Annotated in this window: 40 protein-coding genes (1 of these 40 running past the window's edge); 15 read left to right on the top strand and 25 right to left on the bottom strand. The window is 45.6% G+C overall.

What is annotated here, in order from left to right:
- The 3 genes from M917_RS09130 to M917_RS09120 all read left to right on the top strand — a co-directional run.
- On the top strand, positions 1-510 hold the end of the coding sequence (locus M917_RS09130; RefSeq protein WP_021814523.1) for an LLM class flavin-dependent oxidoreductase. It extends 528 nt beyond the left edge of the window; 510 of the gene's 1038 nt are visible here — the last part of the coding sequence; the start codon falls outside the window, past its left edge; the stop codon is at positions 508-510.
- Between the two features lie 67 nt (positions 511-577).
- Positions 578-2065: an aldehyde dehydrogenase gene (locus M917_RS09125; RefSeq protein ID WP_021814522.1), complete on the top strand. Its 1488-nt coding sequence runs from the start codon at positions 578-580 to the stop codon at positions 2063-2065.
- Between the two features lie 43 nt (positions 2066-2108).
- Complete coding sequence (locus M917_RS09120) at positions 2109-3845, top strand: BCCT family transporter (protein ID WP_021814521.1); 1737 nt, start codon at positions 2109-2111, stop codon at positions 3843-3845.
- Between the two features lie 122 nt (positions 3846-3967).
- Here M917_RS09120 and M917_RS09115 read toward each other — a convergent pair whose 3' ends face one another.
- The 13 genes from M917_RS09115 to M917_RS09055 all read right to left on the bottom strand — a co-directional run bounded on the left by M917_RS09115 (position 3968) and on the right by M917_RS09055 (position 24227).
- Positions 3968-6304, bottom strand: coding sequence for a TonB-dependent receptor (locus tag M917_RS09115; RefSeq protein WP_021814520.1), 2337 nt, complete (start codon positions 6302-6304; stop codon positions 3968-3970).
- A 226-nt stretch (positions 6305-6530) separates the two neighbouring features.
- Complete coding sequence (locus M917_RS09110) at positions 6531-7172, bottom strand: RraA family protein (RefSeq protein ID WP_021814519.1); 642 nt, start codon at positions 7170-7172, stop codon at positions 6531-6533.
- The gene (locus tag M917_RS09105) at positions 7165-9231 is read right to left on the bottom strand and encodes an IucA/IucC family protein (protein ID WP_161626695.1); all 2067 of its coding nucleotides are present in this window, start codon (positions 9229-9231) and stop codon (positions 7165-7167) included. The genes M917_RS09110 and M917_RS09105 overlap by 8 nt, the downstream gene beginning before the upstream one ends.
- 29 nt (positions 9232-9260) lie before the next feature.
- On the bottom strand, positions 9261-11198 hold the full coding sequence (locus tag M917_RS09100; RefSeq protein ID WP_021814517.1) for an IucA/IucC family protein: 1938 nt from the start codon (positions 11196-11198) through the stop codon (positions 9261-9263).
- A 151-nt stretch (positions 11199-11349) separates the two neighbouring features.
- Positions 11350-12768 (bottom strand): MFS transporter, encoded by a 1419-nt coding sequence (locus M917_RS09095; RefSeq protein WP_021814516.1) that lies wholly within the window; start codon positions 12766-12768, stop codon positions 11350-11352.
- Positions 12769-12860: 92 nt separating this feature from the next.
- Complete coding sequence (locus M917_RS09090) at positions 12861-13466, bottom strand: GNAT family N-acetyltransferase (protein ID WP_021814515.1); 606 nt, start codon at positions 13464-13466, stop codon at positions 12861-12863.
- A gap of 55 nt (positions 13467-13521) precedes the next feature.
- On the bottom strand, positions 13522-14904 hold the full coding sequence (locus tag M917_RS09085) for a lysine N(6)-hydroxylase/L-ornithine N(5)-oxygenase family protein (RefSeq protein ID WP_021814514.1): 1383 nt from the start codon (positions 14902-14904) through the stop codon (positions 13522-13524).
- Positions 14905-15122: 218 nt separating this feature from the next.
- Positions 15123-16919 (bottom strand): IucA/IucC family protein, encoded by a 1797-nt coding sequence (locus M917_RS09080; RefSeq protein ID WP_051354263.1) that lies wholly within the window; start codon positions 16917-16919, stop codon positions 15123-15125.
- The gene (locus M917_RS09075; RefSeq protein WP_021814512.1) at positions 16906-18423 is read right to left on the bottom strand and encodes a pyridoxal phosphate-dependent decarboxylase family protein; all 1518 of its coding nucleotides are present in this window, start codon (positions 18421-18423) and stop codon (positions 16906-16908) included. Before M917_RS09075 ends, M917_RS09080 begins: the two co-directional genes overlap by 14 nt.
- Positions 18424-18492: 69 nt before the next feature.
- Positions 18493-19842 carry a diaminobutyrate--2-oxoglutarate transaminase family protein gene (locus M917_RS09070; protein ID WP_021814511.1) on the bottom strand — a complete coding sequence of 450 codons (1350 nt, stop codon included), beginning with the start codon at positions 19840-19842 and terminating at the stop codon, positions 18493-18495.
- 328 nt (positions 19843-20170) lie between these two features.
- Positions 20171-22348 carry a Fe(3+)-hydroxamate ABC transporter permease FhuB gene (gene fhuB, locus M917_RS09065; protein ID WP_021814510.1) on the bottom strand — a complete coding sequence of 726 codons (2178 nt, stop codon included), beginning with the start codon at positions 22346-22348 and terminating at the stop codon, positions 20171-20173.
- Complete coding sequence (locus M917_RS09060; protein WP_051354262.1) at positions 22345-23352, bottom strand: TroA family protein; 1008 nt, start codon at positions 23350-23352, stop codon at positions 22345-22347. Before M917_RS09060 ends, fhuB begins: the two co-directional genes overlap by 4 nt.
- 110 nt (positions 23353-23462) lie before the next feature.
- On the bottom strand, positions 23463-24227 hold the full coding sequence (locus M917_RS09055) for an ABC transporter ATP-binding protein (protein WP_021814508.1): 765 nt from the start codon (positions 24225-24227) through the stop codon (positions 23463-23465).
- Positions 24228-24376: 149 nt separating this feature from the next.
- Here M917_RS09055 and M917_RS09050 point away from each other — a divergent pair, with 149 nt between their 5' ends.
- Positions 24377-25615 carry a siderophore-interacting protein gene (locus M917_RS09050; RefSeq protein WP_021814507.1) on the top strand — a complete coding sequence of 413 codons (1239 nt, stop codon included), beginning with the start codon at positions 24377-24379 and terminating at the stop codon, positions 25613-25615.
- 169 nt (positions 25616-25784) lie between these two features.
- Here the strand turns inward: M917_RS09050 and cobA are convergent, their stop codons facing one another.
- The 5 genes from cobA to M917_RS09025 all read right to left on the bottom strand — a co-directional run bounded on the left by cobA (position 25785) and on the right by M917_RS09025 (position 35579).
- Positions 25785-26651, bottom strand: a complete 867-nt coding sequence (cobA, locus tag M917_RS09045) for a uroporphyrinogen-III C-methyltransferase (RefSeq protein ID WP_021814506.1) — start codon at positions 26649-26651, stop codon at positions 25785-25787.
- Between the two features lie 141 nt (positions 26652-26792).
- Positions 26793-30221, bottom strand: coding sequence for a molybdopterin-dependent oxidoreductase (locus M917_RS09040; RefSeq protein WP_021814505.1), 3429 nt, complete (start codon positions 30219-30221; stop codon positions 26793-26795).
- Positions 30218-31780, bottom strand: a complete 1563-nt coding sequence (locus M917_RS09035; RefSeq protein ID WP_021814504.1) for an NAD(P)/FAD-dependent oxidoreductase — start codon at positions 31778-31780, stop codon at positions 30218-30220. Before M917_RS09035 ends, M917_RS09040 begins: the two co-directional genes overlap by 4 nt.
- A gap of 68 nt (positions 31781-31848) precedes the next feature.
- Complete coding sequence (locus tag M917_RS09030) at positions 31849-33810, bottom strand: protein kinase domain-containing protein (RefSeq protein WP_040642519.1); 1962 nt, start codon at positions 33808-33810, stop codon at positions 31849-31851.
- 260 nt (positions 33811-34070) lie between these two features.
- Complete coding sequence (locus M917_RS09025) at positions 34071-35579, bottom strand: NarK family nitrate/nitrite MFS transporter (RefSeq protein WP_021814502.1); 1509 nt, start codon at positions 35577-35579, stop codon at positions 34071-34073.
- Positions 35580-36153: 574 nt separating this feature from the next.
- On the opposite strand from M917_RS09025, the gene nirB reads away from it, so the two are divergent.
- Together nirB and nirD are read left to right on the top strand one after the other, a co-directional pair.
- Entirely contained in the window at positions 36154-38772 is a 2619-nt protein-coding gene (gene nirB, locus M917_RS09015) for a nitrite reductase large subunit NirB (RefSeq protein WP_040642482.1), read from the top strand.
- Between the two features lie 185 nt (positions 38773-38957).
- Positions 38958-39308, top strand: coding sequence for a nitrite reductase small subunit NirD (gene nirD / locus M917_RS09010; protein WP_021814500.1), 351 nt, complete (start codon positions 38958-38960; stop codon positions 39306-39308).
- Positions 39309-39379: 71 nt separating this feature from the next.
- Here the strand turns inward: nirD and M917_RS09005 are convergent, their stop codons facing one another.
- The 4 genes from M917_RS09005 to hppD all read right to left on the bottom strand — a co-directional run bounded on the left by M917_RS09005 (position 39380) and on the right by hppD (position 43439).
- The gene (locus tag M917_RS09005) at positions 39380-40786 is read right to left on the bottom strand and encodes a Na+/H+ antiporter NhaC family protein (RefSeq protein WP_021814499.1); all 1407 of its coding nucleotides are present in this window, start codon (positions 40784-40786) and stop codon (positions 39380-39382) included.
- Positions 40787-40891: 105 nt separating this feature from the next.
- Positions 40892-41233, bottom strand: a complete 342-nt coding sequence (locus M917_RS09000; protein ID WP_021814498.1) for a 4a-hydroxytetrahydrobiopterin dehydratase — start codon at positions 41231-41233, stop codon at positions 40892-40894.
- A gap of 117 nt (positions 41234-41350) precedes the next feature.
- The gene (gene phhA, locus M917_RS08995; protein WP_021814497.1) at positions 41351-42211 is read right to left on the bottom strand and encodes a phenylalanine 4-monooxygenase; all 861 of its coding nucleotides are present in this window, start codon (positions 42209-42211) and stop codon (positions 41351-41353) included.
- Positions 42212-42344: 133 nt separating this feature from the next.
- Complete coding sequence (hppD, locus tag M917_RS08990) at positions 42345-43439, bottom strand: 4-hydroxyphenylpyruvate dioxygenase (RefSeq protein WP_021814496.1); 1095 nt, start codon at positions 43437-43439, stop codon at positions 42345-42347.
- A gap of 146 nt (positions 43440-43585) precedes the next feature.
- On the opposite strand from hppD, the gene M917_RS08985 reads away from it, so the two are divergent.
- From M917_RS08985 to M917_RS08970, 4 genes are all read left to right on the top strand, one after another.
- Positions 43586-44515 carry a LysR family transcriptional regulator gene (locus M917_RS08985; RefSeq protein WP_040642517.1) on the top strand — a complete coding sequence of 310 codons (930 nt, stop codon included), beginning with the start codon at positions 43586-43588 and terminating at the stop codon, positions 44513-44515.
- A 107-nt stretch (positions 44516-44622) separates the two neighbouring features.
- Positions 44623-45819 carry an amino acid aminotransferase gene (locus tag M917_RS08980; RefSeq protein ID WP_021814494.1) on the top strand — a complete coding sequence of 399 codons (1197 nt, stop codon included), beginning with the start codon at positions 44623-44625 and terminating at the stop codon, positions 45817-45819.
- A 230-nt stretch (positions 45820-46049) separates the two neighbouring features.
- The gene (fahA, locus tag M917_RS08975; protein WP_021814493.1) at positions 46050-47339 is read left to right on the top strand and encodes a fumarylacetoacetase; all 1290 of its coding nucleotides are present in this window, start codon (positions 46050-46052) and stop codon (positions 47337-47339) included.
- Between the two features lie 131 nt (positions 47340-47470).
- Positions 47471-48046 (top strand): VOC family protein, encoded by a 576-nt coding sequence (locus M917_RS08970; protein ID WP_040642515.1) that lies wholly within the window; start codon positions 47471-47473, stop codon positions 48044-48046.
- Positions 48047-48091: 45 nt separating this feature from the next.
- On the opposite strand, the gene M917_RS08965 is transcribed toward M917_RS08970, so the two are convergent.
- Positions 48092-48946 (bottom strand): IclR family transcriptional regulator, encoded by an 855-nt coding sequence (locus M917_RS08965; protein ID WP_021814491.1) that lies wholly within the window; start codon positions 48944-48946, stop codon positions 48092-48094.
- A gap of 156 nt (positions 48947-49102) precedes the next feature.
- On the opposite strand from M917_RS08965, the gene maiA reads away from it, so the two are divergent.
- From maiA to M917_RS08940, 5 genes are all read left to right on the top strand, one after another.
- Positions 49103-49747 (top strand): maleylacetoacetate isomerase, encoded by a 645-nt coding sequence (maiA, locus tag M917_RS08960; protein ID WP_021814490.1) that lies wholly within the window; start codon positions 49103-49105, stop codon positions 49745-49747.
- A 161-nt stretch (positions 49748-49908) separates the two neighbouring features.
- The gene (locus M917_RS08955; protein ID WP_021814489.1) at positions 49909-51408 is read left to right on the top strand and encodes a DUF4331 domain-containing protein; all 1500 of its coding nucleotides are present in this window, start codon (positions 49909-49911) and stop codon (positions 51406-51408) included.
- A gap of 27 nt (positions 51409-51435) precedes the next feature.
- Positions 51436-51717 carry a hypothetical protein gene (locus M917_RS08950; protein WP_021814488.1) on the top strand — a complete coding sequence of 94 codons (282 nt, stop codon included), beginning with the start codon at positions 51436-51438 and terminating at the stop codon, positions 51715-51717.
- A 79-nt stretch (positions 51718-51796) separates the two neighbouring features.
- The gene (locus M917_RS08945; protein ID WP_021814487.1) at positions 51797-53056 is read left to right on the top strand and encodes a tetratricopeptide repeat protein; all 1260 of its coding nucleotides are present in this window, start codon (positions 51797-51799) and stop codon (positions 53054-53056) included.
- The gene (locus M917_RS08940; RefSeq protein WP_021814486.1) at positions 53053-54198 is read left to right on the top strand and encodes a HupE/UreJ family protein; all 1146 of its coding nucleotides are present in this window, start codon (positions 53053-53055) and stop codon (positions 54196-54198) included. Before M917_RS08945 ends, M917_RS08940 begins: the two co-directional genes overlap by 4 nt.
- Before the next feature lie 162 nt (positions 54199-54360).
- On the opposite strand, the gene M917_RS13725 is transcribed toward M917_RS08940, so the two are convergent.
- Together M917_RS13725 and M917_RS08930 are read right to left on the bottom strand one after the other, a co-directional pair.
- Positions 54361-55416: an energy transducer TonB gene (locus tag M917_RS13725; protein ID WP_051354261.1), complete on the bottom strand. Its 1056-nt coding sequence runs from the start codon at positions 55414-55416 to the stop codon at positions 54361-54363.
- 183 nt (positions 55417-55599) lie between these two features.
- Positions 55600-57671, bottom strand: a 2072-nt coding sequence (locus M917_RS08930; protein ID WP_040642476.1) for a YadA-like family protein, incomplete at its 5' end; no start/stop codon positions are given.

The following is a 57671-nucleotide window of genomic DNA, read 5'->3' as shown; positions in this document are numbered from 1 at the left end:
CGCGACCCTCACAGTCATAAATTTGCAGTTGAACATGGCTGCAACGTGCAAGTGACCCCACTATGGCAAGGCATGACAGAAATTCAAAACTTAATGACTGCTTTTAAAAACGCCAAAGCCGAACACGGCGAAGGTAAAAACCCAAAAATCATGCTATTGCAACACGCCTATGTTGGCAGTGATGCCGATGACGTGGCTATCGCGGCAAAATGTATCAGCCGTTTTTATTGCTACTTTGGCGCATGGTTCAAAAATGAACGTCCGATTCGTCAAGGATTGCTTGAGCCATTGAGCGAAGAAGAAATGGCAAAAATCGACATGTATGCCCCTGAAAAAATGTTAGAAAACATGCCAATAGGTACACCTGAGCAAGTGATTGAAAAACTCAAAGTATATGAAGATTTGGGCTATGACGAGTTTGCCTTTTGGATTGACTCTAGCATGACCTTTGAGCAAAAACAGGCATCGTTACGCCGTTTTATTGATGACGTCATGCCAGCATTTGCATAACTCTATTGAGTCTCATACTCTAGTGCAGAATCAAAAGACAAACTAATAAAGAATGTGGAGAAACACCATGACTAAACCTCATTACCAACTCTATATAAACGGTGAGTGGTGCGAAGGCAGTAATAATCAAACCCTAGACAGCTATAACCCTGCAACGGGCGCAGCGTGGGCAACATTTGCTTGTGCCAGCCCAGAAGATGTTGAGCGCGCTGTCGATGGTGCCAAAGCAGCACTGAACAATCCTGAGTGGGCAAAAATGACCGCCACTCAGCGCGGTAAACTGATCTACCGTCTAGCAGATCTAATCGAAGAAAACGCTGAAAAATTAGGCAAAATTGAGACGACGGACAGTGGTAAATTGGCGCACGAAACTGTGGCGCAAACGCGCTACGTCAGCGATTATTATCGTTACTTTGCAGGGCTTGCTGACAAAATAGAAGGTGCCACGCTACCGATTGATAAAGCAGACATGCACGTCTTTACCACGCGTGAGCCAATCGGTGTGGTCGCAGCTGTCGTGCCCTGGAATGCGCAAATGTTTTTGACTGCCACTAAGCTTGGGCCAGCGCTGGCAGCAGGCTGTTCTATTATTTTAAAAGCCTCTGAAGTCGCTCCTTGTCCGATGTTTGCGTTTGCTGAACTCATAGAGCAAGCAGGATTCCCTAAAGGCGTCGTCTCTGTCATTACAGGTGATGCCGAAAACTGCGCCATTCCGCTGACCAGTCACCCTGATGTCGATAAAATTGCCTTTACCGGCGGTCCTGAAGCAGCGCGGCACGTGGTCAGAAATTCTGCCAATAGCTTTGCAGTCACAAGCTTAGAGCTTGGTGGCAAGTCTCCAATTATTGTATTCGAAGATGCCGATTTAGAAAGTGCGGCAAATGGTCTCATCGCTGGTAACTTTGGCGCATCTGGGCAGTCTTGTGTCGCAGGCTCACGCGGTTTCGTTCAACGCTCGATTTTTGATGAAATCATGAAACGCGTGGAAGAAAAAGCAAAAAATATCGTCATTGGTAATCCGCTCAATCCTGAAACACACGTTGGGCCTTTATGTACCAAAGCGCAGGTCGAGCGTATTAAAGACACGTTAGAAAAGTCAGTCGCACAAGGCGCTACTATTCGTTTTGGCGGTCATGCTCCTGAAGACGCAGATTTGGCTGACGGCAACTATTTTTGTCCAACGTTAGTAGAATGCCCAAACACCGATATTGAGACTCAGACCATTGAGATGTTTGGGCCTGTCATGTCATTGGTGGCATTTGATACTGAAGAAGAAGCCATTGCGATGGCAAACGATAGTGTCTATGGCTTGGGTTCTGGCGTGTTTACACAAAATCTGGCTCGCGCCCATCGCGTTTCTCAGCAAATCCATTCAGGGGTTTGTTGGATAAACACCTACCGTGCTATCTCTCCTACCGCGCCGTTTGGTGGTTATAACCAATCAGGCTACGGGCGCGAGGCCGGTAGCGAATCTGTACTGCAATATACTCGCACAAAAACGACATGGATTAATATTTCGGCGGAGCCGATGGCTAATCCTTTTATCATGAGATAACCGATCAGTGTAGTCAGATACATTCAGTTTTAAGGAAAAAACTATGGCTATCCGTCCTCCCCTAAAAGAGTTAAATATAAAAACGCATGACAAAGGTTTTTATAAAGGCTTCAATCGCTTTGTCACTGTGACCTCAAAAATCTTAGTCATATTGGTGGTTGTTTGGATTTTAAGCGATATCGAGCGCTCTGGTGCTATGCTCAATGCCATGAAAAATTGGTCGTATACCAATCTAAATGGCTATTATACCTACTCCATCGCCTTTTATATTTTGGTTTGTTTAACAGTCATTTTATGGCCGTCATTTGGTCGTATTAAACTTGGCTCTGATCCCAATGGAAAACCCGAGTTTTCAAATTTCTCATGGTTTTCCATGATATTTGGGGCAGGAATTGGCATTGGCGTCTTGACCTATAGTGCTGCTGAACCACTGTGGCATTTGGCAAACAACCCTGACCTTATCATGTCAAAAGAAGTGATTTTATCTTCACTAAGCACCAATGGGATTGCGCTGCCAGCAGGTGCTGATGTGTTCGCTTTTTATCAAGACCAAGTCGCTGCCAGTGCCTTAGCGCCCATTGATGGTCTCGTTTTACCAAGAAGCGAGGAAGCGCTAGATACGGCTTTTCGCTATTCTTTCTTTCACTGGGGTATTAGTGCGTGGTCCACTTACTGTTTGGTTGGTATCTGTTTGGCGTTTTTCGCTTATGCGCGCGGTTTACCACTCACCATGCGTTCGGCACTCACCCCTTTATTTGGCAAACATTTAGAAGGCCCACTCGGACATGTGATTGATATTTCTGCCGTGATTGCGACCATATTTGGGATTTCTCAAACGATTGGCATAGGCTTAAGCTCTTTTGCTTCAGGCATGTATAGTATTACAGGTATCACATGGTTAGTGACAGACACGGCCAATCCTGAACCAACCACAGGGGCATTATTACTGTCACTGTTTTTCGTCATGTGTCTCTCAACAGCCTCAGCGTTATCGGGCGTGGGACGCGGGGTAAAATGGCTCAGTAACATCAATATGGTACTGTCATTCTTACTTCTAGCCTTCTTTTTGATTTTTGGCGCATCGATGTTTGCTTTAGAGATGCTGGGCAAAGGTATTTTGAGTTATGTCGTCCATTTACCAGCCATGGTCTTTACGGTTTGGGACCCTAGTACCGAACTGGGCAACTGGCAAACCAGTTGGTCTATTTTTTACTGGGCATGGTGGATTGCATTTGCCCCATTCGTTGGTATGTTCTTGGCGCGTATCTCCAAAAACCGTACCATTCGTGAATTTGGTTTGATTGGTATTGTCGCGCCTAGTCTGACGTTATTTGTCTGGTTCTCCTTTATTGGTGGGACTGGTATTGATTTAGAATTAAGTGGTATCGCTGGTGGTAAAATCTTTGACTCAGGATTGACCGCTCAACTGTTTGAGATTATCGGTTTTATGCTGAACCCAGCGATGGCGGGTATATTATCAACGATGGTGGTTGTGTTGCTATTGACGTACTTGGTGACGTCGGCAGATTCTGCATTGTTGGTGGTTAATACACTGAATGCCGCTGGTAAAGTGGAGGTCGAAAATGGCGCAAAGCATATTATCGTTTGGGGCATTGCGCTGACTTCTGTCATTGCAGCACTGATACTAGCGGGTGGATTGGATGCTATTACTTCTGCCATGATTGTGGCTGCTATTCCCTTCTCATTTATCATCATCTTAATGGCGATTAGTTTGTTAAAAGCGTTAATTTTAGACATTGCACGAGCAAAAGGGCCCTAATAGTCTTGGCATAATGGACGTAGATGAGATGGTAAAAAGCCATACTATTTATTCTTAAATAGTATGGCTTATCTATATAACGCGTAGCTTCGATGTTTTTATTCGATGTTTTATTCGATGTTTTAGTAGTCGATAGTATAACTCAGACCATACGTGGTGCCTGTGGCAGGTAGACGGTTCGTATCGCCAAACGTGGTTTGATGATAAACCGTTTGATAGTCTTTATTGAGTAAATTATAAACCCCATAACCGACTCGGCCGACAGGCATGTTTACTTGACCCAGTACGTCTAACGTCATATAACCTTTGACTGGTAGTGCACCAGCGTCTGGGTCTTTTTGTTGATCCTTAAACGCTCTATCATCGCCACCAATCGCCAACGCTTGTAGACGTATGGTGCTGCCTTCATCAAAGTTATATTGTGCAAATGCCGTGCCTTTAAGCGGCGTCAAGCGCACCGCATCCAGCTCCAGCCAATCGCCGTCTTTCTTATACTGACCACGTGTATAAGCCACGCTACCACCCACTTGCCAGTTATCACTAATATCTTGGGTGAGCGATCCCTCTACGCCATAAACTCGCTCGTCAGTATCCACCACTTCTACCGTATAGTCATTGGTAAAACGCACGGTTTTGTCCGAGGTATTATAAAAGGTGCTGACTCTGGCTGACGTATCACCGCGCTTACCTTCCCAGCCTAAATCATAGTTATTGATCGAGATGGGCTGCACGTTGTCTGAGTTAACCACAAAGCCTGCTCGCACGTCACGTAAGGCACGTTGTATATCAGCGGTAGTAAAACCTTGTGAGAAATTGGCAAATATCTGATCATTTGGTGTTAGTTGATAGCTACTGCCAATGTTAAACAAGGTTTTGTCATGATCCGTCTTACCCTTGGCTACTTCACCTGCTTGATAGTCAGTACTAGAGCCATTAAAGTATTCTTCTAACAGCTGCTCATAAATGGGGATAAAGGCATCTGTTTTTGATTTGAGTTTTTGATAACGCACGCCAGCGCTAGCATGCCATTTATCCGTGATATCGGTATCAGCATTGATAAACACCCCAATTTTATCGATGGTGGTAACAGGTCCAGCATTGTAGGTATTGCCATTAGACACAGCGGTCAAACCATTACTAGCGATAAACGTATTTAAGTCTTGGCCCTTATAAGTTTGCTCGCTGTTTTCACGCTCAAAATCCGCACCATAGCTCAATAGCGTCTGTTTGCCAGCAAACTCAGTATCAGTCTGCATGGCGGCGCGCAGACCCATCACTTCGATATCTGCTTCTGATTGCATAATGAATATCGCACCGCCTGCCTGCTTTTTCGCTGTGTCTTTGTCGATGCCGTTTGCTAGCAATACTTCACGGGCTTGTTTTCTGGCGTCTTTACCCGAAGGATAAAAACGTCCCTGTTCATCACGGTAGTAACCTGTAATGCTTAAGTTAGAACCTGCGACATCGTCGTTGTTATAATTGAGGTTCACTGAGGTCTTGGTGGTATAAGGCTGTTTTTCTATACTAGCACCATCGATCGCTTTTAAGGATGGCGTCTCACCAAGTAACAACACTTCTAAGTTTTTACCGTAATCTGGACCATAGTCAGTGTCTTGCTCATCATTATAATAGGTCACCGCTAGGTTTACGCTTTGACTGTCATCGATGTCCATGCCTAAGTTGGCGTTGACACTCAACGACTCGGTATCTTGCTGATCGGTTTGATTGACATCTGGACCAATACGGTCGCCATGGCTATCGAACTTACCGCCTTTGCTGGCATAGTCTACATCTAGGCGACCATAAACACGCTCGCCGCCATAACCCAAGCTCTGACCCACATGATAACCCAATGAATCTGATTCAAACTCACGGCTGCTATCAAAACCCAATCGAGTTTGACCTGTAAAGCCTGCACCTGCTGCCGATTTGGTGACCAGATTGATAAGGCCACCTGCTGCGCCAGCGCCATAAATACTGGTTGCGCCAGAGAGCACCTCTACCCGCTCAAGCTGCGCTGGATCAATACTGTTTAACTCTCGTGATAAGCTGCGTGACCCTGACAACGGCACACCATTTAGCAAGTATTGCACCGGACGACCACGCATGGTTGTACCATAGTTACTGGTTGAACCACTACTAGCCCCCAAACTTGGAATCAGCTGTGCCAATATATCACCTGTCGTACGGTTACCTGTGGCCTGTTCTCGAATGTCTTCTTCCCCAATCACTTGGGTGACTGCTGGCATCTCACTGATTTTTTGTGCCAGCGCCGTCCCCGTCTTCGCACGCGCCGTGACTGTGATGGTATCCAAAGTAACATTTGGTGTGTCACTGGTCGCCGAGGTTACGGCTGTCTCTGTGGTGGAATCTGAAAGCGTAACATCCGTTTGCGCATACAATTGCTGGGTAATACAGAGCGTAAGAAGGGATAGAGCAACTTGATGATGGCTTTTCATTGTCATTTCACTTATTTGAATAGTGGCTGGATAGTGGTCTGAGTTATGTTTAGCTCGTAATACAGTATGTACTAAGTTTGTGAATGGTATTGTAAATGATAACTATTCACATTTCCAGACCTATTTACAAATCAAATAGCCTGTTCCCTCATGACAATAAATGGGCGCAACTACTTATCACATTTAAGAACAGGTGTTGACTATTTAATGGTTCATGCTGGATGGTTTATCGCTTAAAAAACGAATCCAATTGATCGTTCTTATAAGCCTCAAAAAACAGCTGAAACTTGGTTTCATCTTTCTGATGTTTTGTTTGGCAATCTGGCAATAACTGCTGTGCCAAATCAAGTGGCAATACAAACACGCCATCATCGTCCATAATAGCAATGTCACCTGAGCAAATAAGGGTGCTCTGCGAGCCGAAACGGTAATAAATGTCAGATGCCAATACGCCTTGTGTCTGATGGCTTTTAAATGTGGTGACCGCGCTGATACCTTGAGCAAATACCGGAAAGCCTAATTGCTGAATCTGCCTTGAATCTGTCGCTTGTCCAATAACGATAACACCAGCGAGCTTTTCATAAATAGCGGCGCAAGTACGTAACGCGCCCCAACAAGCTTTGATGCCGAGCACTTGCGCATCGATACACAAAATGTCATTCGGCTGCGCCTGAATCAACGTTTGATTAATCACCTCCGTATTGTCTGAGTTCAAAGTCGCTGTGATGACTTTTCCAACAACAGTATGAGTACAAGGAGACAGCGCTTTGATATCTGGTAAATACCCCACTTCGGTCAGATGCCCAATCGTTGAGGTGGCTATGCTCTTGTAACTCTCTACTAGCGTATCAATATCAATTTTATCCATTAATTTTTCTCTCATTATGTTTTCGTACTGAATCCACCCTAAGATTTGCGTCGATGTTTTTTGCCCTAAAAAAAGGATTGGTGGTCATACTCTCTCCTGCAGGCATGCTGCCATGCGGATCGTCACCGCGCTCAATTACGGGCAACAGCAACGTTTTATGCGGATAGTATGGATTGGTCAATAGTTGCTCACGGAGCATCTCACACTGATCGGCATCGAAGTCAATATCCGTCAATTCCTTATCGATACTGTCCCTCGCCTCACCCCACAGTACCTGTTCATCAATCTCATAATACGTGGACAACGATTCAATAATGGCGCGAAGATTGACCAATACGCCCAAGGACTGAAGATAAAATATCAATGCTTGCGGGGTCTCTCGGTACAAGCGATTTTTAACATTGGGCGGGCTTAAATATTCAGGATCTGCTATTTGATAACGCGTAAGCCATGGCAAATAAATACGTAACGAATCATGATCGCGCAGTAGCAAGCTGGTAAAACGATGATTTTTCATCACCATTACGATGTTCTGTCCGTGCATCTCAGGAGCAAGTCCTAAACGCAGGCAGCGCAGCATCGTACCCAAAAACACCTCGCAGAGGTTTTTGAAGCAATCAATAGCCGCGCGTTTTATGTGAGATGTTTGAGTCGTAGGCGATTTTGCTTGGATGATCTCATCAAAGATATGATGACTCACGCCGTCTTTAGACACCAACATGCCGAGGCTTGCCATGGGCAGTAGCCGCACTTGGTCATCACACAGATCTGTTGGTAGATTCCTGAGCATAGCACCTAAATGCGTGGGCTTTTCTTGATAAAAATAGGGATTGGTTGCGCTTTTATCTTGTAGATGTGTCGGCGACATATAGCCCCACCAAAGACGCTCATCCCATAGTCGCAGCTGCGCTGACAATACCTTATCTATTTGTCTGGCCTGCATCAGAATCGCTTGGTTTTTTTCGCCATTAATCAGTTTTAGTGCGGGCAAGTACCGTTTGGAGTTTAAGGCGTACACTCCTATGGGCAACTTGATGCTATGCGGCGTATCGGCACTCAATAACATACTGCGCATGGAGGCGCTGGCGTAAGTCATTGGGCTATCAAAGGGTAATTTGACTACCGTACCATTGGCAAAATCATCGGCATAACTGTTATCCGCGCGGTTATTATCAAATAATTGAGTCAACTGCCAAGGATGGACAGGGATTGCTACATGAGTATCGGTCAGATTTTTCTCTTCTAACACCTGTCGCAATCGCTGCTGCTGCGGTTCGTCTAATAAATACGCCGCTGGATTTTGTCGATTGATATCCTCTACCTGATCCGCCACCATAATATGGCTTTTGGCAATCGCTACCCACACCAGCGCAATGGGCTGATTAAACTCTGCCATATAACGCTGGTACTCTGCTGCCGTAAACCCCAGCTTGCCCTTAGCCAGCGGATGAAAAGGACGATCCATCAACGATGCCCATTGCTCGGCGGCAATTAAGGTTTGATACCAATGCGGCTGACTATAGACGGTAGTGGTTATGTCCGCATGAGCGGATTGCTGCTTGGCAACTAAGGACGCTTGCAAGCTTTCTTTTAATTTGCCAATACCTGTTGTACTCAGTGCTGAGTGATCCATAGCAGACAGTAAAATATCTAATAGAGGGTCTACTGCCTCTAACGGTTGTAACCAATCGCTGATAGAGTTGTCTAAATTTGATAGGTTATACAAAACTGGCAAGCAAGGTTTATAAAGTCGCCACGGTGCGGTATATCCCGACTCCACGAGTAACAACAATCGGCTATCGCTACTGATTTCAATCACCAGTAATGGATTATCTTGGGCAAAAAAGACTTGATACGCACTCGGTAGCAACGCGACAGCCTGCGGCAAATTTTGCCTTGTTAAATAATCAGACGTCGTTGTCACCTCAACGCGATGTTCCTCTAACCATTGCTCAAGTAAAGCGCACTCAATCAGATACGTTATCATTGATCTTTGTATTGCCACCATATCAGGCTGGCTTTCCGAATGACTGATTTGGACTGGAAATAAAGTAGGCATGCTATTTATCTTTACTGTTTCATCGGTACTTAACATTGTGTCTGTACTCGACTTTTGGCTAATGGATTATTGATATATTTGATCGGAAACACCTGATCGCCAAACAGTCGGCGCTTAGCCAAAGACTCAATACGGGTTTGCTTAGCAAAGACATCAAACAGCTCAAACCTTGCCTCATGCTCTGGATGACGATTTTGATAATCTGTCACGCAGTCAGCAACCTGCTGCCAAAATACTGCCTCAGGATAGTGATAATGGGTCTGCATAAAAACGGCAATATCTGCAAATGCCACAAAAAACAAGCACGCCACTGTCATATCACGGATGCCATCGGTGTCATCTGTTTCAATAAATGAGCCACGATTTAGTGCCGCGTGGGCAGCTGGCAAGCTATGAAAACTCGGAATCAAGTCTTGACGTGTCAAATGCTTGGGCGAATAGCGAACCCCGTCGTGCAAATCTTTTAGCAATACTTTTACAGGAAAGCCGTCTTCATGTACCAATACGATATTTTGCGCATGGCACTCTAAAGCAATACCGTGACCAAATAAGAGATGCAATACCGGAGCGACGGTCACTTTGATAAGTTGGGCCGTCCAATCCTCTACGCTGTACTTATTAAGCCAAGGGTCAATGAGCGTAGAGCCGTCCGTATTGATATAACTGACGCCATTTAGCGGAAAGGCTTTTTGGTTTGTCGATAAATACTGGCTCACGTTTTCACGCCAAATTGCGCCAAGCCCGCCATAAATGTCTGGATGCTGATAGCCGCGTCTTTGTAGCACTTCATGGTCTAAACTGATGCCCACCGTTTCGCCTAAAAACGCAATTTGTAATGCTTGTGCCGTCTCGTCTTCTGCCACCAACTGATTGAGCCACGTGGTCACAACGGTGGCATTCATGACAGTATGTTTGGCCAATATACGGGTGCTTGAGGTATTAATCAGATGCATACTAAGCTTTAAATAGGCTTTGTCTGCTTGCAACATCGATAAAGAGCGGATGGATTGCTGAGCGCGGTATTGGTTACCCGTACTGCCTAAATAAATCACTTCCTGCGTGTCAATAAGCGGCTGCAACGCAAGGATTAAAGTATTTTGCCATTGCCAAGGATGCGCTGGTATCAAACCATAAGCATTGGCGTCCTCATCTTCGTTTGCCTCACTTTTATCATTTGTCGTCGCAAGTATACGTTTTAGCTTGTCATTCAATGCCTCATAATTGTCCACGTCTACATAGTCTTTAATCCATTCGTTAAGCGTGGTAGCAGAACTGAACTCAAAGGCAGTATTGCTAACCAGCAGCTCCTTTTTAACTGCCAGCCAAACCACCTCTATATTTTGGCCAAATTCTGGCCCATAGTCATAATTGTCCTGTAAATCAAAACCGATACGAGATTTAAAACAGGGATGATAAGGGTGACCTGCCATCAAATAGCCCTCGAGCTGCTCGTAAGTGAGCACGTCAATCGGCGCTGGTGCGTTTGGTGTTGGTACGTTCGGCATTGATAAGTTGGGTGATAGCCGCTGGGCTTGGGTCTCGTTTACCAAAGTATGACGCAGTTCTTTGATAAAGCTGTCTTTTAAGGAAGCATCGGCTATGTTTAACAAAATATCACTAATGACATGCTCAAGTATGGCATCGCAAGCATTGCCATCAACGACTCGCTGGACGTTAAAATCATTAAAACGAATGATATCAAAGCTATAATGAATATAACCTTGAGCGCGGTAATTGACATTGTCAGTGGCTTTTATCGTAAAGTCTAAGAGTGCCTTGTCATTACTAGAGTCTGCACTCGCATATTTAAACTCAATAATATTTTCATACAATAACGCTTGTAATAGCTGCTTAATGACGCGCTGCTCTGCACGCTGCCTGACTCGATGGTCAATCGGCGCTTGCCACGGCTTAGTGACATCCATATCTACACGACTCGTGTTTTGTTCTACTTTATGATTGTGCATATATAAATTTCCTATCTAAAAATAAAAAAGTGAATGACTAAACCAACCAGGCTTTTAAAGCGAATGATAATCAATTACATTAATAAATTAAAACAATCCCCTATAAGGGTTTGTCTCACAGATTCATACCGTCAAAATACCGCTACATAACTTATGCCGTTTTTGGTAATTGCCGCGCTGAAAAAACCGTCAAAAACAACATCACAGCCAAAATGACAAAAATCTCTTGGATAGCAGTACTGACGCTCTGATTACTGCCAGCTGCTAATAACTGCGCGCCGCGTCCTGCCACATAGACCGTCACCAACGTGATAAAAATGGTAGATACTATACGGCGACTGATATTGTTGAGCGCCGCGCCTTCGGTGACCACTTCTTTGGCCAAACTACTAAAACCAACCGTGGTGGTAGGCAAATACGCCAGTCCCACACCCACGCCTTGGATACTCATAATCGCCATCAGCAGCCAAAGCGTTGGCTGATATAAACACCATGCCAGCATCAACATGGACAGTGCGCTGATCAAAATGCCCAAAATGCCGATGCTTCTCGCACCGTGCCTATCCACGCGCTTGCCAGCAAAATGGGTCGTGATACTAGACACGAGCGTCGCTGTCATCAAAATAACGCCCGTCCATAACGCGCTTTCGCCCATCACCTCTTGCACCAATATGGGCAATAGCAATAGGCCTACCATCAGCCCTAAAGTCTGAGTAATGCTGATAATCGTACAATGCAAATACACCTTATTGTTAAACAACCGCACGTCTAATAGTGGCTGACTCTGCTGGCGTTCATACGCCCACCAACCCAAAAATGACAGTAAAAACAACACGGCTAATAAGCCTGTCCCTACCATACTGGCAAAACTGCTATGGAAATCTGTCTTGAGTGTGCTAAGCCAAGTCATCAACGCCAATAGCCAGACGAGCAAACTGACAAAACCTATGACATCAAAGGGTTTACTTGCCTTATGCGCGCGGACGTCCGGTAACCATGTCCACACCATAACCATGACCAACGCACTCAGCGGCAGAGTAGCCGCAAATAATGTCCACCACGCAAATTGCTCTACTAGATAAGCCCCTACTAGCGGACCGAACGCCAGTGACATCATGATAACGATGCCCCATAGCGCCATCACTCTGCCATGTCTGTGCTGCGGATAAATCTGATAAAGCATACCAATAGACAAAGGGATAATGAGACCACCGCTAAAGCCTTGCACAGCGCGCGCCACAATCACCATCATCATGCTAGGCGCTAGCATACCAATCACCGAACCCAGCATAAACCCTAGAATAGCGGTCGAATACACTGGCCTAAAATCAAATCTTTTACTCAAATAACCGCTAAGCATCAGCCCCACGCTCATAGACAGTATATAAGCGTTCAACACCCAGCCGCCCATCACAATATCGACTGCGAACACCGACATAAAGACGGGAATAGCAGGGTTAAGGGCGCTATTACTAAAGCTGACCACCGTACCGCCGAGCAGCAGCGTCAACAGTACCTGACGCACTTGCTTTTCTGTCAGTCCGTGACTGCTATCTGTTGAGCGTATCATTTAAATCCCTGTTCCATAATGGTATGACCGACCTTGCCCTGCCGCCAAACTGCATGGAACGTGGTAGATCAGGCCGATGTCAAAAAGCCTGTTCATTGAGCAACAGCACCATAAAATTTGAGATAGCCACTCGATTCAAAAAATTCATCACGATTACAAAAATAAAGCGATGCCTTTTTTTCAGGCATATCGATCAATCGTTGTAAGTGATAGGCAAAACCATCAGCCACCCATTTATACGCCTCAACCTTACTATCAGGTTCGCCCACTATTTTTTTGGCATCAGTATGCTCAAAGATAAACTTATTGAGCATCATTATTATTGGCTTGAGATACCCTTTGCCAACGACGGCAGGATCACCCAATAACATATGCCAGCCCATGTCACTTTCTTTGGCTTTGTAGTAGTAAGACAAACGATCGCGAGCAGCTTCATAAATCTCTGCATAGCCGATAGGCACACCCTCACAAAGTATGATGTAGAGACGGTGATGGTCATCGGCAAGCATTTTTTCAAAATGTACTCGCAGCTGCGGCATCGGCAAATGTAGCTGCCACTGCTCGACCACATGCTCAGCGTGCATCCATTTATAAAGCAGTGGCATGTCTTCAGGATATTTGACCGCTCGTAGTCCAAACGTTTTTTGATACGCTTCTACGGCAAAGGTGTCCGGTAGATTTTGTGTGATGGTTGGCATTGATTACTCCTTATTTTATGTGATTTATTTTGTATTCCTTAAGGCGTGTTTGACATTACGATGACGCCCCAAATGTTTGAAAAACTTGTAAAGCCTCCGTGTTATAAATCGCTGTCCCCGTTAATTGATTGATGATCTGTCCTGCTCTATAAGCGCCTAAGCCTAAGTCAGGCGTACCAACACCATGAGTATGAATTTCTTGATTTTGCACAAACACTTTACCGCGATTGCCAGCTTGGTTTTTATAAACCAAAGCATAATTTCGATCAATCTTTGGTTGCGCAAAGTCATCGTACGCAATAGAGTGCAGCACCGTATTTAGGCAGGAAGGCAGCGCATGACGGTAGCCCGTCCCAGCGATCACACAGTCATAATCCGCCGTAAACGTCTGCTGTTGCTCACACTGTTCAAACGTTATCTTTAAAGTGTCATCAGATAAAGCATCATCAAGTGTTGCCTCGACCACTCCACAATTGGACAGCAGCGTCGTATGCAAGTCTTGGTTGCTGATACTGCGCTCATAAAGCTTATGATAAATATCGCGTATGGTCTCAAACCCCATGCCTTTATAAAGCAAATCCTGCTTGGGCGCGACGTTTGCTTTGGTAGCGCCGTCCAACTGATAAAAATAATCGGTATAAGCGGGGCTAAAATGCTCTAAGCCTAAAGGTGAGTATTCCATGGGGAAAAACCCCGCCGAACGGGTCATCCAGTCCAATTGGAATGTTGGCTCATCATTGGCATCAAATTGCTGATCAAACAACGCTCGATATACTTCAGCCGATGATTGACCAGAGCCTAATATCACTATTTTAGTCAGTCTATCTTCATCATCATCTACTTTTCCCTTTTTTGCTTTAATCGCTTCAAAATCAAAATTGTCGGCAAAATTCGCAGTATGCATACAGCGTTCGGGCGCTCGATTGGCAATCTTTTGCAGCGAAGGTGGCAGTGTTGGCTGCGTACCCGTTCCTATCACTAGATTTTTGGCGTAGTACGTTTTTTGTATGCCTTGTTCTTGGACAGTAACGACAAATCCTAGACATTCCTCAGTATTAGAGCCATCACTATTTTCGTTAAAAGCCACATCCACCACTTGTGAATCAAATGCTAAGCTATCCAGCTGCCCTGCGACCCATTGGCAATAATGATTGTACTCCTTACGATAAATCTTAAAGTCCTCTAAAAAATAAAATTTCAGCAATCGGTGCTGCGTATGCAGATAGTTTAAAAATGAATAGGGACTGGTTGGATCTATCAATGTTACCAAGTCTGCCATAAAGGGCACTTGCAACGTGGTGTGCGGTAAAATCATACCTTTGTGCCAATTAAATCCAGCTTTTTGCTCAAAGAATTTGGCATTGATGTCCGTTTTCTCCAGCAATGCCGCCAGACTAAGATTGAATGGCCCCAAACCAATACCGATAAGATCTAACACATTGATTCCTTACTTGTTTATAACGATTATTCACATGTCGATTTTATTTTGAGCGATATTTTGAGCGATGGTCAGATCAATATAAAAGTCAGTCAGCAGGACTGGCATAAATTTTACGAAGCCTCTGTCACCATAGGTACAGCAAGCGAGAAAAATTTGTACCAGTTCTGCATGTTAACGACCTGTCTCTATTGCACTTAGCATCGACGATACCTACCCTAGGCGCTCATAGGATTGGGAATGTCCACATAAATAGACTGTGTTTCAACAGGGGCTACAAGCTCATCTAATGCATGCAATCTGGTGAGCAGATTGCCTTTGAATGGCAATGTCGGACTACGCAGCAACAGAGCGATTAAAGAGCGGTGCGGATACTGGGTTTCTAAAGTCACCAGACAGTCTCGGAACGTCGCTAGTAACGCAGCCTCATTGACAAGCTGAGTGCGAGCAATCGCGGTAATGAGACCAAAGATCGTATTACCCACTAAATAATAAGCAATACGTGAGTCAGCAAAATCTTCTGGAATGACGCACTCTGCTTCACTGATCAGCTCCGGATAAGCGTCAATAAGCGGCTGGGCATATTCAGCAATATAGCCAAAGCTTTGATTGTCCCTCGCCCAAAATTTTGCAGGATAGCCGTCTTTTAGCTCAATAAGACTGTTTTGTTGATGAACCTCAAACGCAAGTCCATGCTTATAATACATATGAATTAGCGGTATAAAACCAACTTGTAAATAGGTATCAAACCATTTGCCAGCAATGTCCTCCAAAGACTCATTGGTGCGCTCGTGAATTGACTGAAATAAAGTGGCCAGTCGATTGGTGAGACGAGTCGGATGATCTTGACTTAAGCTGGCAAGATTGGTGACTTGCATCGATTCGGTAAAAGGATTGTCGCGTAAGATACAGATGGTCTCATCGATGATCTTCCCTTCTATAGACAGTGCGACCCAAGCAGGATCATTCAATACGGCAATCGTGCTGTACTCCGTGCCCAACTGTTTACCATAATCGCTACGCCATATCCGGCAAGCGTGCATACCGCGCTTACATTCTTTTGGCAAATTGATACGCACAGAGTTGGTAATCGCCACAGATAGCGACAACTTAAACATCCAAGGCGCGTCAAATGCCGCCAGCGTACGCACCGAAGTTGTCGGATGTAAATGCCAGCCAAGCCTGCCCAAATCAACCAATTCTCCTTTCTCAATCAACTGCTGATACCACGCTTGCTGCTGCAAAAACGTCGCTTGCCACGGATGCAGTGGCAACAGTTTATAATCAGGATGTTGCGTAATGAGTTGTTGTTGATAATGACTCATATCAGACAACAGCTTTGATTTAAGCTCGGCGGTGATACTATCGCCATCCACGAACTCTTCGACAATGTGGTCAGGATGCACGAGCCAATAACGCAGCTGCGTTTTGCTGCTGGTCTCGGGCGCATATTTCGCCCATTCCGCGCCATAAAAACCCGCCCGACCTTTTGGGGTGGGATGCATGGCATGACCATAAATCAGGCTTTGCTCGGCTTGAATAAAATCCTGTTTGGCATCAATAATGTCATCAATCTCATCGTTACGATGTTCTAAAATAATCTGCAATCCTTCATAACTTTCAAGCCAGCGCTTGAGCACGCCATTGCCATCGAGCGTCACCTCATCCTTATAATGATGCACGATATCTTCGATAATCAAAGCAGCGAGGCTTACAGCCGAAGGTTTTAGCCAGTAGCGTTCTGATTGAGCGTCATTTAACGAAGCCAAATTCAATAAAGAAGGTGTATCCGCAAAACGGTGCTGACCCAACTGACTGACTCTATCGATGGGCACCGCCATCACAGTGTCATGCGGCGCTAGGGTCAATACCAAAATAGGCTTGTTTTGCGAGATTTTTTTTTGGCGCGCGTCCTGCTCTTCTACCATTACAATCTTGCCGCGCCCTGTCTCATAACTGTAGGCGTTCACTAAGTTTTGTAGGGTTAAACGATCCAGCGTTTTATGTTGCATCATTGTGTTTTCCTTCAGAAATATGGAGTCGCTTAAAGCCAGCAATAACCACTTGTTCAATAATGGTATTGATGTCACTGACTTGGGTATTAGGGTTTAAAATAGTAAATTTCAGACAAAGCTGCTGCTCAAATTGAGTGGTGGCCACATTTGCAATATTATTGATTAATAAGTCTTGGGCAATTTGGCGATTCAGTTGAGACAGCTGCTGGCTGGTCAATGATTGGTTTTGTGGTTTAAAGTAAAACAACACGCTGCTAATGATAGGCTGATGCATTAACACAAGATCTGCGTTGGCTTCGATCAATCGTGCTGCTTGTCTAGCCGTATCAAGACAGGTATCAATCAATGCGCCATAGTCGTCCGTACCTAATAAATCAAGCGCCATCCAAAGCTTTAGCGCGTCAAACCGACGAGTAGTCTGTAGCGAATAAGTGACCAAATTCGGGATGTTGTCTTTTTCATCGTCAGAGGGATTTAGATACTCACTATGATGACGAATGCTTTCAAAGTCTCGCTGATCGCGTAATAAAAAAGCGCCACAGCTGATGGGTAAAAAGAAATGCTTGTGAAAATCCAAGGTAATTGAGTCAGCTTCATGAATACCATCAATCAGCTGTCGATAGCGTTGTGACAGCAGCAAAGCACCGCCCCATGCTGCATCTACATGTAGCCATATTTTCGCGTTGCGACAAATCTTGACGATGTTCGTTAAAGGATCAATAGCGCCCAAATCGGTGGTGCCAGCTGTGGCTACCACCGCCATTACATTGTCTACCCCAATCTCATTTATCTTATGCTGGAGATCGGATAAGAGCATAGCGCCACTCGAATCGGTCGCTACCTTTTCAACGCACTGTACGCCAAGTCCTAAGAGCGCGGCGTTTTTTTCGATAGAAAAATGTGCTTGGTCTGAGCACAAAATCGTACCGCGGCGCTGACCCATTAGCCCTTCTTTTTGTACATCCACGCCTTGGGCTTCATAGAACTTATTGCGAGCCAGTAGCAACCCCATAAGATTGCTTTGCGTACCGCCACTGGTAAACACGCCGCCTGCCTGACGCTTATACTGACGATTAATTTGAGCGTTCGTTTGGGACTCAAAACTGGTATCAAACTGGCAGAGCTGACACAGCCATTCGATGAGATTTTTTTCGATGTAGGTGGCCGCTGGGCTTTGGTTCCAAGAATCCATACTCTGATTGGTCGCTGCAATAATCATCTCGGCGATTTGACCCACCACCAAGGTTGGTGGATGTAAATGTGCCAAACAATGACGGTGTGCCGTTGACACACAATTGGGCAAAAACTTGCCCTGTATGTCAGCCAATATGGCTTCGATATCTCGCCCTTTTGCATTAATACTAACAGAGGTAGCGTCTTGTACCTGCTGCGGCGTCCCACCTAAATAGACGTTGTTGTCATCAAGCCATTGCTGAATGACAGCGCTCGTTTGCTGCATGTGCGTGAGGTATTGCTCACTGGTTTGCTGATTTAATAAGTACAAAGTATCCTCACCAGTCTGTCCTGCGACTATTGTTATAATTTTAAACAACCATACTAGCGATATGACGTGCTACTGATTGGCTTGTAGTGCGCTATCCAATTTTTCTAGTACTTGCTGCAGCTCTTCTTTTGTCACATTGAGTGGTGGTAAAAAACGCAGTACGGTCCCGCCGCGTCCGCCTTTTTCAATGACCAAGCCGCGTTTGAAACAATCCTGTTGAATGTTTGCAGCCACGACGCTGTCCGCAGGATAACTGCCGTCGGTTTGTTTGAGCAGACTCGGATTTATAATTTCCATACCGATCATCAGTCCTCGACCTCTGATGTGGCCAATCCTTGGGTAGCACTGTTGTAGGGATTTTAGCTCTGACATAAACCACGCGCCTATCTCAGCGACATACGCAGCCATGTCGTTCTCTTTTAGATATTCGAGGGTAGCAAGTCCCGTTGCCATGGCCAATTGATTGCCACGGAAGGTGCCAGAGTGATTACCTGCTTGCCATGCATCGTATTGTTTTTTGATACCCAGTACTGCCATTGGTAAGCCGCCGCCGATGGCTTTTGACATGACGATCATATCGGGATCGATATCCGCGTATTGATAGGCAAACCAGCGGCCGGTACGGCAAAAGCCTGTTTGTACCTCATCGATGATTAATAAGATATCAAGCTCCTTGGTCACGCGGCGCACCTGCTTCAACCATTCTATTGGCGCAGGATTGACCCCGCCCTCTCCCTGAATGACTTCTAAAATAACTGCCGCTGGTTTGACTACCCCGCTTTCTACGTCTTTTAAAAAGTTTTCAAAGTAAGTGATGTGCGCGCTGACGCTTTGCTCATTAGACAGACCAAAAGCGCAGCGATAAGCATTGGGATAGGGTAAAAACTGCACCGGACTCATCAGACCTTCGATACCTTGCTTGGGTGCAAGGTTTCCAGTTACCGCAAGCACACCATGGGTCATACCGTGATAACCACCGCTAAAGCTGACAATGCCTGAGCGCCCAGTCACTTGTTTTGCCAATTTGAGAGCCGCTTCTACCGCATCCGCGCCCGTTGGCCCACAAAACTGCAAGCAATACTCATCGCTACTGGTACCCAAAAGCGTGTATAAAAATTCACTAAATTTGTCTTTTAATGGCGTGGTAATGTCTAAGGTGTGCATTGGCAGATTGCTGTCCAAGAGCTGTTTGATGCTCTCAGTGACCACAGGATGATTGTGGCCAAGTGCTAGCGTTCCGGCACCCGATAGACAATCGATATATTTATTCCCTTCTACATCGGTAATCCAAGCGCCTGTTGCTGATTGAATCGCAAACGGCAATTTGCGCGGGTAACTACGAACCTTGGATTCAAAATTCGCTTGACGATGTAAATAGCATTCGTTATCAGTTTTCTCATCTAAAAAGGACATGTACATAGTATCGAACCTTATTCGCTATTCTTCACAAACACTCAGACTTGATTTTTAAAGAAAGTTTGGAGAAATAGTCGGCTTAATTTAAAAAATATAGTGTGACTTCACTATAAGGATGGTCAAACATTGAATAAGAATATAAATGATAATCATTATCGTTTACGTGACGTATTATTGACGACCTATTCGCTGCTGTCAACCTCATTTGTTTATTTTTTGACAAGTATTTTGAAGCGAATTGCTCGATTAATTTTGGATAAACAAGCACAGAGAACCCATGACAAATACTCGAAAGTACTTATCATTAGTTCTATCTATTTACCTACAAAAACTATCGACTCACAGCGACGGGTACTTTACGAATCAGCCATAAGAAATACGCGCCGCCAATAATGGCTGCAATCGTACCAGCAGGTAGCTCATAAGGGAAAATAACATAGCGCCCAATCCAATCTGCCAGCACCATAACGCCTGCGCCCAGTAAAGCCGCTAAAGGCAACTGGCGCTCAAGCCGTACCGCTCCAAGCGAGGTTGCCAAATGCGGCACCATCAAGCCAATAAAACTGAGCGGCCCCACCGCAAGCGTACTGGCAGTACTAAGCGCTGCCACCAGTGCCAATAGCGCAATTGTCACGGGCGTTACTGCCACGCCTAGATTACGAGCGACACCTGTGCCCAAACCGAGGACGCGCAGAGGTTTGATAAGTAGCAGACTTAATACCAATAAGATCATAGCAATACCCATGAGATACCACACGGTATTGGGCTGAGCACTATAGGTCGTCCCTGACAACCAGCTAAGCATCGCCTCTAACCGCGGGTCACCTGAGAGCTTGACCATATGCATGACCCCATCCATCATGGCGGCAATGCCGATACCGACCAGCAGTAGATAGCCTGAGCTTACCCTACGTGCCAGCCAAACAATCAATAGCAATACAGCGACAGCGCCAGACAACCCTGACAGCAGCAATGTGCCTGAGCCTGCGGACAACCCCAAGCTTGGTAGTAATAAAAACCCCAAGATAACGCCAAGTGCTGCCCCTGAGCTCACCCCCAATACCTCTGGACTGGCCATCGGATTGCGCGTGAGCGTTTGCAGTAGGACGCCAGCGACCGCCAGCATAAGACCCGTTGCAGCCGCACTCAGACTGCGAGGCAGTCGATACTGCTCGGTAATTGCCCAATCCGTGCTAAGCCCCCAACCATTGACATCTTGCACCAAAAGACACGCCAGAATAATCATGACAATGACGCCAATGCCCCAGCGCCAAAACGCGATGGGCGTGTGCTTACCTGTCAACATTGGCGTCACGGTTTCTATGCGCTCACGGCGTTGTCGTAAAATCAGCCAAATAATAAGTGGTGCGCCAAGAATACCCGTCATCGCCCCTGCTGGGATTTGCATATTCAGCACCGGCTCAAGCAACAAGGCCAAATTGCTGGTCAGCCATAGCAGTAACGCCCCTAAACCAAAGGCCGCAGCCAAGCGTTTGCTGATTGATGAAATGCCTAAAGCGTTGACTAAGCTAGCAGCACCCAGACCGATAAAGCCAATTAGACCAACCTCACTGACCACCAAAGCCGTTATAACGGCCACGATAAGCACCACCAAAGCGCGGATACCATTGATAGGTACGCCCAAACGCTTGGCCTGCATGTCGTCCAAACTCATCAGGGTCAGTGGTTTTAATAACGGCAAACACACGACTGTCATTATGACTGCGGTTAGCGCTAGCACCATACTGGTATGCCAGCTGTTTTGTGCCAAAAACCCTGCTGCCCATGACAGCATGCCATTACTACGCTCAGCGAAAAACAACACCAAAACATTGGCAACGGCGGCGAGTAAAATATTGACCACCAAACCTGCCAATATTAAAATTAAAGGGTTAAATCGGCTGGGCGCTGACAATGCAAAGACCAGCCCCATACTGATAATCGCCCCGACAAAGGCCACATAAATACCGCCATAAATCGCCAAACTTGGCAAAAACAAGGTCACGATTAGCATGGCCAATTGTGCGCCCACGCCCACGCCCAAAGTGGTGTCTGAGGCCAAAGGATTTTTGACCAACTGCTGTAGCAAGATACTGACCACTCCCAGCAAACCCCCTGCCAATAGCGCCACCACACTGGTCGCTACCACATGCAGCTGTGTTGCCATACTGGCAATATCCAACTGCGCGCTTGGGAGAAACAAATCGCTGATGGGCCGCGTCCATTCCTGATTGATTAGTGCCCAACTGCTCCACAACGACAAGCTCACAAGGGTGATGAGCATGACCCATAATTGCCATGACGTAGCAGCGAGGCGCGTACTGTGCGGTTGAGGTGAGTTTGGTGGCGGGCTTGATGGTTTTTGTTTTCGCGAACCGGAGTGCTTTGAGATATCGACCGTTTGGGAAGAAGAAAGTGACTTCATAGGCTTGGCATTATTGGTCATGTTATTGGCAGGCGTGTGATGGGTTTGACTGGTATTAATGTTGGTATTGGTATTAGCGGTCATGATGCGCTCCCGCCTTTTAACTCAACAGTGGATAAATTGTTTGCCAAGTCCACCAATGATGACATGCCGCCATAAATCCATACTGGTGGCATCTCGCCCACACAGCGGTTGTTGCCGTAGCTTAAGCGCTCCCAAACCAGACTGTCCTTAATCTCAGCTCGGGTTATTGGACTAAGGGGGTCTATGATTAATAAGCAAACGTCGTCATCCAACTGTGCCAAGTCACCCATTCGTATCGGCACAAAACCAAAACTATTGCCTTTGCCTAGTACCACAAGCTCTTTTTGCATTTGGGTGAGCGCTGGTTGAAACAAACTGTTTGCGACATACATGCGCATATTATTGGCATCAGCAAACTGTACTACGGCGAACTTTTTTATATTTGGATAACGCTGCTGAAGGCGCGCGCTCGCAAGATTGATGTCTTTACGGCTTTTTGCAATGTAGTCCTCGGCCAATTTAGGGTCATCAATCAGTTTACCTAACTGCCGTGTCGGCTGAGTATAATCTGCCAAAGTCGCGGTATCGCCTTTAGCGGCAAACATAACAGACTCGGCGGGCACGTCCCCATAAAGGCTTCGGGCATGTTCATAAAAAAAGTTATCCACCACCATATCGACGGGCAGCTGGGCTATCAGTTCAGCATTGGGCTGATAGCGAATACCCAAATCAATCGTTGAAGCCGGCAATTTAGGCGTGCCCACCCATCTGTCCCATACTCTGATATCGCCAGTAGCAATCGGTGGATAGCCCATAGCCGTTAACGTCGCCGCATTGCCCCAGTCAGGAGACACAATATTGATATCAACATTATTAGCACTGTCTATTTGCGCGTCTGTTTGCTCAGTCGCTGGTTTTTGACAGGCAGTCAGTGCAGTGGTTAGTACCAAAGTTGCTACGATAGGCCGCCACCTTGTCTTAAGTAAAGCGGTGCCGATACGATCAGTGAGTAAAGGTTTTGCTAGCCGTCTCGTGGACGTGTATTGATACAGGACAGAAAACATAGCGGTCTATCTTTTTTAAGCAAGTAAAAGGAAATAAGCGAGCGGAAAATAAAAGGACAAGTCAAAAAGCGCGGTTAATACCGTCACCATTTACAAATGCGTTGACCATGTTAAGCAACGGCAACCGGTTGTCCTGTTATAGGATGCTGAAGCAACTGCATATCGACGTTAAAGATGTCGCGCAGTATGTCAGGCTGCATGGTGCTTTTGATATCACCATTATGACAAACACGGCCGTTTTTTAGCGCGATGACTCGATCGGCATACTGCGCTGCCAAATTGATATCATGGATAATAATAACCACACTCAACCCCTGCTCATCGACCAAACGACGAATAAGCTGAATAACTTCTAGCTGATAGTGCATATCAAGTGCCGCTAATGGCTCATCGAGCAACAGATATCGGGTGTCCTGCGCCAGACACATAGCCAGCCAAACTCGGGCACGCTCGCCACCTGAGAGTGTGGCCGTGATACGGTCAGCGAACGCTTCTGTTTGAGTGATACTCATCGCTTCTGCTACTTTATCTCTGTCAATTTGGCTTGGTTTTTGGAGCCATTTTTGATGAGGATAGCGTCCCAGCATGACCAATTCACGCACTGTGAACCCAGCGGCGTCCGGTAATTGCTGCGGCAAATAAGCCATTTGCCGAGCCAGCTCCTTACTACTGTAGTCACCAATACGGCGCTCATCTAAATTGACGCTACCGCCATTACTCATCATCTCGCCTGCCAACGCTTTAATCAAAGTGGATTTGCCTGAACCGTTATGTCCCACCAAGGCTACTAATTCATTGGTATCCATCTCACAGCTCACATTGTCTAGTAAGGTATTTCCTTGACGACTGACGGTCAGTTGATCTGCACGTAACATATAGGTACTCATCGTTAATTAAAATCGTGGTCTTTGTATCAAAAAGCCAATAAAAGCTGATTTTACTCGTAAACGAGAATAAAAACAATTATCATTAATGGAGATGCCGTTTTTCTCTCCTCCATTCACTGTTGTTCGTGAGTATATATATGACCCATTCTATCCCCTCTATTAAAAACAATTCTCCTACTCAAGCAGGCTCGTATACCTCCTTAACCTTCCCTGAGATTGCAGATGCCATGGCTCACATCAATGAGGAGCATGTCGATGAGCTGCTCGGATTTCTGCAGGTTTTTACGCCCCTGACGTCAGATGAGCTGGTTGGGACAAACGTACAATTGACGGCGGTATACGCAGAAGCAATCGCTTTACAAGTGCAGTTTCAAGACACAAAAAAAACGTCTACTCAGACACGTGAGCAGACGTTTTTTATCCCATTTATAGCGCCTATCACCCAAATGGATGAGTTAAACACCCAATATATTTTGCTCAAACAAAAAGCGGACAAAAAGCTCGGCAAAAAAACCATTAAACTGACCAAACAGCGCTTTGTCGTACAGGACAGCCACATGGTCAGCAAAAACATGCTGCGTCTTATATTAACCGCCCCTCACCCAAATGCCGCTGGTGATACCTCAAACCATCATCGCTCAAGCTCTGTACCAATCAATGAAGCTGGCTATGCGTATTTATTTGATTTAGAGCATAACCGCAGCGTGGCAAAAATCCCTAATGAAGGCGCTAATAAAGGGGCTGATGACAGCATTGATAAAAGTGAGCAGCCTGAACGCGCTCATTGCTATTACACGTTAAGAAAAGCGTGGCAAGCCTCGAATGGCGTACAGGCATGGGTCGATGTTTTTTTGCATGGCGACACCTCAGGTGGCAACTGGGCACGCGCGCTACAAGTAGGCGATACGGTGATAAGCAAACGTGAGTTCCCTGAAAAGGTTGAGCATTTGCGTGAAGGTCAAGCATTGCTGATTGCTGATGAAACCTCGCTGCCAACTGTCGCGCGCTTGCTGGAGCTTTGGGACAATCCTCAGCCACCATTAGTTCTTTGTGTCACACAAGCGGCCGCCGATCAAACGTATTTTGATGTGGTGACATTAGGCGCTGATATCATGAACACTAAGGCGGCAAATCAGCAAGACAAGCCCTTTACGCTATTGCCTTTGGTGACGGGTCAAGTCAATGCAGGACGAGCGCTGGCCGACTTAATCGATACCACATTGGCCGATTATTTGACCACACATCCTTTACACATTGATAAGGTTTGGGGCGCTTTAGAAGCAGGCACAGCCAAAGCACTTCGAGGGCTGCTGCAACAGAGGCTAGGATTGGCACGGGCTGACTCGGTTATCAAGGTTTATTGGCGTAAAGATTGATAGACTTTAAGGTTTTGTGCGTCTTTTTATACTGTCAAACCACTATAAACTAAGTACAGTGCTGCTTGAATAAGATTTTCTTGCTTGCTGTGCCTACGCAGACAGAGGCTACGAAAATATTATTCAAGCAGCACATTATAATGATTGTTCATTTTTTATTTAGGATCAACTATATACAGCTGGCTTCTATGGTTGGCGCTACTAGTGTGCCAAGATTGAACTCGGCGAACTCCGCATGCAGGGTAACCACATCGCCCATAATTAATAGTGCAGGCGTAGGGAGATTGGCAGACGCTTGTTGTTCTGCGATATCCTTTAATGTGCCTATAAGTACTTGCTGCGTGGGTAAACTGGCATGACTGATGATAGCAAAGGGTGTCTCACTGTCGCGCCCTGCCGCCATCAACCCTTTTGTCATCTCATCCAAACGGTGCAATCCCATATAAAAAACAACCGTCTGAGTGCTATCGAGTAACTCGCTATAGTCAGTATTCGGTTCGCCAAGTTTTTTGCAGGCAGTGAGAAACTGAACCGATTGGGCATGATCGCGATGCGTCAGTGGAATACCTGCTCGACTTGCCGCAGCACTAGCGGCGGTGATACCGGGAATTGACTCAAAGTAGATGCCATGACGTACCACTTCTTGTAGCTCTTCGCCGCCACGCCCAAAGATAAAAGGGTCACCGCCCTTTAGCCTCACCACTGTTTTATTGGCAAGCGCATGTTTGACCAAAAGCTCGTTGATACCCTCTTGCGGTAACGCATGATTGGCGCGGCGCTTACCGACGAATATCTTTTCGGCAGTGAGCGCACACATATCCAAAATATCTTCAGAGACCAAGCTGTCATACAGCACCACATCAGCACGCTGCATCACTCTCAATGCCTTTAAGGTCAGCAGTTCAGGGTCACCAGATCCTGCACCCACCAAATATACAACTCCTTTCTTATGATAGGCTTTGGTCGTTTCTGCACAGTTTTGACCCGCTAAGTCGTACGTTGAACGGTTTGACACAAAGGCAGATGAATGCGGCATGACGGTAGCTCCTGATGACAACATAAATGCAGTAAAGTAGATAACGAAAAGTAAAACCGTTAAAAAACTCAGTCTATGACTGACCCGTGATCAGTTTTACTCTATAAGCTATAGGTTGCAAACAGCGTGCCACATGAGCGATTAAGCTTGTGCTAATTGACCATACTCCGCGATCAATTCATTGATCTGACCCACACAAGAACCGCAATTGGTACCGGCTCGGCACTGTTTTCCGACTGCGGCTGCACTGGTACAATCATGTTTAGTAATGGCCTCAATAATGATATTTTCTCCCACAGACATGCACGAACACACCAGCGGCCCTGGATCGACGTAACCACTGGCAGGACGCCCTGCTAACAACCACTTATAGCGCTGATTGAAGGGGATTTGACTGGTATCGGCAAAACAGCTGTCGAGCCAATGCATACTCGGTAACGCTTCGAGCGTTGGTGCAAGATAGACAGCCATAATGAGCGCCTCATTAGCCTCCTGATTGCCTGTTTTGATATTGGCTATGTTGGCCGTCACGCTACTATTTGCCGCTACTTCATCGATAGATTGGGTCATAACCAAGCGCAATTGCTGGTGCTCTTGGCTGACGGTGAACGCCGTATTCATAGCGCAAGCCTGTGAAACCGATGGCACTGATGATTGCACAGCTTGGGCAAACTGCTGCCAAAACTCAGGAGTATTCAACCGATCACGCGCCTTCGCACTTGGGCTGGCAACGTTAATTAATACGCTATTTGCTTGGCGGCTGAGATTCCAAGTAAGTGAGGGCAAGTTATTTGTCGAAGATGTATCAACACCTGCACTACTATTTTTTTGCAATAATTCTTCTCGCCCTATTTTTGCCTCAATATTGTCCAAAATGGTACGCAATTGCACTATAACGGCGTCTTGCCAGTCAGGATGCACCAAAATCTTGCCAAATAGGTGCATCGGCACTGCCGTGACGCTGATTGCGGAGTTTTTAAGCTCAGGCTGCCCCGAATGTGGATCCACAACCGTTGGAATCAGTGTACCCATACGAGCAAAGCTGGCAAAAGCATCGCTCCAGTGCATCGGCATAAACGCATCGCCAACTCGCACCGCATCGCTAATCGCCACTTGTACCAGTACGTTACTCGCGGCGACATCATCAGTCAGATCAGATGTCACATTGTTTTCATATTGACGATAAATCTGCACAAAGTCATCGGCTGCCACACACAACTGCTTGGCATCATCAGGATGTAGTGTCAGTGTGGGCACGGATTGATGCTGGTTTAACTGCGGTGCTAAGCCTGTGCGAGTCATGGTATGCCATTGATCGCGCAGTCTGCCCGTGATAAGTCGTAAATCAATGCTTGGGTTATTCAATGTTGACGATATATTCTCTTCTAATTGGTTGGCAGGTTGAGGGGGCTGTTTAAAGGACGCTTGATTAAAGAGAGGCAAATGCATATCAGTTTGCCGTCTTTTAAATTTTCGCTTTTGTCGGTGTCGATTGGGCACACTGGCATCATCAGCAGGCGTAATGGCGATCAGTTGGGCTTTGGTACAAGTTGCCATTTGGTGAGTAGCAACCTCTGCCGACTGATTGGATACGTTGTCTTGAATCATAGAGATACGCGTGCCGCCCCATTGAAACGGCGGCATCATGTCATAATCTTCACGACTAAGCGCACTTGACTTAAGGCTTTGATGGATAGGCTGACCGTTATGATCGGCCTCTGTCATAAAAGCAGACAAGTCATTGGCCAGATTGAAATAACGCGGCTGGTTTTTAACTGATACAGTTTGGTTTTTATCATTGCCATAGGCTGTCAGTGCCACATACTCGTTAAATATCTCGCTGGGATCTTGATAATCAAACCCTGCCAGCCCCATGTGTTTGGCCACTTGCGAGAGTATCCACCAGTCTGGCTTTGCCACACCTATCGCTGGCATTATTGAGCGTTGACGAGAGATACGCCGCTCAGAATTGGTCACCGTTCCTGATTTTTCGCCCCACCCTTGCGCAGGTAACACAATGTCAGCACATTTCACCGTGTCACTGTCTACTGAACAATCAGACACAATCACCAAGTCACATTCTGCCAGCGCTTGGCGAAATCTGTCCGCCTCTGGCAAACTGACCACGGGATTGGTCGCCATAATCCAAATGGCTTTGATTCGTCCATCCAAAATAGCGTCTGCCGCATCGCACGCTTTGACGCCAGCCTCTAAGGAGATAGGCTGCGGCGATTGCCAAAAGTCCGCCACCAGCTGCCGATGATCGGCATTTGCCAAATCCAAATGAGCAGCCAGCAAATTGGCCAGTGCGCCTACTTCTCGTCCGCCCATCGCATTGGGCTGACCAGTGAGTGAAAACGGACTCGCCCCCACTTTACCCACGCGCCCCGTGTACAGATGGGTGTTGATAATGGCATTGACCTTGTCCGTGCCACTTTTGGACTGATTCACTCCCATACTGAACGCCGTCACTGTCTGTTCATTGGCCGCAACCAGCTCATAAAACTGGCGAACATTGTCGATGGGCACTTGGCATGCGCTTGCCACTTTATCGATCGTCCACACTTTAGCTGCATTCAAAGCATCATCGACACCTGTGATTTTGCTGACATACTCTTCATCTTGGCAACCGTGCTGCTCAAGGTAATGCAATAAACCATTGTATAAATGCGTGTCGGTGCCAGCCACAATGGGCAAATGCAAATCCGCAAACTCACAAGAGTCTGTACGGCGCGGGTCGATGACAATTAGTTTTTTGTTCGGATTCGATTTCTTGGCCGCTAAAAAACGTCCAAATAAAATAGGATGACACCACGCCATATTGGAGCCAACCAGTACCAACAAATCACAGGCTTCCAAATCTTCATAATTGGCGGGTACCAGATCGGCACCAAATGCCCGCTTGTGCCCTGCTACCGCTGATGACATGCACAGCCGAGAGTTGGAGTCGATGTTGTTACTGCCGATAAAGCCTTTGATGAACTTATTGGCAACGTAATAGTCTTCAGTCAGTAGCTGACCTGAGACATAAAACATAATGCTGTCGCGTCCATGTTTGGCAATGGTGTCATTTAAACGCTTGGCAATATCTGCTAATACAGTGTCCCAGTCGGTGTTGTTAATAAGTGGCTGTGTATCAAAAAGTGGCTGCGGGTCAGACGTTGTTATAGTATGAAGACGAGTAAATATATCTGGTGGCATGGGCTGCTGCTGCATGGATGCCAGCTTGTTTTGATAATAAGGCTGAATCAAGCGACGCTCAGCACCCAATGTTTGGGCAAGCGCGCTGCCTTTTGAGCATAGTTTGCCAAAGTTAGCAGGGTGCTCAGGATCGCCTTTGACACTGACCGTGCCAGCCTCATCAATCTGAGCCAAAACACCGCAACCGACGCCGCAATACGGACAAGTTGTGCGGACAGTTTTGGTCGAACCATGAGCTGTGTCTAGCGACCGCACTTGATTCATCGTGTCAGTCACACTGATATTGTGAGTAGCAATGCTCTGGCTCGCCACATTTTTAGGGTGCCGAGATGAGTCATTTGAGGTTTTATTGATTGCTGCTTCACTCATGATGCCTCCTCCACCGAATCAGTCATGGCCAATACATTATTTGTCCTATCACTGTCTCTATCATTCAGATTCAATTTGTCCAAATCACAATAAGCACTACCAAAGATTAAGTCCTCTTTTATGAGCGATATATCGACGTTGTCGGTGATAAGTTGACTGTAAAAACTGCCATCATTGACGTCACCATAAAGTACAGCGCCGATGACTCTATTATTCTTAAGATAAAGGCAGTGATAATGGTTCAAAGTGGGCTGACGATAGATGAGCGTTTCAATAGCCTCAGCATCGTTACCCTCAAAGGCAATTTGACCAGCAGAAAACGCCGATACGCCAGATACTTTTAATTTTAATGACAAAGGTTTGCTAACGAAAGGTATCCAGTGCTCTTGTGAGGACGTAGTGCCGTCTAGTGTGGTTATGGGGTCTGATATTAGCGTATCTTTTAAGACCGTCACGAGGGTATCGACTTGCTGATTCACGGGGGCGACCATGCCAAACAGCTCACCCTCTAGCTCAATACACTCGCCAATTGCATACACATGAGGACAACTGGTGTGCATGCAGTCATCCACAACGATGCCTCGATTGACGGCAATGCCACTGTCTTTCGCCAAGGCGGTATTGGGAATCACACCCACTGCCATCACGATAAAATCTGCCTGCAAGATACGACCGTCTTTTAAGGCCAGTCCGCACACTTCGTCGGCGTCGTTTATGACGATGGCTTCAGTATTTGCAGACACTTCTAGACCAACGCCGCGTCGACTTAACTCGGCTTGCAAAAGCTCGGCAGCTGGCAAGTCAAGCTGGCGATTGAGCACGTAATCGTCAACATGAATCACGGTCATGTTTGCCCCTTGCGCAGCCAACGCACATGCCGCCTCTAACCCCAATACACCGCCACCAATTACCAAGCCTGTTTTGCCTTGACGGGCATATTCGGTTAACGTGGTGACATCTGCTAAGTCGCGAAAGACATGCACACCTTTGGCCGTATGATTGGGAAACGGTATCACTCGAGCCGTTGAACCCGTCGCAATCACCAATTTGGCATAATGAAGACTTTGCCCATTATCAAGCTCAATACACTGGTGCTCAGTATCAATCGTCTCAACGCCGACCCCAGCCAGTACCGTGATACCCAATTGCTCATACTCTGATTTATCATACAAATACGTGTCCTCAAACGCCGTATCTCCTGCCAGCACTGGCGACAACATGATGCGGTTGTAACCTACCTGTGGCTCTTTACTAATCAGAGTGATTGGTAGCGGTACAGCGGAGGTTTCTGCCTGTATACTGTCTGAACGCGCGTTATTTGCCTGTATACCTTGCTGCCGCGCCCGTGCAAGCTCAATGGCAAAGCGGCTACCCGCCATGCCAGCGCCAATGATGATGATACCCGCACTGCCAGTTTGATCATTATGATGATTGGTCTTATGACTATCAGCACTATATTTACCAGCATTATCACTAGCAGCATGATGGGCAGACCTTCCGATGGATTCTGTCGTATAAATATCAGACTTTTCGGCAGTTTTTGACCTATGAAGCAACATAAAGCGACGTTCCTTAGCAGCATAGTGCAATGGTAAACAAGCGATAACATGTCATTGAACGTGGGCGATCATGACAGATAGACCCACAACAATAAGACGATGATGACAGTCTGTATGAAGCAAATGCCATGCCATACCAATAAGGGATTGCGTTTAATTAGTGGTTCAGGGTCGCGACTGCGTGCTCTATTGTCAGGATTGAAGTCTTGTAAAAACTCACCGATGGCCTGATAGCGAACATTGGTATTGGGGTGTAGCGCCCGCATGAGCGCTTGCTGAATAACGGACGGTACATTGTGTTGCCGTAACGGCTGCGCTGGCATGACGAGAGTCTGCTGTGGATTCATCAAATCTTGCGAGCCAAATGGCAGTTGCCCTGTCAATAGCTCATAACCGATCACGGCAATGGAGAATAGATCAGAATGTACCCCTTTTGGTGCATCAGTGTAATACTCTGGTGCAGCGTAATGTAGATCGCCATTGGGTGGTCGCGTACTGTCTTTTAATATTGATGAGCTAGCAGAGCCAAAGTCGATTAGCTTCACGGCCCCTGATTTGGTCAAGAGAACGTTCTCAGGTTTAATATCTTGGTGCAAGAGATAATTGCGGTGCATCACACGAGCGGCCATACCGATTTTGGTCAGCAAATCATAAGTTTGCCATACATCGCAGGGCGCATGACGTTCGATGAAATCGCGTAAGCTCTCGCCTTCGATATACTCGGTCAAGTGATATAAATAGTTGGTGCTAGCAGGCACTGGGTAGTAACGCAACAGCCCTGAGGCGTGCAACCCCGACCCCATATTGTGGCTAGTGTTTTTATTTGCGTCAGTCGTCTGCAAGAGATTGGGATCCGCTTGATTATAAGCAGACTCGCCAGCACGGCGGTGTTTTGAGAGGCTCAGACCAATTTTACGTTCTTGTAAAAAATCACGCAGATAATGGCCATCAGCAATGGTATCAAGGCTCGGTGACTTCAGTACAAAGTCATTCTGATCGGCATCTTGCACCCAGTACACATGACTGCGGGCAGTACGGGCAATAATACTGACCACGGTAAAACCATCGATACTATCCCCTACTTCTAAATCTGTGGGCAACTGATAGCGATGAATATCGTGAGACGTTGCGCTATCACTTTCAAACAAATCAACTGCATCAGAATCATTTATTAAGGTCGATTTATTTGATATCGCCTTCATACTCAGCATGATCATACTCAAGTTATCGTGACTGCCCTCTGTAAAAGCGTGCTCGCATATGGTCTGACTGGCATGAAACCCTGTTGGTAGTTTGTGCGTGGTAGCCAGTGCTTGACACATATTTGTCGCTGCCGTACACAGCTCAAACGCTAACTCGACCTCATCGATATGCTCATAAATACCATCGGTCATTATTGCCAAGCATTCGTTTTGATGCAGTGTAAACACCAATTGTTGTAAATCCACTTGCCCATCAGCGCCGATAGCCGCCGACAGCGCCCCTTTGTCTTCGCCTCGATGAATACGATGATCGTCACTAAGTACCGTCAGGCTGTCTATCCCAACACGGTAAATTCGTGAATCGCCCGTATGGAACAGATGAATACGATCACCAATACACAATAAGCCTGACAGCGTCGACAATAAAGGCGGCACTCGCTGGTATGCTTGCGGAAAATACAACACATCATTGGCTTTATTTACTGCCGTTCTAATGATGCTAGCCACTTGATCCTCATCCAAACTGGTAGGCATGGCTTGAGGCTGATCTTCTGACTCATACTGCACTTGCACCAATTTTGCCAATGCAAGTGTGATTTTTTCGGCAACGGTGTTGATGACCAGCTGACTTGCCTGTTTTGGAAACTGGCAAGCACTGACGCCATCTGCCATGAGCACCAACAGTGGCGCTGTTGGCATTGTCGCTTGTTTAGGCACATAACTTTGGGTTAAGTCAACAGATTCGGTCGATACAGCATCCCCAAAATAATGCGGCAGACAAGTGGTTATTAGTAGGCTGTCTTGATTTTCCGCTTTACGGCCTTTCATCGTAAAAAAGTCCAGCCACCACAAGGCAGAGTCTGCATTAGAATGGCAGGATTCAATGGCAGATGACTGCTCACCAGTGTGGCTTTGGATATCCGAGTTAGCAGGGACATTATCGGTCATGTCAATAGCCATATTAATAGTTAAGTCCGCACTGACTTTATCACCCTTACGTTGCGGGCTTTTGTGAGTGTCTTTTGGACGTCTCTGTTGGCAAGCTTTTGTCATCGTGGTCACAGTCATCCCCATTAATATTTCTCATGCTACCGATGGCTGACTTGGATCTCAGCAAACGTTCCATCTGGCATCTCTTCGATGATGACACCTTCAGGTTCTTTGAGTAAAAATAGCGCAAAGAAACCAATCACGGCTGTCGCGGCGATCACAAAGAAAAACACTTGATACGACACCAGACTGAGTATCGTTAAATAGACCACTGAGCCAACGTTACCGTATGCGCCCGTCATGCCTGCAAATTGCCCTGTCATACTGCGCTTGATGAGTGGAATCACAGCAAAGACCGCACCCTCTCCCGCTTGTACAAAAAACGAGCAAAACATAGTAATCAATAACGCCAGCGCCAGCGGCCATGTTGAGTCAAGAAAGCCCATCAATAGATAGCCTACTGCCAAACCAGCCGTCAAAATCAACAAGGTAATTTTACGACCGAATTTATCACTGAGCCAACCGCCGCCAGGACGCGACATTAGGTTCATAAAGGCATAACTTGATGCCAGCACACCCGCCATCACGATCGATAGACTAAAGGTCTCTTGATAGAACAACGGCAACATCGACACGACGGCAAGCTCTGAACCAAAAGTTGCGAAATAGAGAATATTGAGAATGCCAACCTGCTTAAAATCATAACGATGCGCTTCAGGTACAGGCGTGGTAAAGACCTCTTTATTAAAGCGGTAGCTACTAATGAACTCGTAGACATAGAGTACGGCAAGGCCAATATAAATGATCGTGACACTAGACTGACTGAGCAAACTCACGCCAGCAGGTGACAACTTCCATGCCAATAACGCCAATGACAAATACATCGGCAATTTAAACACCATCATCAGCCAAAAATCACCCGATGACGTCACCATCATGGCGCCTGACTTTTTGGGTTTAAAGTAAGTGGCACCTTTGGGGGTGTTGCGCGCCATTTTATAAAAAACCACGCTATAAAGTGCCATGACGACACCTGATACGGCAGTGGCATAACGCCAGCCCTCATCGCCGCCAAAGACAGCCGCTGCACCAATCGCCACGGTTGGCAATAACAGTGCCGCTGCGGCTGAACCAAAGTTACCCCAGCCTCCATAAATGCCTTCCGCCGTGCCCAGCTCATTGGTTGGAAACCAATCACTCATCAAGCGAATACCAACCACGAAGCCTGCACCCACAAAACCCAGTAAAAAACGAGACAATGCCAAGGTGTTGTAATCTTGCGCAAAGGCAAAGGTAAAGCACGGAATCGCACCGATGGCCAAAATTGCTGTATAGACAATACGTGGGCCAAAACGATCGGTCAACATGCCGATGATGACACGGGCGGGGATAGTCAATGCCACGTTTAAAATCAGCAGCGTTTTGACTTGGTCTTTAGTCAGATTCAGCGTCTCACCAATTGCTGATAAAAACGGCGCATGGTTGAACCACACAAAAAAAGTCAGAAAAAACGCCATCCAACCTAAATGAAGGATTTTATTTTTGCCCGAAAAAGACAAGACATTAAGCTTGTCTTTAGTAGGTGCAACGGGGGTCGATGATGACATAGGCGGCTTCCTCAAATGGTTAACTTCTAGGTTATTACAAAGCGTCAAGTGTCCAAAAACAATCAATTAAGACACTTGAGGCGGTGCAATGGCTATGCCAGTTGTGGTTGCAAGCCGCGTTTTTAACATGAAAATTGATCCTAAAATACTGCTACAACGCCCTCTTATTAAGGCTTATACGGCGATGTCAAAATCACATGGATATTTTAGTAACCACAAAAAAAATAGGGCCATAGTCAAAGTAACGCGATGGCGGACAGATAATAATAGAGCCCAAATTGGGGCATGATTATCGCTATTTTGGTGCATTTGTACCTTATGTAGGCACTTACGGAAAATGCATGACCGACATCCATATAATTTATATTGATGTTGGTTTTAGTCTTTCTTTAGCCCCTATTCAGACCCTACCAAACGTTAAGAAACCTACTGTTTATCCTCATACGTCAAGCAAATGCTGAGAGCGTCAATGCTCAGGAATCACACCAAAATAAAGTTGCTTGGCACAATTATTGAATGTTCTATAGCAGTAGGCATCTAAATGTCATTTATCAGCTATATAGAGGACAGTCGTATGAGTAGCACTACAATAAGAGCAGAAAACACGGTCATAAAAAGCAAAGGCAATCTGGTCGTGATTGGCAATGGCATGGTCGGCCATCATTTCGTTGAGAGAGCGATTGAGCAAGGACTGCATGAGCAATTCGAGATTCATGTATTTGCAGAAGAAGACCGCCCTGCTTATGACCGTGTGTATTTGTCCAGTTATTTTGAGCACAAAGATGCCAGTAAGCTGAACCTCGTCGATCTCACCACTTATGAGTCGTCGCAAATTAATTTGCATTTGAACCAGCGAATTGTAGATATCGATTCGACCAATCGCTCTATCACCACTGAGTCTGGTGAGCAGATTGAATATAGTGAGTTGGTATTGGCGACAGGCTCGTACCCCTTTGTGCCACCGATTCCTGGTCGCGAGCATCCGCACTGTCACGTGTATCGTACGATTGCTGATTTGGATGAGATTTTGGCCATTGCTGAGTTACCCACAGTCAAAAAAGGCGTGGTGGTGGGCGGCGGTCTACTTGGACTTGAGGCGGCAAAAGCCTTGGTTACATTAGGTCTCGATACCTATGTGGTCGAGTTTGCCCCGCAGCTGATGGGCGTTCAGCTAGACGCAGCGGGTGGCGAGATTTTGAAGCGTAAAATTGAGGCGCTGGGCGTAAAAGTCCTGACAGGCAAAAATACTCAGGAGATTTTTTCTACTTCTGATAGTACAGACCCTGATAGTGCAGACAGTAATGTCAACTATCTCACCATGCAATTTACTGATGGCACATCGTTAGACACCGATATGATTGTGTTTAGCGCAGGCATTAGACCACAAGATAATATTATTAAAAACAATCCTGAATGCGGTATCGAGATAGGCGCACGCGGTGGTATTTTAATCAATGAGCAATGCCGTACCAATGCCGATCATGTCTATGCGGTTGGTGAGTGCGCCGTTTGGGACAATAAAGTGTTTGGCTTAGTAGCACCCGGCTATAACATGGCGAGTATTTGTGCCGCGCAGATTGCAGGCGATAACGAGCAGACTTTTACGGGTGCTGACATGAGCACCAAACTAAAATTGATGGGCGTTGACGTGGGCAGTATTGGTGATGCTCATGGCACGACGGAAGGCGGACTGAGCTATCTGTATCAAAATCCGGCGGAAGGCATTTATAAAAAGCTTGTCACCACAGCGGATAACAAACGCTTGCTTGGTGCTGTATTGGTGGGCGATACCGAAGACTATAATAATTTATTACAACTGTATCTCAATGACATTGACCTGCCAGCGCATCCTGAAAGCCTAATATTACCCAATGTCGAAAAACCTGTAATGGGCATCGCCAATCTACCAGATACCGCCACGATTTGCTCTTGTTATAACGTGTCCAAAGGCGCAATTTGCTCAGCGGTCGAAAACGGCGCGTACTCGATTGCTGATGTAAAAGCAGTGACAAGTGCAGGCACGGGCTGCGGCGGTTGTGCGCCCATGGTGAAAGACACCCTGAGCCATCAGCTAACCACGCTTGGTTTTGAGGTCAATAACGACTTGTGCGAGCATTTTGCTTACTCTCGTCAAGACTTGTACAGCTTGATTCGGGTGCATGGCATCAGAACCTTTGATGAATTGCTGACTGAACATGGTCGCGGTCATGGCTGTGAGATTTGCAAACCGACAGTCGCCTCTATTTTGGCATCGTGCTGGAATGATTATGTGCTAAAGCCTGAACTGACGCCATTACAGGACAGCAACGATTACTATTTAGGAAACATCCAAAAAGATGGCACGTATTCCGTCGTGCCGCGAGTACCGGGTGGTGAAATCACTGCCGACAAACTCATCGTCCTTGGACAAGTCGCCAAAGAATTTAATTTATATACCAAAATCACTGGCGGGCAGCGGGTTGATCTGTTTGGTGCACGTATGGAGCAGTTGCCTGATATCTGGACACAACTGGTGCAAGCAGGGTTTGAAACGGGTCATGCTTACGGCAAATCGCTACGTACCGTCAAGTCTTGTGTGGGTAATGACTGGTGCCGATATGGGGTTGATGACAGTATGGGGCTCGCTTTGAGGTTGGAGGATCGTTACAAAGGCGTGCGTTCGCCGCACAAGATCAAGATGGGGGTGTCAGGCTGTATGAGAGAGTGTGCTGAAGCGCAAAGTAAAGACTTTGGCATGATCGCAACCGAAAACGGCTGGAATTTATTTGTCTGCGGTAATGGTGGTATCACTCCGCGTCACGGTGAATTGTTCGCAACTGATCTCGATACTGAGACCTTGGTCAGATATATCGACCGCATTATTATGTTTTACATCAAAACGGCCGACAAACTACAGCGCACCTCAAAATGGCGTGAGAGCTTAGAGGGCGGCCTTGAATATCTACAAGCGGTCATCATCGAGGACAGCTTAGGAATCGCAGAAGAGCTTGAAGCACAAATGCAGCTGCTCATCGAAAATTATGTGTGTGAATGGGCTGAGACGATCAACGATACCGAAAAGCTTAAACGTTTTCGCCATTTTGTGAACAGTGAACAAGGCGATGACAATGTGGTGTTTGTGACCGAGCGTGATCAAATCCGACCAGCGACTGAAGCCGAAAAGTCAGAAATAAAACTCGTGGAATTGGCTTAACTGCATATCAGCGCCCTGCTCTTTTACCGATGGTTGGTTCGATTTAAAAAGAGTACCGTTTAAAAAAGATAGCACTACTGGTATAAATGCTTCAAATCCTCTGCCTATCAACCGCACAGCAAGCGAAGAAAATTTATACCAGTAGAATGCTTTATTAACGCCACAATCTTTAAGGATAACACCCCATGACACAGCACACTATCTGTCATCTTAACGACATCATTCCTGATACAGGCGTTTGTGCGCTGATAGAGGGCAAGCAAATTGCTATTTTTCGCACCAAAAAAGATGACCTCTTTGCTCTTGATAATTATGATCCATTCAGTCAAGCCAATGTGCTGTCCCGAGGTTTGATTGGTGGCACGACGATTGTCACTGAGGCAGGATCGGATGAAGAAATACTCTATGTCGCCTCACCCATTTATAAGCAGCGTTTTAACCTTGCCACTGGACAATGCTTGGATGATGAGAGTGTGATACTAGGGGCTTATCAGGTGACATTAAATAATAACAATATTATTCTGCAAGGCTGGTAAAAAAAAGGGCGTATCCTCATTGAAGATACGCCCTAAATCTTTTCATAAAGTTTCATTGCTTTAAGAGTTTCTTATGCTGTCTTAATTGACTCATGACTTTTTACGCGACTAATGGTGATACCTGTGAAACCAAACAATATCGTCAGTAACAGCGACAAATAACAGAAAAACGCATAAGGCAAATAGTCAAGAACAGGCACACCCAGTGCTTGGCTGATAAACACCCCGCACACACTCCACGGCACCAAAGGATTGATGACCGTACCTGCATCTTCGATGGTACGAGACAAGTTTTTAGGATGCAAATTCAAACGCTCAAACGTTGGGCGAAAGGCCGTACCAGACAGTAAAATACTCAAATACTGCTCACCAATCAGCACGTTGATGCTGAGTGCCGACATGGCAGCGGCAAAGATAGCGCGTCCTGACGTGGTCAACGAGTCTTTTATACCGGATAATAATGCGGGCAAAATACCCAGTGCTGTCAAGAGTCCACCAAGACTCAGCGCCAATATCACAATCGCCTGCGTAAAGAACATACTTTGGACACCGCCACGCGATAGCATGCCACCAACTTCGCCTAACGCCAATGATTCAGCTGGGGCATAGCCAGCAAACAGATAGCCACCCAACTGCCCGAAGCTCGGCGAGCTATGCAAATAAGTAATGATAAGAGCCACAGCGATGGTACAAATAATGGTGTAAATGGCGTTGACCCGAAAAACCGCTAAACCAACCAGTACGATAAAAGGCAACACCGCATAGCCGTGTACCAAGCCACTTTCAATCAATTGTCCTTGCAATACGATGACTTCGCTAAGATCAGAGCCTGCCGTCTGCCCTGAAAAAAACCAAAAAAGAATGACCGTCAGTATCCACGCAGGTACAGTGGTATACATCATATTGCGAATGTGTTCAAACAAATCGATGCCCACAACCGATGAGGCGATCGTACAGGTATCAGACAATGGCGACATCTTATCACCAAAAAACGCCCCTGATACCACTGCGCCTGCCGCGATTGCCACATTGGCATCAAAGGCGTTACTCATACCGATAAAGGCCACGCCTAATGTCGCCGCAGTCGTCAAACTACTGCCCAAAGCGATACCGATAATAGAGGTCAATACAAAAGCAGAAATATAGTAATACTCGGGCGATATCAGCTCAAAGCCAAAATACATCAAGGTTGGAATGGCACCGGACATCATCAAAGCGGCGACCATCAATCCAATGAAAAAGAACAAATATATCGCACCAATGCCGCGCATGACACCAGAGGCCATTTGGGCTTGCATGTCATCGAAGCTCAAGCCTTTAAACAAACCAATGGCCAATAGGACACAAATGGCGAGTATTAATGACAAATGAGGCACCCAGCCAAAACCAATCATGGTAACGCCCATGATAGCAATGACAATGGCAGAAATCATAAACGCCAATTGAGATGAAATTTGGGTTAATATTTTTGGAGGCATCACACATCCTTAAAGCGCCAGTGTAATCTGGCGTTAGATTGAATTTAAGTATTGAATTTAAGTGGGGGCAAGTTTAATGAGTTTGTTTGGCGATTGCCAATCGGATTATTGATCCAGTAAACGATCGGTCTTAGCCGCCATGACGAAGTCATTGTGATGCAAGCCTTTGATGCTGTGAGACCACCAAGTGACGGTCGCTTTGCCCCACTCTACCAAGATGCCCGGGTGATGTCCTTCTGCTTCGGCGATGTCTGCGAGTTGATTGGCGAATGCCATCGCTTTGACGAAATTTTTGAATTTGTATTGGCGTTGTAATTGCTTGATGCCCTCTACTTCTATGAGCGACCAGTCAGGAATTTGCTGTAATAGCTCTTTTGCCTCAGTGTCATCGACTGTCGGTGCGCCGATACGGCAAGCTTCGCAGCTGTCTTGTGATAATGCAGTCATTATAATGTCCTTTTATTTTAAATGTTAATCGTCGTCTCTTTCAGACGCGTACATCCGTGTTGAGAGTGCTGGGCTAAAGTTTAAAACGTTAATAATAAAATCTAATCTGTGCAGCCATTAGCTAATTTTCAAAGGATAAGTCGGCTCAAATAGCCCCAGTGACATGGCTTGCTTGACCATTCCCATAATATCGCTATCGATGATATCAAACAGCGTATCCAACTCATCAATGACATAATAAATCGGCTGAATCTGATCGATACGATAAGGCGTACGCAGCACATCCATTAGATCAAAGGCTCGACACTCTGGTCGACTTTGTGGCTCATTGCTCAGGGCATAGACGGTTTCAGAGGGTGAGCTTAGGATACCCCCGCCATAGATTCTACGGTTTTCAGGGTTGCTCCCAACCAAACCAAACTCGATGGTAAACCAATACAGCCGCGCCAAAAACCCTCTTTCTTCTTTAGTCGCATTGAGACCCAGCTTGCCATATGTCTCGTTAAACATCGCAAAAGCAGGATGCGTGAGTAACGGGCAATGTCCGACGATTTCATGAAAAATATCAGGCTCTTCGATATAATCCATGTCCTCAAAGCGGCGGATAAAGGTTGCCACGGGGAAGGATTTATTGGCCAAAAGTTTAAAAAACTTGCCAAAGCTGATCAATGCAGGAACTGCTGCTGTTTGCCAGCCTGTAGTGGCTTGCAATACTTCATCAATATCCCGTAGCTGAGGAATATGTGTCGGCGGCAGATTCAGCTTGTCCAAACCTTGCAGATACGCTGAGCAGGCACGATTGGGTGTTTGCTTGGCTTGACGCTCAAGCAGCACTTGCCACATGGCATGCTCATCATCACTATAATGAATATGACCATTGGCATCTGGCTGATGCGAGAGGTAAGGTTGCTTTTTCGCAGTCATACTACTCGCACTGACATTTTTATGAGGAGAGTCTATAGATTGAAGGCGTTCCATGCCGGTGTTCCTTTTATTGCTGTTAAGGACAAGATAAACTCCGTTTGTCCTGTCCACTTATCACATTAAAACTTAACAAAACTTACGGTGTTCCAAGCTTTTTCTAATCGGCTTTTTTCTAATCAGTCTTTTACTAGCCAGCTTCTTGTTGACCAACCGTGCCACGGCGCACTTGGTCACGCTCGATAGATTCAAACAAAGCTTTGAAATTACCTTCGCCAAAGCCTTCTGAGTAATCACCTTTGCGTTGGATAAACTCAAAGAACACAGGGCTACCTAAGATGGTTTCGGAGAAAATCTGTAGCAATAGACGCGGCGTACCGCCTTCTGTCGTACCGTCCAATAAAATGCCACGCATTTGTAAGTCAGCGACATTTTCGCCGTGGTTTGGCAAACGCTCGCTGAGCATTTCATAATAAGCAGCAGTTGGTGCTGTCATAAGTGGAATCCCAGCGGCTTTAAGCTTATCAATGCTGGCAAATAAATCATCACTGGCTAAGGCAATGTGCTGAATACCTTCGCCATTGAAGTGCATCAAGTACTCTTCGATTTGGCCGCCACCCTGCTTAGATTCTTCATTTAGCGGAATACGAATTTTGCCATCTGGTGCGGTCATTGCCTTACTGGTCAGTCCTGTGTACTCGCCTTTGATATCAAAGAAGCGGATTTCGCGGAAATTAAAAATGCGCTCATAGAAATTGGCCCAATAGGCCATGCGACCACGGTAAACATTATGGGTCAGATGATCGATGACTTTGAAGCCATAGCCGACAGGACGTCTATCCACATCAGCAAAAAACTCAAAGTCGACATCATAGATAGATTCGCCATCTTTAAAGCGGTCAATCAAATAAATCAGTGAGCCGCCTATGCCTTTGATGGCAGGCAGTCTTAGTTCCATTACCCCAGTTGGTACGTCTACTGGCTGCGCACCCATTTCAATGGCACGCTCATAAGCTTTTTTGGAGTCTTGGACGCGAAACCCCATACTACAAGCCCCTGCGCCATGCTCTTCAACGAAGTAGCTGGCTTGGCTTTTAGGCTCACGGTTTAGGATAAGATTGATGTCACCTTGACGGTATAGGGCCACATCTTTTGATCGGTGGTTGGCCACATGCGCAAAGCCAAGCTGTTTGAACAAGGCATCGACCGCATCGGGCTGTGGTGAGGCGAATTCTACAAAATCAAACCCTCGTAATCCCATTGGGTTTTCAAATAAATCTGCCATTGTAATCATCCTTAATTTCAATTGGTGGTATAAAAACCATAAAATAATATGCTCAATCAATAATTCTTATTGACGATGCATTTATATTAGATTAGCTTTATTTATAAGACTAATTGTTTTTTATGATTTATTTATCAGGTTTACTTATGAATATCAGCATTCGCCAATTGACCGCTTTTATCAAAGTCGCTGACAATGGTAGCTTTACGCGTGCCAGCGATCAGATGCATTTGACCCAATCTGCTGTTAGTGGTTTGATCAAAGAATTAGAGTCCAGCCTCGGTATCGTGTTGTTTGATCGCACCACACGCCAGCTGTCTTTGTCCGCAGTAGGACGGCATTTATTGCCGCAAGCACGGCGTATCTTAAATGAGATGCAACTGTTCGAAAACGAGGCCAGCAGTTTGACCAGCTTAGCGCAAGGTCAAGTACGATTGGCTGTTTCCCAATTTGCAGCCTCCTCTATGCCCGCAGTGATCGCCCAGTTTGCCCAGCAGCATCCTGAAATTGGTGTGTCGTTGTTGGATTGTTCAGCAGAAAATTTGCTAAAACATGTTCAAGACATTGAGGTGGATTTAGGCGTCGGTACTGAGCTTGAATTTATGGAAACCGAAGATGATATCCGTGCCGATTTGCTATACCAGCTGCCGTTTTGTGTGGTTATGCCGGACACTCATGCACTGGCACAAAAACCTGAAATCACGTGGCAAGATTTATTAGATATTCCGCTCATTACGCTACAAGGGCCTTTTATTGAAAAAGTAACCGCAGAACTGGATGACCGTATCGCGGCCCATATTCAGCAAGCGCGTTACAAAGTAAATTTTATGTCCACGGCGCTTGAGATGACACGCCAAGGCTTTGGCATCACGCTGTGTCTGCCCTACATGCCTGAGGTTATTGACTGGGTCAGTGCCAACGGCCTACAAATGAGACCGCTGGCGCAACCAGTTAAAATGCGGCAATTTTTTATCTATCAGCGGTCTTCGCGTGCGCTGTCTCCTGCTACCATTGCTTTTAAGGAGTTTTTGCAGACTTATTTTTCTAGCCATTTTAATGACTTACAGCGTATCTAAATGCGGCTAGGATGAATTATCCGAGATAACTGAATCTAGTGTTGAGTTACGTGCCAATTTGCTCTATGATTTTTGGCGGCTCAATTTATATTTTATAAGGAAACAACATGTTTGAACGTATCGACTATTATGCTGGTGATCCAATTTTAGGGCTGATGGAAAAATATTCAGCGGACAGCAATCCCAATAAAGTCAATTTAGGTATTGGTATTTATTATGATGAAAATGGCGTATTGCCCGTACTCGACTGCGTAAAAACAGCAGAGCAGCGCATTGCTGATCCTATTTCTCCTCGTCCTTACCTCCCAATGGCAGGCTTACCGGGACATCGTAAAGGCTGCCAAGAGCTATTATTTGGTAAAGACGCTCAAATCTTACAAGACGGTTTGGTTGCGACCATCGCCACTATCGGTGGTTCTGGCGCTCTAAAAGTCGGCGCTGAGTTCATCCATGAATGGTTCCCACAATCTAAATGCTATGTGAGTGATCCAACATGGGGCAATCACATTGCCATTTTTGAAGGCTCTGATGTCGAAGTCGGTAAATACCCGTACTATGACAAAGCCAGCAGTAGCATCAAATTTGATGAGATGATTGCGTTTTTTGAAACGTTGAACAAAGATGATGTGATCTTGCTACACCCTTGCTGCCACAACCCAACAGGGCTTGATTTGACCCGTGAGCAATGGGACACTGCACTAAACGTCATTCAAGCACGTGAGCTGATTCCATTCATGGATATTGCTTACCAAGGCTTTGGTGAAGATATGGACAGCGACGCTTATGCGATTCGTAAAGCCGTCGATATGGGCTTACCATTATTCGTCAGTAATTCGTTCTCTAAAAACTTATCGCTATATGGCGAGCGTGTCGGTGGTCTATCAGTCGTATGCCCAACCGTAGACGAGACCGAGCGTGTATTTGGTCAGCTGAATGCTACCGTACGCCGTATCTATTCAAGCCCACCATCACATGGTGGCCGCGTCGTCGATATCGTCATGAATGACGAAGCGTTACACGAGCAGTGGGTTGGCGAAGTGTATGCGATGCGTGACCGTATCAAAGCCATGCGTCTCAAGCTCAAATCTGTCTTAGAAGCCAAAATTCCTAACCGCAACTTTGATTATATTACCCGTCAAAATGGCATGTTTAGCTTCACAGGATTGACGCCTGAACAAGTCGAGCGCCTACAAAGCGAGTTTGGCATTTACATGGTATCGAACTCACGTATGTGCGTGGCTGGCTTGAACACCAGTAACATCGACTATGTCGCCAATGCGATGGCAGATGTCTTAAAAGACTGATTGAGTCATTGATTAAACGATACAGTTTGGTAAAAGCAGTTTATAAGAAAAAAGGCTGAGCGCTTGCTTAGCCTTTTTTTTCGTCCAGTATTTATGTAGGGTTGGCCGTGTCCGTACAACGTGCACTCGCTATATAAAAAACTTGCAATCTCCTCATCTATAAATTACATTATCCGTAAGTAGTTAATTATAACGTAATTCAAAAACCCACTTTTAGCAAGGAGCCTCCCATGTCAACGATTGACAAAAATCTCACCTCATTTATTAATATCGCTAACGATTCTGATTTCTCAATTCATAATCTGCCCTATGGCATTTTTAGTGAAACTGAAGACGGCAAACGCCGCGCTGGGGTCGCCATTGGCGATCAAGTATTGGATCTGTCTGTACTTGAAACAGAAGGTTTATTAAGCTTGGCAGGCGGCTCATATTTTGATAAGCCCACGCTAAACGCTTTTATTGATTCTGGTCGAGACAACTGGACGCAAGCGCGTCAAACCATTCAACTGTTGCTGTCTACTGATAGCGATGCCTTGCGTGACAATCAAGATTTGCAGGAAAAAGCCCTTTTTAAACAAACAGACGTCATCATGCATCTGCCAGTTCAAGTACCAGGATTTACGGACTTTTATTCTTCTAAAGAGCATGCGACCAACGTCGGTACCATGTTCCGTGATCCAAGCAATGCCCTATTACCGAACTGGACTGAGATGCCCGTTGGCTATAACGGACGTGCTAGCACAGTGATTGTCAGTGGTACGGATGTTGTACGCCCATCCGGTCAGCTAAAGCCCAATGCGCATGATCGCCCTATTTTTTCAGCTTGCAAACGCTTGGATTTTGAGCTTGAGACTGCTTTTGTGGTTGGTAAAGGCAACACCATTGGTCAACCAATTGCAGTAGATAAGGCGTCCGATCATATCTTTGGTATGGTCTTGCTCAACGATTGGTCAGCCCGTGACATACAAAAATGGGAATACGTGCCTTTAGGTCCCTTTAACGCCAAAACGTTTGCCTCTGAAGTCTCTCCTTGGATTGTGACCATGGATGCGCTGGCACCTTTCAAAACATCATGTCCGACTCAAGAGCCAAAACCATTGGCTTATTTGAACGAAAAAGACATCAATAACAGCTTTGATATTAATCTATCGGTCGAACTACTGCCCGAAAATGCTGAGAGCGCCACCGTTGTTTGTGAAACCAACTTCAAATATATGTACTGGTCAATGGCGCAGCAGCTGACTCATCACACCATCACAGGCTGCAAAGTAGAAGTTGGCGACATGATGGGTTCAGGCACTATTTCGGGAGCAGCGCCCGACTCTTATGGCTCGATGCTAGAGATTGCTTGGAATGCTACCAAACCAGTCACACTCAGTAGCGGTGAGACTCGCAGCTTTATCGAAGATGGCGATACCGTCATTATGAAAGGCTATAGCGAAAAAGACGGCATTCGAGTTGGTTTTGGTGAGGTACGCGGCAAAGTACTGCCCGCGCTTAGCTTTGATTTTGACAAATAGTTTAGATAACTCTTATTAACGTACAAAATAGGCGTGACAACCATTGAATTAGACATTCAAAAAATCGCCAATATACATATCATCTGTGTATGTTGGCAATTGGCCAAACGCCTTATCAAAAGGATATTGATATGAGCTTTAAAATTGAAAAAATTCATCACGTGGCTTACCGCTGTAAAGACGCCAAAGAAACCGTGGAATGGTATAAAAAACACCTGAATATGGATTTTATCTTGGCATTTGCCGAAGATCATGTACCTTCTACTAAAGCCTTTGACCCTTACATGCACGTTTTTTTGAACGCAGGTAGCGGCAATGTGTTGGCGTTCTTTGAAGTGCCCAATCAGCCTGAGATGGGCTTTGACCCCAATACGCCAAATTGGGTTCAACATTTGGCACTCAAGGTTCAAGATCGCGACGCGTTGATGGTGGCAAAAGCGCATTTAGAAGAAGGCGGTATTGATGTGATCGGCGTGACCAACCACGGTATTTTCCATTCTATTTATTTCTTTGATCCGAACGGTCATCGCTTGGAGCTGACTTACGATGATTCTGCTTCAGAAACAAAAATATCGATGATTACTGAAGAGATGAAGCAAGAAATGCTGGATGAATGGTCACGCACCAAACGGGCGCCAACACACACGCAGTTTTTGCATAGCGAGGAGCTGGCTGAGGCCAAGCAACAAGTGCCTGTAGGCGAGTAAACACTTATTAAAGAGTTTTCCATCACGTCGCTAACATCTTCTCGGCTACGCTATTTTATAACGCTGCGCTATCGCTAATATTCGCTCAACGACATTGTGTTGTTCGCTCACTGGTAACTGCTCTGTCGTTCCGATGATGGTAATGGCATACTCTACTGGTAAGCTTTCAATGAATGGCGTGTCACCAATAGCGGATTGCACATCAGCGATACTCGCACGCTGTGGCAAGATAACCGGAATCGTAATAGCGTTAATACCCATCAACATATCGCCTGTAACTGCCGCATAGCCTTGGGTACAAATCTTGGCTTGTAGTTGGGTAAATTCCTGCCATTTTTCTGTTATTGCGTCATCGTTTATACTCCATTCAGCCATGACCAATGGTTTAATAATGGTGTCTGGTTGATAACTGGCAAACAGTTGCCCTGTGGCCGATGTCGTCAGCGGCATGCGTGAACCAATACGCGTAATAATACTAATGGGGCTGTCCGGCTCGACTGACTGAATGATAATAGGGCCTTCGTTGAACCATTTGGCAATTTGTACCGCACAATTTAAGTTATCTTTAATTTCATTGGCGATATGCGTCAGTCGCTCTAAAATATTGCTTTGATTGTAGCCAGTATGCCCCAATGCTGCCAACGCATTGACTCTATCACCCAGTCCATAGCGGCCATCGTCAATTTTACGCGCGTAGTTTTTACGAATGAGGCTGACCAAATAACGATGGCATTTGGCCGGATGCATTTGCATCATTTGGGCGATGTCCTTTAACATCATAGGTTCGTTATGATCGATAAGAACATCTAATATCGACAGTCCAATCTCAAGCGATTGAACGCCATTTTGGTTTTTGTTGGTTACAACGGTATTATCTGTCAGGTTTTCAGCTACTGGCATGGCTTGCTCGATTAATGGTTTATGCTATTAAATATCAGTCAAGTAAGAATACAACTCAATAATACTTATATTGGACTGTACGAAACAAATTTGGTATCAATAATTATGACCCCTTATTTCCCTGACAACATACCATAATAAAAGGATTGAATAATAATGAAACTTTATAGCTATTTTCGTAGCAGTACCTCTTACCGTACCCGTATCGCGATGAATTTAAAAGGTTTAGAGTACGATTATGTCGCGGTCAATCTGGCGCAAGACGAGCAGCTAAACGCCGCATTTAAATCTATCAACCCACAAGGATTGGTCCCTGTCCTACAATCGGATGATTTATTGTTGTACCAAAGCCCTGCTATTTTGGAATGGTTGGAAGAAGTCTACCCTGAAAACCCTTTATTGCCAAAAGATGCGATTGGGCGCATGCATGTGCGCGCTATTAGCGCCATGATCGGCTGTGATATGCATCCGATTAATAATCGCCGTATCTTACAATATCTACGCAACGAGCTGTCAGTAGACGAAGATGACGTTATGGTATGGTGCAATCGCTGGATAAGTGAGGGATTTGAAGCGTTAGAGACACGCTTAGCAGAAGATAAAAATCGCGGGAAATTCTGTTACGGCAATCATCCTACTTTTGCAGATTGCTATTTGATTCCGCAGGTTTCTTCTGCTCGCCGCTTTAAAGTAGACCTAAACCCTTATCCTAATATTGTTGAAATTGATACATATTGCCGTAAGTTAAAAGCCTTTGCAGACGCTGATCCTATGATGCAACCTGATGCGCCAAAAGCTTGATATATACACATAATTAAATAAATTAAACGCTTCACAAACGAATTTAAACATGTGTATAATTCGAATTAACTTAATAAGGAGATTATTTAGTTAACTAGTAATTGTAAGTGAGATTGAATCTCAACCGCCCAATCACTTAAAGTTTCTTTACAAGGATCCGTATGAAATATACCACAAAGGCTCTAATAGCAGCCATGACCCTATGCGTGAGTGCAAGCGCCGTCGCCTCCAGTCACCGTGAAGCCCCTTCTATTACCAAAACCCCAAAAGTCGATGCCTCTGACTTTTATATGTTTAATAGTTACGAGAATAATCGAAAAGATTACGTCACGATTATTGCCAACTATTTGCCACTGCAAGATGCCTACGGCGGACCCAATTATTTTGCCCTAGATCCAGATGCCCTTTATGAGATTCATATCGACAACAACGGTGACGCTGTTGAAGACATTACCTTCCAATTTGATTTTACTCAAAATTTAAATAGTATTGAAATCGATTCAGATCGTAACCCATCAACACCAAATGTCGCCATACCTTTATCTAACGCTGGTGATGCCTCAAACCCTGCCAATGTCCAAACGAGCGAGAGCTATAACGTAACGATGGTCAAAGGTGATCGCCGTAGTGGTGCGCGTACCTCATTAGGCAATTTCGATAAACCATTTGATTATATCGGCACCAAGTCGTTTGCTGACTATCCGACATATGCTCGCGGCTTTATTAAGCCTCTAAATTTAGGGAGCTGTGGCCAAGGTAAAGTGTTCGTCGGTCAGCGTGCTGAAGGCTTTGCCATCGATTTGGGTAGAGTATTTGATTTGATTAACCTAAATCCATTGGGCGCACGTGATGGTGGCACCAATATACTAGCAGACAAAAACGTCACATCGATTGCGATGGAAGTGCCAAAATCTTGCCTTATCAGTGCAACAAGTAAAGACCCTGTGATCGGCGCTTGGACGACTGCCAGTGTTCGTCAGGCAACACTAGTGAACCCTTCACCTGCTTCCGGTATCAGCACTACTGCCAAAAAAGGCGGTGCATGGACACAGGTTTCAAGACTGGGTATGCCGCTCGTCAACGAAGTGGTCATTGGTCTAAAAGACAAAGACAAGTTTAATGCCTCAGAGCCAAAAGATGATGTGGATAATTTTAAAAATTATGTATTTTATCCGACGCTTCCAGCGTTGATTCAGACGTTATATCCAACGGCACCTGCGCCAACGAACTTCCCACGTCAAGATTTAGTGACCGCATTTTTGACAGGCGTTCCTACTGTCAACAAGCCTGCGAATACAAATCAAGTACCTGCAGATATGCTACGTTTGAACACTAGCATTGCAGCGGTACCTGCTGCTATGCAAAACGATTTGGGTGTGATTAGTATTATTCCTGGTCAGACCGATGGTCGTCCTAAGGCAGATGCCAAAGATGTTGCAGGATTTCCAAATGGTCGACGCCCTGGTGATGATGTGACAGATATCGCCTTAAGAGTGTCAATGGGTGCCCTATGTCATGCTGGTCTACCAGCTGCTGTCACCTGCGTACCTGCTGATGCCAAAGCTGGCAAAGCACCACTCACTGATGGCGCTCTCAAACCTGCTACCGAGTTTGATTCAGTCTTTCCTTATCTGACAACCCCAACCCCAGGTGCCCGATAAGCTGAAACCAAACCAAGGAGAAATACTATGCGCTATCTAATGTTAGCCGTATTGATCACTGGATCAGCTGCGCTTTCTGGTTGCTTCAGTGACAATGATAACAATGCTAGTAAACCAACAAATCCAGTCAATAACGATGTTGCAGTAGACCAAGAAAAAGCTAAGTTGGCCGTTAGCAGGACTTCTGATGTGATTGACGCCAGTAATAATGTGGATACCGATGAGCCTCAAGATATCGATCGGATTATACTTCCTGAAGCAAATTTGGCAGAACCTGTTGTAGTAGCAAATGCCAATGCCTCACTCTAGTATGACGTGAGATAAATTCAGCAAACACCTAGTCAGTATACTGATTGGGTGTTTCTTTATGTTCTGAGTGAGATATTTTATGCACTGGATTAAGTTCCCTATCGAATGCTTATTGTTGTTATTCATTAGTAGTCAGCTTATTCATGCTGCCCCCTTTATTCCAAAAGACGATCAACAAATTCTTGCGACCCTACCCGAAGACTCTCCGCCACCACGTTATCTAAGCTCAGCTGACTTTGTGTCCGATGCGAGTACAAACACGCTGGAGGGCACCAGTCAATTGTTGGAGCGTGCTTATCTGCAGGGCGATCCACGGGCATTAGGACAAGCGCGTGCGCAGCTAGATCAGACAACAGATCAGAGTATAGATACCCTTATGCTGCAAGCACGGGCACTTCAATCGGATCACAAATTCGCTGAAGCAACCGCCGTATTAGAGCAAATACTCAGTCAAGATGCAGCTCATGCAGATGCGCTATTGACCCTTTCTTCTTTACTCGTGGTTCAGGGTCAGTTTGCAGAAGCAATGAGCCACTGCAAAAAGCTTGATGACCCTGACCTGCGTGTTTATGCATTGGCGTGTGAAGCGCAAATACAGAGCATGACTGGCAAACTTGAACCAGCAAAACAAACGCTCAATGGACTGGCAGCCATTGCTTCTGGGCTAGATGCCTCGACTGCTCGCTGGATCTATCTGATTCAGGCAGATGCAGCATTACGTAGCCAAGATACCACTCTTGCTAACCAAGTCTTCGATGTCATGGATGATCAGACGGTACCTGCACTCATGGCTCGAGCTGATTGGCTATTGAGTATTGGTGAATATGAAAAAGTCCGTGACCTGCTTCAAGAGCATACTGATAAAGACGCGCTGCTACTACGCCTCATTACTGCTCAAATAAAATTGGGCGATAAGAGGGCCAATCAGAACTTGGCATTGATGAAGGAGCGCATTGATGTGTGGCAGATACGCCTAGAAGACGCCCATATGCGTGAGCAGGCCACTTATGCTTTGCTTGCCAATCAGGTTGACTCTGCCCTTCAATTGGCTCGGGATAATTGGCAACAGCAGCGTGAGACAGCAGATATCGTGCTCTACGCCACAGCAGCGCTCAAAGCAGGTAGCCAAAAAGACATCGAGCTTATACGTCAATTTATAACAGACACACAATTTGAGTATCCAGCACTAGAGCGTGATTTACGTTTGGGTAAAATAAGTGATTGCCTAAATTGCCAAGCAATACGCAAGCAAGATTCAACTGCCCAAGTCAAAAGCACGGTGATGGATACCACTGGGCATTTAGATACACAAGTTCAGGTCAAGGATAATCCTTTATGAGTGCGCTTAGTAGACTTATTTGGTGCCGAACCTATCGTTACTTGACGCTACTATTGCTATTGCTGACTTGCACCTTAGTACAAGCACATGAAGCCAGTACCGCGTACTTAAACCTTACCAAAGATGACTCTGAAGAGGCAGCAGATGTTAGATACGATGCCGAATACGAGTTGTCACTTCGCGATTTGGCATTGCTGATAGATATAGACCCAAATCAAGATCAGCAGGTCAGCTGGGCAGAAATAAAATCACAGACGGCACTTATAGAGCAACTGGTGACGTCTAAGGTAACATTAGAAAGTGCGACACAAGCTTGTCAAATAGCAAGTTTTGAGCCACTAGCAATCAACACACGCGGCGGTTTTAATTATTTACATACTAATTTTAAATTGAACTGTGAGCAGCCAATTGATCGCCTTGATTATCAGATACTGGCAGGTATTGACGCCAATCACCGCTTGATCCTGACACAACCTAATGAGGGCACGCCGCTACAAGTATTGGCTGTCGGTCAAAACCCACTGGGTTCAGAAGCAGCGTCCGACTCAATATCTACGGCGACAAATTTTCTCAAAAGCGGTATACATCATTTGCTGATTGGTTGGGATCACCTCCTATTTTTGTTCGTATTGCTCATCCCTGCCGTATATGTGCGTAAACAAAAACAATTGGTTGCGGTCTCCAAACCGAAGGCGGCTCTACTTGAAGTTTTTTGGATTGCCACCTCGTTCACACTCGCGCATTCGATTACGCTTAGCTTAGCGGCGCTACAAATCGTTAGTATACCAGCCAGTTTTATTGAGTCTGTCATTGCCTTGTCTATCGCCTTTGCCGCGCTCAATAACTTAGTGCCATTGCTACGAGTACGAGCAATCTATCTTGCTTTCTTTTTTGGGCTCATTCACGGTTTTGGCTTTGCCAATGTTTTAGTAGATTTGCCACTTGCCACCAGCGCGCGTGTACTAGCATTATTGAGTTTCAATGTAGGTATTGAATTGGGACAACTGGTATTTATCGCTTTGGTATTTCCAATAGCTCTATTATTACGTCACACGCAATTTTATAAGTACGTCATTTTTTATATAGGATCGCTGATTAGTATTTTAGTGGCTCTATGGTGGTTTTTTGAGCGGGCATTTTAGGTCAAGTGAACGGTAATATTACTCAAAGAACCAAACGGCACGCAGCTTGGTCGCCTCTATCTGATATAAGGGTTTAATATATAAATGGGTGGCGGCATTTACAACAGCTGTGACAAATTGGTAGCCACACCTTTTTGTCCTACGCGTTGTTGAAATCTGAAGCTAAGGTCTTTCATAGACCAATGACATGGGTACAATGGCATCCACTTCGATGCCATTTTGTTTTAGCGGATTGAGTTGTCCTGCTCTGACTTGAGTCGTTGCTATGGCATCGATAATTGGACTGCCCGATGACTCAAGTAATTGCACCTCTGTAATATAACCCTCTTTGTTGACATGCAACTCTAACATGACGATAAATACATCACCCAAACGAGTATTAATATTACGCCATACAAGCGATGGGACACTGGTAGTGGGTTCTTGCCCATCCATCCAACTGCCATCTTCTGCCAAAAAAGGAGCGTCTACGTCGTTTTCGTTAACCTTATTATCTAAATCGGTTTGATCGGTGGTTTGTTGTTCGGCTTGGGCTGCGGCTAATGCTAACATCTTGCCAACTGCTTCGTTTGCTGCTTGTGCTTGCCACTGTTCTTGTTCCATTAGCTTTCTATTGGCTTGATTTCTTGCGGCTCGCTGCTGTATGGCTTGCTCGCGATTAAATTGGGCGGTTACGGCACGAATCATGGCAGACAGATCATCCTCTGTTTCTTCCTTTGCGTCAGATGTGTTAACTGTTTTCTTTGATGCTACTATATTCTTTGATTCTGCTATTATTAGCTTTTGGTCTGATGAAGGGTTTACAGGCTTCCTCTCCACCTCAAAATCTTCTTTAACCGATGTTGTACTTGTTATTGGGGTTGTTTGCTTCTGTTCTACTACGGTTTTTAGGGGTTCTACTGAATCTGATACTGTGACCGTTTCAGTCGTTTCGGCCTTTTTTATGGGTTCAGTAGGTTGTATGTTGGGTTGTGAGGGCTTTTTAATTAAAGGTTTGGGCTGAGGCACAGTCGGAGGATTGTTTGTAGATGATTGTATTTTTGCAGGGGTTGAGGCCAGTGTTATCAACTCTAAATGAATGATACTGGGCTTGTTTTTAGGGACAGCAGTTATTGGTTTATCAATAGATACCATCGCCCACGCAATGATCCCGTGCAGTACGACGACTAACATGGTTACACAAGTAGTAAGAGGACGAGTAAAAAAATTTGGCATCATAATAGTTATTAGAATACTCTTAAAAACATTCTTGCATATGAGTTTATTCGATAATCTAATAAATAAAAAGCGAATAAGGTATCATCTTGAAAACCTTGGTTTCACTCATAAAAAAGCAAGACATTCGCTGTCTTGCTTTTTTGTTTTATTTTAAAAACCTTGATACGTGGCTTGGCTTTTTACTCAATCGAAATGGAAGCCTGCGCCAATTGAGGCACCGGCATTACCTTGAGTATCTGCGGTACCGTTTAGTTTCATGACCCAACGACCGTCGTTAGATAGTTTAGAGAAGCCGATAGCGACTGCGCTTTCTCCATTGTATGTACCCACACCGCCACCAATCATCGACTTTCCTACGATATAAGCCTGTGGTAGTGAAGACATCGCCATCGCAGCTGAAATACCCGCGTTTGCATCATCTTCGACTTCACCAATCTTATAGCCTAACTCATTCATGCTGTCGCCAAGTCTTTTACTAACCGCATCTAATTGGCCAAAATTCACAGCATCTCGAGGAGCCATACCATCAGCAACATTAGTAATCTTGTTACCAGCGGCATTGATGCCACTTGCGGTCATACTAGGACCACCAACCATAGTAACGCCATTACTATTGATCGTGGTATTACCAGTAGTAACGCTATCTAAATTAATATTACCATTTAGATCAAACTTAATACTACTGCCTTCTGCGGTAGTCGTGACATTATTACCCCCTTTGAAAGTAAGTACGCTGCCATCACCTACTGACTTTTTAATAGTAGTACCATGATCTGCGCCGAAGTTAAGTCCTGCATTGAGCCTATCTTGATTGGCCTTAATATTGGTGGTATTGGTTACAATATTAGCAGTATTAGTAGCGATATTGGTAGTATTGGTAGCGATATTGGTAGTATTGGTGGCAATATTGGTAGTATTGACTTGCACATTTTCATTGATTTCAACTGCGCCTTGTCTAATAGAAGCAATCGCACCATCAATGTTGTCTCTGCCCGTCCCGCCAATGTTGCTATTAATAAAAGTCCCATTTACAGGATTGTAAACGGTGTTACCACCAATAATCCTACCGATACCACTCCCTTGCGCATAAAGCTGACTGCCGTTGATGGCCTCTTGGCTGTTTGCGGTAACTTCACCGTTTTGAACATTAGTGATCTTATTATCAGCCGCATCAATGCCATTTTTAGTGATACTTGGGCCATTTACAATAGTGAGTCCATTGTCGTTAATAAAGGTATCACCAGCGGTTATGCTTACTACGTTAATGTTTGGATTTAAATCAAAACTAATATCATTAGCGCTGGCAGATATTGCCGCTGTACGCAGGCCTATAGCAGCAGGGTTATTGACCAACGTTCTAGACACGGTAATATTGCCATCTCTACTATTCATATCAACAGTGCCTCCTTGTTTGACCATGGTCGCAATATCGCCTTGAGCAGTGATTCCCCAACCTTGGTCCAAGGCAATGGTCACCTCTCTTAATTGCTCGAGGTTTACGGCGTCAGTGTTCAGAGTGCCTTTACCAACATTGCGAATAGGATTGCCACCATTGTCAAGGCCGGTGCTGCTCATTCTAACCGTTCTACCCATGCCATTATCAACAAAGGTAAAACCTGTGTTGTTCATAATGCTATTGCCTATCTGCATACGACCAGAATCACCTAAGTCCAACTGGTTGTTGAGCTTAACTTGGAGACCCGTTGCAGAAGCTGTGGTAGTCAGATTGCTATCACCGGTGATATTGATGGTATCCCCCAATGCAAACTGCTGATCGTTGGCGCTATTGCCATCACCAATATTGATACCTTTGGCAATCTCATTATTGGTGGTGGTGAGCTGGGCGAAGTTGACAGCATCACTTGGCGCAATCCCTTTGGCAACCTTGATAATTCTGTTGTTACCGTTATCAAGACCTTCGTTGCTCAAGGTAATGGTCTCGTTAGGGCCGTCAGTGATGGTAATACCAGCGTTGTTTAGCACGGTACTTTCCATTCTCACGCTGCCTGTACTGCCAAGCATGACGTCCTTTGCCAATCTAACGTTCAGGTTGCCCTTGTCATCAGCGACAACACCGATATTGTTCTCCGTTAAGTCTGCTGCGCCCCCTTTGATGGTTAAGGTTTCACCTAACTGACGATTGACGACAACGGTAGTGTCATCCCCTGTAAAGTCCAGTCCCAAGTCAACCGTGCTGTTGGTTGCCTTTAATTGTCTGACATTGACGGCATCCATATCTGCCGCGCCATCACCCA

This window comes from Psychrobacter aquaticus CMS 56, from assembly GCF_000471625.1.
Taxonomy (GTDB): domain Bacteria; phylum Pseudomonadota; class Gammaproteobacteria; order Pseudomonadales; family Moraxellaceae; genus Psychrobacter; species Psychrobacter aquaticus.
The sequence above is the reverse complement of the archived record's forward strand: the minus strand, read 5'-3'. Positions and strand labels throughout refer to the sequence as shown.

Excerpts from the sequence above, each read along its gene's own strand:
- M917_RS09125 (WP_021814522.1), top strand. The coding sequence starts at position 578 with ATGACTAAACCTCATTACCAACTCTATATAAACGGTGAGTGGTGCGAA.
- M917_RS09120 (WP_021814521.1), top strand. The coding sequence starts at position 2,109 with ATGGCTATCCGTCCTCCCCTAAAAGAGTTAAATATAAAAACGCATGAC.
- M917_RS09115 (WP_021814520.1), bottom strand. The coding sequence starts at position 6,304 with ATGAAAAGCCATCATCAAGTTGCTCTATCCCTTCTTACGCTCTGTATT.
- M917_RS09110 (WP_021814519.1), bottom strand. The coding sequence starts at position 7,172 with ATGGATAAAATTGATATTGATACGCTAGTAGAGAGTTACAAGAGCATA.
- M917_RS09105 (WP_161626695.1), bottom strand. The coding sequence starts at position 9,231 with ATGCCTACTTTATTTCCAGTCCAAATCAGTCATTCGGAAAGCCAGCCT.
- M917_RS09100 (WP_021814517.1), bottom strand. The coding sequence starts at position 11,198 with ATGCACAATCATAAAGTAGAACAAAACACGAGTCGTGTAGATATGGAT.
- M917_RS09095 (WP_021814516.1), bottom strand. The coding sequence starts at position 12,768 with ATGATACGCTCAACAGATAGCAGTCACGGACTGACAGAAAAGCAAGTG.
- M917_RS09090 (WP_021814515.1), bottom strand. The coding sequence starts at position 13,466 with ATGCCAACCATCACACAAAATCTACCGGACACCTTTGCCGTAGAAGCG.
- M917_RS09080 (WP_051354263.1), bottom strand. The coding sequence starts at position 16,919 with ATGATGCAACATAAAACGCTGGATCGTTTAACCCTACAAAACTTAGTG.
- M917_RS09070 (WP_021814511.1), bottom strand. The coding sequence starts at position 19,842 with ATGTACATGTCCTTTTTAGATGAGAAAACTGATAACGAATGCTATTTA.
- fhuB (WP_021814510.1), bottom strand. The coding sequence starts at position 22,348 with ATGACCGCTAATACCAATACCAACATTAATACCAGTCAAACCCATCAC.
- M917_RS09060 (WP_051354262.1), bottom strand. The coding sequence starts at position 23,352 with ATGTTTTCTGTCCTGTATCAATACACGTCCACGAGACGGCTAGCAAAA.
- M917_RS09055 (WP_021814508.1), bottom strand. The coding sequence starts at position 24,227 with ATGTTACGTGCAGATCAACTGACCGTCAGTCGTCAAGGAAATACCTTA.
- M917_RS09050 (WP_021814507.1), top strand. The coding sequence starts at position 24,377 with ATGACCCATTCTATCCCCTCTATTAAAAACAATTCTCCTACTCAAGCA.
- cobA (WP_021814506.1), bottom strand. The coding sequence starts at position 26,651 with ATGCCGCATTCATCTGCCTTTGTGTCAAACCGTTCAACGTACGACTTA.
- M917_RS09040 (WP_021814505.1), bottom strand. The coding sequence starts at position 30,221 with ATGAGTGAAGCAGCAATCAATAAAACCTCAAATGACTCATCTCGGCAC.
- M917_RS09035 (WP_021814504.1), bottom strand. The coding sequence starts at position 31,780 with ATGTTGCTTCATAGGTCAAAAACTGCCGAAAAGTCTGATATTTATACG.
- M917_RS09030 (WP_040642519.1), bottom strand. The coding sequence starts at position 33,810 with ATGAAAGGCCGTAAAGCGGAAAATCAAGACAGCCTACTAATAACCACT.
- M917_RS09025 (WP_021814502.1), bottom strand. The coding sequence starts at position 35,579 with ATGTCATCATCGACCCCCGTTGCACCTACTAAAGACAAGCTTAATGTC.
- nirB (WP_040642482.1), top strand. The coding sequence starts at position 36,154 with ATGAGTAGCACTACAATAAGAGCAGAAAACACGGTCATAAAAAGCAAA.
- nirD (WP_021814500.1), top strand. The coding sequence starts at position 38,958 with ATGACACAGCACACTATCTGTCATCTTAACGACATCATTCCTGATACA.
- M917_RS09005 (WP_021814499.1), bottom strand. The coding sequence starts at position 40,786 with ATGCCTCCAAAAATATTAACCCAAATTTCATCTCAATTGGCGTTTATG.
- M917_RS09000 (WP_021814498.1), bottom strand. The coding sequence starts at position 41,233 with ATGACTGCATTATCACAAGACAGCTGCGAAGCTTGCCGTATCGGCGCA.
- phhA (WP_021814497.1), bottom strand. The coding sequence starts at position 42,211 with ATGGAACGCCTTCAATCTATAGACTCTCCTCATAAAAATGTCAGTGCG.
- hppD (WP_021814496.1), bottom strand. The coding sequence starts at position 43,439 with ATGGCAGATTTATTTGAAAACCCAATGGGATTACGAGGGTTTGATTTT.
- M917_RS08985 (WP_040642517.1), top strand. The coding sequence starts at position 43,586 with ATGAATATCAGCATTCGCCAATTGACCGCTTTTATCAAAGTCGCTGAC.
- M917_RS08980 (WP_021814494.1), top strand. The coding sequence starts at position 44,623 with ATGTTTGAACGTATCGACTATTATGCTGGTGATCCAATTTTAGGGCTG.
- fahA (WP_021814493.1), top strand. The coding sequence starts at position 46,050 with ATGTCAACGATTGACAAAAATCTCACCTCATTTATTAATATCGCTAAC.
- M917_RS08970 (WP_040642515.1), top strand. The coding sequence starts at position 47,471 with ATGAGCTTTAAAATTGAAAAAATTCATCACGTGGCTTACCGCTGTAAA.
- M917_RS08965 (WP_021814491.1), bottom strand. The coding sequence starts at position 48,946 with ATGCCAGTAGCTGAAAACCTGACAGATAATACCGTTGTAACCAACAAA.
- maiA (WP_021814490.1), top strand. The coding sequence starts at position 49,103 with ATGAAACTTTATAGCTATTTTCGTAGCAGTACCTCTTACCGTACCCGT.
- M917_RS08955 (WP_021814489.1), top strand. The coding sequence starts at position 49,909 with ATGAAATATACCACAAAGGCTCTAATAGCAGCCATGACCCTATGCGTG.
- M917_RS08950 (WP_021814488.1), top strand. The coding sequence starts at position 51,436 with ATGCGCTATCTAATGTTAGCCGTATTGATCACTGGATCAGCTGCGCTT.
- M917_RS08945 (WP_021814487.1), top strand. The coding sequence starts at position 51,797 with ATGCACTGGATTAAGTTCCCTATCGAATGCTTATTGTTGTTATTCATT.
- M917_RS08940 (WP_021814486.1), top strand. The coding sequence starts at position 53,053 with ATGAGTGCGCTTAGTAGACTTATTTGGTGCCGAACCTATCGTTACTTG.
- M917_RS13725 (WP_051354261.1), bottom strand. The coding sequence starts at position 55,416 with ATGATGCCAAATTTTTTTACTCGTCCTCTTACTACTTGTGTAACCATG.